The organism is Comamonas terrae, assembly GCF_001544075.1.
GTDB lineage: Bacteria > Pseudomonadota > Gammaproteobacteria > Burkholderiales > Burkholderiaceae_C > Comamonas > Comamonas terrae.
Map to the genome: position 1 here is coordinate 1 of NZ_BCNT01000003.1, position 57,004 is coordinate 57,004.

The 57,004-nt window shown below is 66.6% G+C and carries 48 protein-coding genes and 1 tRNA gene (1 of these 49 cut by a window edge); 21 read left to right on the forward strand and 28 right to left on the reverse strand.

The features are described from left to right. Positions 1-143: 143 nt before the first annotated feature. The 6 genes from Cte04_RS03365 to cysS all read right to left on the reverse strand — a co-directional run bounded on the left by Cte04_RS03365 (position 144) and on the right by cysS (position 6,288). Positions 144-236: transfer RNA gene (locus tag Cte04_RS03365), tRNA-Ser, on the reverse strand. A 53-nt stretch (positions 237-289) separates the two neighbouring features. Further along, positions 290-1,555 carry an aspartate kinase gene (locus Cte04_RS03370; protein ID WP_066472049.1) on the reverse strand — a complete coding sequence of 422 codons (1,266 nt, stop codon included), beginning with the start codon at positions 1,553-1,555 and terminating at the stop codon, positions 290-292. A 97-nt stretch (positions 1,556-1,652) separates the two neighbouring features. Beyond that, a complete protein-coding gene (tilS, locus tag Cte04_RS03375) occupies positions 1,653-2,705 on the reverse strand; it encodes a tRNA lysidine(34) synthetase TilS (protein WP_083526485.1) in 1,053 nt (350 codons plus the stop codon). A gap of 270 nt (positions 2,706-2,975) precedes the next feature. Beyond that, the gene (locus Cte04_RS03380; protein ID WP_066472051.1) at positions 2,976-3,953 is read right to left on the reverse strand and encodes an acetyl-CoA carboxylase carboxyltransferase subunit alpha; all 978 of its coding nucleotides are present in this window, start codon (positions 3,951-3,953) and stop codon (positions 2,976-2,978) included. 60 nt (positions 3,954-4,013) lie between these two features. Beyond that, positions 4,014-4,850, reverse strand: coding sequence for a DNA-3-methyladenine glycosylase family protein (locus Cte04_RS03385; protein WP_066473832.1), 837 nt, complete (start codon positions 4,848-4,850; stop codon positions 4,014-4,016). A gap of 52 nt (positions 4,851-4,902) precedes the next feature. Beyond that, positions 4,903-6,288, reverse strand: coding sequence for a cysteine--tRNA ligase (cysS, locus tag Cte04_RS03390; RefSeq protein ID WP_066472055.1), 1,386 nt, complete (start codon positions 6,286-6,288; stop codon positions 4,903-4,905). Between the two features lie 219 nt (positions 6,289-6,507). On the opposite strand from cysS, the gene Cte04_RS03395 reads away from it, so the two are divergent. From Cte04_RS03395 to Cte04_RS03435, 9 genes are all read left to right on the forward strand, one after another. Further along, positions 6,508-7,122 (forward strand): tetratricopeptide repeat protein, encoded by a 615-nt coding sequence (locus Cte04_RS03395; RefSeq protein WP_066473835.1) that lies wholly within the window; start codon positions 6,508-6,510, stop codon positions 7,120-7,122. 150 nt (positions 7,123-7,272) lie between these two features. Continuing rightward, positions 7,273-7,866 carry a peptidylprolyl isomerase gene (locus Cte04_RS03400; protein WP_066472058.1) on the forward strand — a complete coding sequence of 198 codons (594 nt, stop codon included), beginning with the start codon at positions 7,273-7,275 and terminating at the stop codon, positions 7,864-7,866. A 73-nt stretch (positions 7,867-7,939) separates the two neighbouring features. Continuing rightward, positions 7,940-8,467, forward strand: coding sequence for a peptidylprolyl isomerase (locus Cte04_RS03405; protein ID WP_066472061.1), 528 nt, complete (start codon positions 7,940-7,942; stop codon positions 8,465-8,467). Between the two features lie 186 nt (positions 8,468-8,653). Then, positions 8,654-9,400 (forward strand): UDP-2,3-diacylglucosamine diphosphatase, encoded by a 747-nt coding sequence (locus Cte04_RS03410; protein WP_066473839.1) that lies wholly within the window; start codon positions 8,654-8,656, stop codon positions 9,398-9,400. 268 nt (positions 9,401-9,668) lie between these two features. Beyond that, positions 9,669-11,690 carry a DNA primase gene (gene dnaG, locus Cte04_RS03415; RefSeq protein ID WP_245633282.1) on the forward strand — a complete coding sequence of 674 codons (2,022 nt, stop codon included), beginning with the start codon at positions 9,669-9,671 and terminating at the stop codon, positions 11,688-11,690. Between the two features lie 277 nt (positions 11,691-11,967). After that, the gene (gene rpoD, locus Cte04_RS03420) at positions 11,968-14,388 is read left to right on the forward strand and encodes an RNA polymerase sigma factor RpoD (protein WP_066473849.1); all 2,421 of its coding nucleotides are present in this window, start codon (positions 11,968-11,970) and stop codon (positions 14,386-14,388) included. A gap of 197 nt (positions 14,389-14,585) precedes the next feature. Beyond that, a complete protein-coding gene (locus Cte04_RS03425; RefSeq protein ID WP_174522885.1) occupies positions 14,586-15,629 on the forward strand; it encodes a tripartite tricarboxylate transporter substrate binding protein in 1,044 nt (347 codons plus the stop codon). Between the two features lie 230 nt (positions 15,630-15,859). Further along, positions 15,860-16,165: a winged helix-turn-helix transcriptional regulator gene (locus Cte04_RS03430; protein ID WP_066472074.1), complete on the forward strand. Its 306-nt coding sequence runs from the start codon at positions 15,860-15,862 to the stop codon at positions 16,163-16,165. A 143-nt stretch (positions 16,166-16,308) separates the two neighbouring features. Further along, the gene (locus tag Cte04_RS03435; protein ID WP_066472085.1) at positions 16,309-16,662 is read left to right on the forward strand and encodes an FKBP-type peptidyl-prolyl cis-trans isomerase; all 354 of its coding nucleotides are present in this window, start codon (positions 16,309-16,311) and stop codon (positions 16,660-16,662) included. A gap of 75 nt (positions 16,663-16,737) precedes the next feature. Here the strand turns inward: Cte04_RS03435 and Cte04_RS03440 are convergent, their stop codons facing one another. The 4 genes from Cte04_RS03440 to ppsA all read right to left on the reverse strand — a co-directional run bounded on the left by Cte04_RS03440 (position 16,738) and on the right by ppsA (position 22,331). Then, on the reverse strand, positions 16,738-17,220 hold the full coding sequence (locus Cte04_RS03440; protein WP_066472087.1) for a hypothetical protein: 483 nt from the start codon (positions 17,218-17,220) through the stop codon (positions 16,738-16,740). 205 nt (positions 17,221-17,425) lie between these two features. Continuing rightward, a complete protein-coding gene (locus Cte04_RS03445; protein ID WP_066472091.1) occupies positions 17,426-19,528 on the reverse strand; it encodes a VC_2705 family sodium/solute symporter in 2,103 nt (700 codons plus the stop codon). Further along, positions 19,521-19,922: a DUF4212 domain-containing protein gene (locus Cte04_RS03450; protein ID WP_083526487.1), complete on the reverse strand. Its 402-nt coding sequence runs from the start codon at positions 19,920-19,922 to the stop codon at positions 19,521-19,523. The genes Cte04_RS03445 and Cte04_RS03450 overlap by 8 nt, the downstream gene beginning before the upstream one ends. Before the next feature lie 18 nt (positions 19,923-19,940). After that, positions 19,941-22,331, reverse strand: coding sequence for a phosphoenolpyruvate synthase (gene ppsA / locus Cte04_RS03455; RefSeq protein ID WP_066472093.1), 2,391 nt, complete (start codon positions 22,329-22,331; stop codon positions 19,941-19,943). A gap of 246 nt (positions 22,332-22,577) precedes the next feature. Here ppsA and ppsR point away from each other — a divergent pair, with 246 nt between their 5' ends. Further along, on the forward strand, positions 22,578-23,399 hold the full coding sequence (gene ppsR, locus Cte04_RS03460) for a posphoenolpyruvate synthetase regulatory kinase/phosphorylase PpsR (protein ID WP_066472096.1): 822 nt from the start codon (positions 22,578-22,580) through the stop codon (positions 23,397-23,399). 15 nt (positions 23,400-23,414) lie between these two features. Here the strand turns inward: ppsR and Cte04_RS03465 are convergent, their stop codons facing one another. After that, on the reverse strand, positions 23,415-24,365 hold the full coding sequence (locus tag Cte04_RS03465) for a LysR family transcriptional regulator (RefSeq protein WP_066473862.1): 951 nt from the start codon (positions 24,363-24,365) through the stop codon (positions 23,415-23,417). A 158-nt stretch (positions 24,366-24,523) separates the two neighbouring features. Between Cte04_RS03465 and Cte04_RS03470 the strand changes: the two genes are divergently transcribed. Continuing rightward, positions 24,524-24,799 (forward strand): DUF2798 domain-containing protein, encoded by a 276-nt coding sequence (locus tag Cte04_RS03470; RefSeq protein WP_066472101.1) that lies wholly within the window; start codon positions 24,524-24,526, stop codon positions 24,797-24,799. 68 nt (positions 24,800-24,867) lie between these two features. Here Cte04_RS03470 and Cte04_RS03475 read toward each other — a convergent pair whose 3' ends face one another. The 9 genes from Cte04_RS03475 to ahpC form a co-directional block, all read right to left on the reverse strand. Further along, a complete protein-coding gene (locus Cte04_RS03475; protein ID WP_066472104.1) occupies positions 24,868-25,683 on the reverse strand; it encodes a heme ABC transporter ATP-binding protein in 816 nt (271 codons plus the stop codon). Further along, positions 25,680-26,840, reverse strand: coding sequence for a FecCD family ABC transporter permease (locus tag Cte04_RS03480; RefSeq protein WP_083526488.1), 1,161 nt, complete (start codon positions 26,838-26,840; stop codon positions 25,680-25,682). The genes Cte04_RS03475 and Cte04_RS03480 overlap by 4 nt, the downstream gene beginning before the upstream one ends. Then, the gene (locus Cte04_RS03485; RefSeq protein ID WP_083526489.1) at positions 26,840-27,721 is read right to left on the reverse strand and encodes a heme/hemin ABC transporter substrate-binding protein; all 882 of its coding nucleotides are present in this window, start codon (positions 27,719-27,721) and stop codon (positions 26,840-26,842) included. The genes Cte04_RS03480 and Cte04_RS03485 overlap by 1 nt, the downstream gene beginning before the upstream one ends. Further along, positions 27,718-28,833: a hemin-degrading factor gene (locus Cte04_RS03490; RefSeq protein ID WP_066472115.1), complete on the reverse strand. Its 1,116-nt coding sequence runs from the start codon at positions 28,831-28,833 to the stop codon at positions 27,718-27,720. The genes Cte04_RS03485 and Cte04_RS03490 overlap by 4 nt, the downstream gene beginning before the upstream one ends. 11 nt (positions 28,834-28,844) lie before the next feature. Next, entirely contained in the window at positions 28,845-29,270 is a 426-nt protein-coding gene (locus Cte04_RS03495) for a hypothetical protein (protein ID WP_245633283.1), read from the reverse strand. A gap of 86 nt (positions 29,271-29,356) precedes the next feature. Further along, entirely contained in the window at positions 29,357-31,603 is a 2,247-nt protein-coding gene (locus tag Cte04_RS03500; protein ID WP_066472119.1) for a TonB-dependent hemoglobin/transferrin/lactoferrin family receptor, read from the reverse strand. 280 nt (positions 31,604-31,883) lie between these two features. Beyond that, positions 31,884-32,675, reverse strand: coding sequence for an alpha/beta hydrolase (locus Cte04_RS03505; RefSeq protein ID WP_083526490.1), 792 nt, complete (start codon positions 32,673-32,675; stop codon positions 31,884-31,886). Positions 32,676-32,926: 251 nt separating this feature from the next. Next, complete coding sequence (ahpF, locus tag Cte04_RS03510) at positions 32,927-34,483, reverse strand: alkyl hydroperoxide reductase subunit F (protein ID WP_066472122.1); 1,557 nt, start codon at positions 34,481-34,483, stop codon at positions 32,927-32,929. 103 nt (positions 34,484-34,586) lie between these two features. After that, positions 34,587-35,150, reverse strand: a complete 564-nt coding sequence (gene ahpC, locus Cte04_RS03515) for an alkyl hydroperoxide reductase subunit C (RefSeq protein WP_066472125.1) — start codon at positions 35,148-35,150, stop codon at positions 34,587-34,589. Positions 35,151-35,240: 90 nt separating this feature from the next. On the opposite strand from ahpC, the gene Cte04_RS03520 reads away from it, so the two are divergent. Continuing rightward, complete coding sequence (locus tag Cte04_RS03520) at positions 35,241-35,378, forward strand: hypothetical protein (protein ID WP_157081822.1); 138 nt, start codon at positions 35,241-35,243, stop codon at positions 35,376-35,378. A 190-nt stretch (positions 35,379-35,568) separates the two neighbouring features. Further along, positions 35,569-36,045, forward strand: a complete 477-nt coding sequence (bfr, locus tag Cte04_RS03525) for a bacterioferritin (protein ID WP_066472128.1) — start codon at positions 35,569-35,571, stop codon at positions 36,043-36,045. Between the two features lie 71 nt (positions 36,046-36,116). Here the strand turns inward: bfr and Cte04_RS03530 are convergent, their stop codons facing one another. From Cte04_RS03530 to Cte04_RS03550, 5 genes are all read right to left on the reverse strand, one after another. Further along, the gene (locus Cte04_RS03530; RefSeq protein WP_066472133.1) at positions 36,117-38,414 is read right to left on the reverse strand and encodes an FdhF/YdeP family oxidoreductase; all 2,298 of its coding nucleotides are present in this window, start codon (positions 38,412-38,414) and stop codon (positions 36,117-36,119) included. A gap of 143 nt (positions 38,415-38,557) precedes the next feature. Beyond that, on the reverse strand, positions 38,558-39,469 hold the full coding sequence (locus Cte04_RS03535; RefSeq protein ID WP_066472135.1) for a LysR family transcriptional regulator: 912 nt from the start codon (positions 39,467-39,469) through the stop codon (positions 38,558-38,560). Positions 39,470-39,568: 99 nt separating this feature from the next. Then, a complete protein-coding gene (locus Cte04_RS03540) occupies positions 39,569-40,525 on the reverse strand; it encodes an alpha-E domain-containing protein (RefSeq protein WP_066472137.1) in 957 nt (318 codons plus the stop codon). Positions 40,526-40,664: 139 nt separating this feature from the next. Further along, the gene (locus Cte04_RS03545) at positions 40,665-42,119 is read right to left on the reverse strand and encodes a circularly permuted type 2 ATP-grasp protein (RefSeq protein ID WP_066472139.1); all 1,455 of its coding nucleotides are present in this window, start codon (positions 42,117-42,119) and stop codon (positions 40,665-40,667) included. 53 nt (positions 42,120-42,172) lie between these two features. Then, positions 42,173-44,767, reverse strand: a complete 2,595-nt coding sequence (locus Cte04_RS03550) for a DNA internalization-related competence protein ComEC/Rec2 (protein ID WP_066473872.1) — start codon at positions 44,765-44,767, stop codon at positions 42,173-42,175. Positions 44,768-44,918: 151 nt separating this feature from the next. Between Cte04_RS03550 and Cte04_RS22110 the strand changes: the two genes are divergently transcribed. The 3 genes from Cte04_RS22110 (at position 44,919) to pdxY (ending at position 47,780) form a co-directional block, all read left to right on the forward strand. Next, entirely contained in the window at positions 44,919-46,079 is a 1,161-nt protein-coding gene (locus tag Cte04_RS22110) for a GGDEF domain-containing protein (protein ID WP_370671018.1), read from the forward strand. Positions 46,080-46,258: 179 nt separating this feature from the next. Beyond that, positions 46,259-46,717: a RidA family protein gene (locus Cte04_RS03560; protein ID WP_066472151.1), complete on the forward strand. Its 459-nt coding sequence runs from the start codon at positions 46,259-46,261 to the stop codon at positions 46,715-46,717. A 157-nt stretch (positions 46,718-46,874) separates the two neighbouring features. Beyond that, entirely contained in the window at positions 46,875-47,780 is a 906-nt protein-coding gene (gene pdxY, locus Cte04_RS03565; protein ID WP_066473877.1) for a pyridoxal kinase PdxY, read from the forward strand. Positions 47,781-47,870: 90 nt separating this feature from the next. Here pdxY and parC read toward each other — a convergent pair whose 3' ends face one another. The 3 genes from parC to Cte04_RS03580 are packed head-to-tail and all read right to left on the reverse strand — an operon-like array spanning position 47,871 to position 53,097. Continuing rightward, positions 47,871-50,261 (reverse strand): DNA topoisomerase IV subunit A, encoded by a 2,391-nt coding sequence (gene parC, locus Cte04_RS03570; protein ID WP_066473880.1) that lies wholly within the window; start codon positions 50,259-50,261, stop codon positions 47,871-47,873. A 45-nt stretch (positions 50,262-50,306) separates the two neighbouring features. Then, positions 50,307-51,143, reverse strand: a complete 837-nt coding sequence (locus tag Cte04_RS03575) for a lytic transglycosylase domain-containing protein (protein WP_066472153.1) — start codon at positions 51,141-51,143, stop codon at positions 50,307-50,309. Next, complete coding sequence (locus Cte04_RS03580) at positions 51,115-53,097, reverse strand: DNA topoisomerase IV subunit B (RefSeq protein WP_066472155.1); 1,983 nt, start codon at positions 53,095-53,097, stop codon at positions 51,115-51,117. Before Cte04_RS03580 ends, Cte04_RS03575 begins: the two co-directional genes overlap by 29 nt. A 276-nt stretch (positions 53,098-53,373) precedes the next feature. Here Cte04_RS03580 and Cte04_RS03585 point away from each other — a divergent pair, with 276 nt between their 5' ends. The 5 genes from Cte04_RS03585 to Cte04_RS03600 all read left to right on the forward strand — a co-directional run. Then, complete coding sequence (locus Cte04_RS03585; RefSeq protein WP_157081855.1) at positions 53,374-54,579, forward strand: MFS transporter; 1,206 nt, start codon at positions 53,374-53,376, stop codon at positions 54,577-54,579. Positions 54,580-54,583: 4 nt separating this feature from the next. After that, a complete protein-coding gene (locus Cte04_RS22115) occupies positions 54,584-54,715 on the forward strand; it encodes a hypothetical protein (protein ID WP_281178755.1) in 132 nt (43 codons plus the stop codon). Between the two features lie 42 nt (positions 54,716-54,757). Next, positions 54,758-55,570, forward strand: coding sequence for an SDR family oxidoreductase (locus Cte04_RS03590; RefSeq protein ID WP_066472165.1), 813 nt, complete (start codon positions 54,758-54,760; stop codon positions 55,568-55,570). 107 nt (positions 55,571-55,677) lie between these two features. Then, positions 55,678-56,262: a class I SAM-dependent methyltransferase gene (locus Cte04_RS03595; RefSeq protein ID WP_066472168.1), complete on the forward strand. Its 585-nt coding sequence runs from the start codon at positions 55,678-55,680 to the stop codon at positions 56,260-56,262. 65 nt (positions 56,263-56,327) lie between these two features. Then, on the forward strand, positions 56,328-57,004 hold the 5' portion of the coding sequence (locus Cte04_RS03600) for a DUF6630 family protein (RefSeq protein ID WP_066472177.1). Its footprint extends 1,462 nt past the window's final position; the window shows 677 of its 2,139 coding nt (coding positions 1-677); its start codon is at positions 56,328-56,330; its stop codon lies off the right edge, out of view.

The following is a 57,004-nucleotide window of genomic DNA, read 5'->3' on the forward strand; positions in this document are numbered from 1 at the left end:
TCACCTGCGAAGTGCATCTCGCTCAGTGAAGCCTTGCATTGTACACGGAATTCAATCCACACACTCAACTCAACATCACTTTGATCAGACTGCTCGCGCAACCCTCTCAATAAAAAAGACACCCTTGCGGGTGTCTTTCAATCTGGCGGAAACGGAGGGATTCGAACCCTCGATGAGGCTCTACACCCCATACTCCCTTAGCAGGGGAGCACCTTCGGCCACTCGGTCACGTTTCCGGATTGACGCTATTGTAACGCGGTTTTTGACCGTTTCCGGCAAAACAACGATTTTATTCGCTTTTGTCCAAACCGAAAGCGGTGTGCAGCGCGCGCACGGCCAGTTCCAGATACTTCTCGTCGATCACGACGGACGTCTTGATCTCGGAGGTGGAGATCATCTGGATGTTCACGCTTTCCTTGCTCAGCGCGCGGAACATGGTGGAGGCCACGCCCACATGGCTGCGCATGCCGATGCCAACGATGCTGACCTTGGCGATGTTGGGATTGCCCACCACGTCGGCGGCGCCCAGGGCGGGCACCACCTTCTCGCGCAGCAGTTCCATGGCACGCTGGTAGTCGCCCTGGCTCACGGTGAAGCTGAAGTCAGTCTTGCCATCCTTGGAGATGTTCTGGATGATCACGTCCACTTCGATGTTGGCATCGGCCACGGGACCCAGGATGTCGGCGGCCACGCCGGGAGTGTCGGGCACGCCCAGCACGGAGATCTTGGCTTCGCCGCGGTTGAAAGCGATGCCGGATACGACGGCCTTTTCCATTTTTTCGTCTTCCTCAAAAGTAATCAGCGTGCCGGACTTGGCTTCTTCTTCCAGATCGATGTCCCAGGGCGTGAAGCTGGAGAGCACGCGCATGGGCACCTTGTACTTACCGGCGAACTCCACCGAGCGGATCTGCAGCACCTTGGAGCCCAGGCTGGCCATTTCCAGCATCTCCTCGAAGCTGACGGTCCCCAGGCGCTTGGCAGCAGGCACCACGCGCGGATCGGTGGTGTAGACGCCGTCGACGTCGGTATAGATCAGGCATTCGGCCGCCTTGAGCGCAGCCGCCACGGCCACGGCCGAGGTGTCGGAGCCGCCGCGGCCCAGGGTGGTGATGTGGCCTTCGGGGTCGATGCCCTGAAAGCCGGTCACGATGACGACGCGCCCCGCCTCCAGATCGGCACGCACACGCTTGTCGTCAATGGACTCGATGCGGGCCTTGGTGAAGCTGCTGTCGGTGCGCACCGGCACCTGCCAGCCCGCGTAGCTCACGGATTCCATGCCCTCGGCCTGCAGGGCGATGGCCAGCAGCGCAGATGATGCCTGCTCGCCGGTGGCGGCCAGCATGTCGAGCTCACGGTAGTACGAAGTCTTGGCATGGCTGGGAGCCAGCTCGCTGGCCAGGCCGAGCAAGCGGTTGGTTTCGCCACTCATGGCGCTGGGAACGACCACCATCTGGTGACCAGCCCGAGCCCACTTGGCCACACGCTTGGCGACGTTGCGGATGCGCTCTGTCGAGCCCATCGAGGTGCCGCCGTATTTATGAACGATCAGTGCCATTGGATACAAAGGGGTGACGAAACTGCCTGCCACGGCGCAGGTCGACAAGGGTTTTGGCGCGCCGCCGGTTTTCGTACAAAAAATAAAAGACCAAAACCTAGAAATTGTACCAATCGAGCACCAGCCCCCGGCGTTGGACGAAACCTCGCCCCACCTTGATGTGGATACTGTGCCCTCGCGTAGTGCAAACGCGGATCTGCGCCATCAGCTGGGAAAGCTGGGCCGCCGTGGGCGTGGTGCCATGCAGGCTGCGCAGCCAGTGACGCAGCACATTGGCCAGCCGCGCATCGCCCAGCTGCTGCAGCGCGGCGATGCGCGGCGGCAGGCCCACGGACTGCAGATCGGATACAGCCACCTCCTCCAGCACCCCGGCCGCCTGGGCGCAGTGCGCACTGCTGCGCGCAAACGTGGCGCGGAACTGCGGAAATACCTGTTGCAGCACCGGCAGCAGCTGTGCGCGGATGCGGTTGCGCGTATAGCTCGGGTCGGCATTGGTGGGATCCTCCACCCAGTTCTGCCCACGCTGCAGCAGCCAGTCGCGCAGCGCCTGCCCGGGCACCGAGAGAAAGGGCCGGAACCATTGCAGCCCCGCACGCTGCCAATGGGCGGGCATGGCCGCCAGCCCGGCGATGCCGGCGCCACGCGACAGGGCCAGCAGCAGTGTTTCCACCTGGTCATCCGCATGCTGGGCCAGGAGCACGGAGCGCACACCTTTCCCAAGAGGCAGCCCCGCCACGTCCACCCAGGGACTGTTCGCCGCAGCCGTCAGGGCTTCATAGCGCCCCTGGCGTGCCGCATCTTCGGGGCTTTGGCCCGGCGCCTTCCGCGCATCGATGGCGCAGATCTTGAGGGGGATGGCGCGGGCCTCGCATACGGCCTGACAATGCCGCGCAAAACCATCGGCCGCCGCCTGCAAGCCATGGTGCACATGAATGGCCCTGACCTGCCCTGGCCAGCGTTCCGCACAGGCCAGCAGCAGGGCCGTGGAGTCCGCGCCGCCGCTGAAAGCCACGGCCAGCGGCAAGGCAGGCGCCGCGGCGGCAAAGGCACGCAGCGCCGCATCCACGGCATCGGCGCTCTGTGGCAGGCGCGATTCCTGCGCCGGCAAGGCAGCGGCATCGCGCGGCGGCTCGGTTTCGGAAGAATTCATGCAGGCAAAGGCCGGGCACCGGGGAATGGATCAAGGCTGGAATTCTGCCAGTGGCCGATGCAGCCGCCCATCGCTTTGAAAACAGGAGCTGCCTGCGCTTTCTGGCTCTGGTTTTGGGATTCCAATCAAGCTGAAATTCTTGCACGGACAGCGACAGCCGCTTTGAAATTGATAGAGGACAAAGCCAAACGGCTTTCCGGAAACCACCGGAAAGCCGTTTGCGCAGATTTGCCCGGCATGCCTGCGGGCACCGCAGCATGCCTCAGTCCATCAGCTGTTGTCGGCCTTGGTGTCGGCAAAGCGGCCGTAGCTCTGAAGGCGCTCGTAGCGGCGGTCCTGCAGGTCCTTGGGCTTGAGGTCGGCCAGCTGGCGGTAGGCGTCGCCCAGCGCACGCTTGAGGAAGGCGCCCATCTGCTTGTGGTCGCGGTGCGCGCCGCCCACGGGTTCGCTCACGATCTTGTCGACCAGGCCCAGGGCCTTGAGGCGATGGGCCGTGATGCCCATGGCGTCCGCAGCTTCCTGCGCCTTCTCGCCGGTCTTCCAGAGAATGGAGGCACAGCCTTCGGGGCTGATCACGGAGTACACCGAGTACTGCAGCATCAGCACCTGGTCGGCCACCGCGATCGCCAGCGCGCCGCCCGAACCGCCTTCGCCGATGATGGTGGTGATGATGGGGGTCTGCAGCTGGGCCATTTCGTAGATGTTGCGGCCGATGGCTTCGGACTGGCCGCGTTCCTCGGCGTCGATGCCGGGGAAGGCTCCGGGCGTGTCCACGAAGGTGAACACCGGCAGCTTGAACTTCTCGGCCGTCTTCATCAGGCGCAGGGCCTTGCGGTAGCCCTCGGGGCGCGTCATGCCGAAGTTGCGCAGCGTGCGCTCCTTGGTGTCGCGGCCCTTCTGGTGGCCGATGATCATGCAGGGCATGCCGTTGAAGCGCGCCAGGCCGCCGACGATGGACTGGTCGTCCGCGAAGTGGCGGTCGCCGTGCATCTCGACGAAGTCGGTGAAGCACTCGCGCACGTAGTCCAGCGTATAGGGACGCTCGGTATGGCGCGCGATCTTGGTGATCTGCCAGGGGGTCAGATCGCTGTAGATGTCCTTGGTCAGCTGCAGGCTTTTCTTGCTGAGCTGCTCGATCTCTTCCGAGATATCGACTGCGCTTTCAGTCTGCACATAGCGCAGTTCCTCGATTTTGGATTCCAGCTCGGCAATGGGCTGCTCAAAATCCAGAAAGTTCTTTTTCGCCAACGTATTTCTCCTTGTGCCAGCCTGCTGCAGTGCTTGCAGCGGGCCAGTGAACGGGTGTCATCAAGCCACAGGCTGCGCTTCGAGCGAGCGCCAAATATACCAAGTTGCAACCGTGCACCACGGTTTCCAGGCCTCGGCCACTTCGCGGGCGTCACTGCGGCTCACAGGATCGCCCGAAAAATAATTCTGCGAGATGCCGTGGATCAATCCGGCATCGTCAAGCGGCAGCACATTGGGCCGCATCAGGTAGTAGATGAGGAACATCTCGGCCGTCCAGCGGCTGACGCCGCGAATGGCCATGAGCTCGGCGACGATGGCCTCGTCGGCCATGCCTTGCCACTCATCCATGTGCAAACGGTTTTCCGTGAAGTGCAGCGCCAGGTCCACGAGATAGTCGATCTTGCGCGCCGAAAGCCCGGCAGCGCGCATGTCGTCCACCTTGAGCTTGAGCACCAGCTCGGGCTTCACTTCAGCCAGCAGCCGGGCGAACTTGTTCCACAGCGTCTTGGCCGACTTGGCCGAAATCTGCTGACCCACGATGGAGCGCGCCAGCGTGGCGAAGGCTTCGCCCTCGCCGCGCGGCAGCAGGGCCTGGCTGCTCAGTTGCGGGATCAGGCGCTTGAGCACGCGGTCGCGGCGCATGAGCTGGCGGCAGGCTTCGGCCCAGTAGGCCGGCGCCCCTTCAGGCAGGGCCAGATGGACCTTGGCCGCAGCCGGAGCCTTGGCCGCATGGCTGCCCGCTGCGGCCGCCTGTGCCGCCTTGCTTGCAGCGGCGCCACCCAGCTTCATCACGGGCAGCGGCGCTTCCGGGCCCATGGGCACGGGCAGATCGGCCACCAGCGGCAGTTGTTCGAATTCCATGGTGTCCAGCTGCCGGGCCGAGGTTGCACCCGTCATGCCGGCCTCCGCCATTTGTCCACCCTCAAGATTGCGCACATCATGGAACAGCTCAGCCCTTGGCGGCTGCCTCCCAGGTCGTGCCGGCGGCCGAATCCTTGAGCACAATGCCCTGCTCCAGCAGCTCCTTGCGGATGCGGTCGGCCTCGGCCCAGTTCTTGGCGGCTTTGGCCGCGGCACGGGCGGCAATCTGCGCTTCAATCGCGGCCGCATCCATGCCGGCTGCGCCGGCCTGCAAAAAGCGCTGCGGATCGTCCTGCAGCAGGCCCAGGCAGGCGCCCAGCGCCTTGAGCAGGCCCGCGGCTTCGGGCGACTTGCCGCGGTTGACCTCGGCGGCGAGCTCGAACAGCACGGCCACGGCCTCGGGCGTACCGAAATCCTCGTCCATGGCGGCCTTGAAGCGCGCCGCGTAGGCATTGCTCCAGTCGATCTTCACCTCGGCAGGCGCCACCAGGCTCAACGCCGTGTACAAGCGCTTGAGCGCGCTGCGCGCATCGTCCAGATGCACATTCGAATAGTTGAGCGGGCTGCGGTAGTGGCTGCGCACCACGAAAAAGCGCACGGTCTCGGCGTCATACTCCTTGAGCACGTCGCGGATGGTGAAGAAGTTGCCCAACGACTTGGACATCTTCTCGTTGTCCACGTTGATGAAGCCGTTGTGCATCCACGTCCTGGCGAACGGCTTGCCGGTGGCGCCTTCGCTTTGCGCGATCTCGTTCTCATGGTGCGGGAACTGCAGGTCCGCACCACCGCCGTGGATGTCGAAGCTCTCGCCCAGCAGCGCGCAGCCCATGGCCGAGCATTCGATATGCCAGCCGGGGCGGCCTTCGCCGAAGGGACTCTGCCATTTCACATCGGCAGGCTCCTCGGGCTTGGAGGATTTCCACAGCACGAAGTCCAGCGGATCGTGCTTGCCGTCGGCCACGGCCACGCGCTCGCCGGCATTGAGCTCGTCCAGCGACTTGCCCGACAGCTTGCCGTAGCCGGGGAACTTGCGCACGGCGTAATTCACGTCGCCGTTGCCGGCCTGGTAGGCCAGGCCCTTGTCCTGCAGCGTGCCGATCATCGAAAGCATCTGCGGCACGTATTCGGTGGCGCGCGGCTCGTGCGTGGGGCGTTCGATGCCCAGGGCGTCGGCGTCCTGGTGCAACGCATCGATCATGCGGTCAGTGAGGCTGCGGATGGTCTCGCCGTTTTCCACGGCGCGGCGGATGATCTTGTCGTCGATGTCCGTGATGTTGCGCACATAGGTCACGCGCAAGCCGCTGGCACGCAGCCAGCGCTGCACCACATCGAAAGCGACCATGGAACGCGCATGACCCAGATGGCAAAGGTCATATACGGTCATGCCGCACACATACATGCGCACATGGCCGGGTTCGATGGGCGAAAACGCTTCCAATGCACGCGACAGCGTGTTGTAGATACGCAAACTCATGAATGTCTATATGGGGAGAAAACTGGCAGCTCACGGCGCCGAGGTCGCAACTGCGCCGCAAGCCGTTTAGAACGATCCGGTCGCAGCCTTGCCGAGAGCGGCCGGCATTGCCCTGCCAGCGGCACCGTCATGGCGCCTTGCACCCCTCAGCTACAATGCCCCGCAGTATAAGCCCGCGCCGCAGGTCCGATGTTGCGGCGCACCGAAAGCACCTACTACATGCCTGTACGCAACCTGATGAGCTCTGCAGTGCGCCTGACGGCGCTGTCCGCTGCGATGGCTGCTGCGCTGATGTGCGGCAGCGCCCGCGCCGACGATTACACCGATATTGCACAGCTGCTCAAGAACGGCAAAACCGAGCAGGCACTGCAGCGCACCGACACCTCTCTGGCCGCCAATCCGCGCGATCCGCAGATGCGCTTTCTCAGGGCCGTTGCGCTGACCAATCTGAACCGCACCGAAGACGCCGTTGCCGCGCTGCGCCAGCTCACCGAGGACTATCCCGAGCTGCCCGAGCCCTACAACAACCTGGCCGTGATCTATGCCCGCCAGGGCGAGCTGGAAAAGGCCCGCGCCGCGCTGGAAAACGCCGTGCGCAACAACCCCGACTATGCCGTGGCCCACGAGAATCTGGGCGACATCCACGTGCGGCTGGCCTACCAGTCCTATGCCCAGGCCCGTGCCAAGGGCGGCCGGGCGGCCAATCTGCAGCCCAAGATGAAGCTGCTCAAGGAAGTGCTGCAGTTGTCCAGCACGGCAGCGAAGCCCGCCCAGCCCGCCGCCAGTGCGCCGGTCGCAGCCGAAGCACCGGCACGCGGAGCACCCAAGCCCTAAGCCGCAACCCGGGCCGGCCCGCCGGCCCATGCGGGGATGGCCGACCACAGGGCTCGCTCGACAGGCAGTCGTCCGCCGGCTCCAGCGGCCTTCACGCATCTTCGACACTCCTGCCTGCAGGCAGGCTTTACGTTTCCCCAGGAGCGCTTCATGCCGAATTTCCGCCCCCTGACTTCTTTCCTCTCCCGCCGCCAGGCCGCACTGGCACTGACCAGCGCGCTGCTGACGGCGCCGGCCTGGGCCCAGGCCGAGCCCCAGGTGCTGCTCAAGACCAGCCTGGGCGACATCACGGTAGCGCTCAACGAGGCCAAGGCGCCCAAGACCGTGGCCAACTTCCTGCAGTATGTGCGCGACAAGCACTATGACGGTACGGTGTTCCACCGCGTGATCGACGGCTTCATGATCCAGGGCGGCGGCATGGACGCGGCCATGAAGGAAAAGCCCACGCGCGCGCCGATTGCGCTGGAAGCAGGCAACGGCCTGAAGAACGACCGCGGCACCATCGCCATGGCGCGCACGGGCGATCCCAACTCCGCCACCTCGCAGTTCTTCATCAATGTGGCGAACAACGACATGCTCAATGCGCCCAAGCCCGACGGCTACGGCTACGCCGTGTTCGGCAAGGTCGTCAAAGGCATGGACGTGGTGGACAAAATCCGCACCGTCGCCACGGGCAACCGCGGCATGCACCAAAATGTGCCCACCACGCCGGTGACGATCCTGTCGGCCACCGAAATCAAGTAACACCTCTGCGCTGCCTGCCCTCCTCTGAACCAGGACGCGGCGGCAGCCTCCCATCCACCTCTGAAAGACAGACATGAGCAATCCCCAAGTCGAACTGCACGTCACCATCAATGTGGCCGAGACCGCCACGCCCGGCGTGATCACGCTGGAACTCGACGCCCAGAACGCGCCCAAGACCACCGAGAACTTCCTGAACTACGTGAACAAGGGCTTCTACGACGGCACCATCTTCCACCGCGTGATCAAGAACTTCATGATCCAGGGCGGCGGCTTCACGACCGACATGAAGCAGAAGGAAACCGACGCGCCGATCGAGAACGAAGCCAAGAACGGCCTCAAGAACGACAAGTACACCATCGCCATGGCCCGCACCAACGACCCGCACAGCGCCACGGCCCAGTTCTTCATCAACGTGGTGGACAATGGCTTCCTGAACCACACCGCACCCACCGGCCAGGGCTGGGGCTATGCCGTGTTCGGCAAGGTGGTCAAGGGCGAGGACGTGGTGGATGCGATCAAGAAGGTGCGCACCACGCGCAAGGGTTTCCACGACGACGTGCCTTTCGACGCCGTGGTGATCGACAAGGCCGTGGCACTGTAACCCCCTGAAGCGCTGCGCGCCTTCCCCCAAGGGGGACGACGGCCTCGCCGCGGGGCGGCCCTTGCTCGCCGTCCCTCACGCGTGCCGCGCCGGTTTTCAAGACCGGTGGCAGCGCCAAAGATTGCTAGATATTCTTTTCTAGTGGCTACGGATCCCCGCACGACCGTGCCCCCGGTGGCGCAGCTCATGGCTGCTCCCGGCTGGCGCACGGTCGATTTCATTTCCGACCTGCATCTGCAGCCTTCGGAGCCGCAGACCGTTCAGGCCTGGCGCGACTACCTGGCGCGCACCACGGCCGATGCGGTGTTCATCCTGGGCGACCTGTTCGAGGTCTGGGTGGGCGACGATGCGCTGGACGAGCCGGGCAGCTTCGAGGCCGAATGCGCGGCCGTGCTCCGGGCGGCCGCACAGCAGCGCCCGCTGTTCTTCATGGTCGGCAACCGCGACTTCCTGGCGGGCGAGGAATTCCTGCGCCGCAGCGGCATGACCGGGCTGGCCGATCCCACGCTGCTGCAATGGGGCGCAACGCGCATTCTGCTCAGCCATGGCGACGCGCTGTGCCTGGACGATGTGGAGTACCAGCAGTTCCGCGCGCTTTCACGCTCCGACGCATGGCGCCGGCAAGTGCTGTCCCAGCCGCTGGCCGCGCGCCGGGCGCTGGGCAAGTCGGCCCGCAGCGAGAGCGAGATGCGCAAGCAGTCCGGCGCGCCGTACGCCGATGCCGACGCAGCCATGACCGCCACCTGGATGCAGGCGGCCGATGCGCGCTGGCTCATCCACGGCCATACGCACCGGCCTGCCGACCATGCACTGGGACAGGAACGCTGGCGCATCGTGCTCAGCGACTGGCATATCGACGCGGATGCGCGCCGGGTCCAGGTGCTGCGCGTGACGCGCGAGGGCTGGCAGCGGATCGCACCCGAGCAGGCCTGACCCCTTCCGGGATGCGGCTTCGCTATCGGTAAAGGAGCATCCTGCGCCTTTCTTTCTTGGTTTTCACCATCGAAATAGCTTGACCTCATTCACCTTCAAGCGCTGAACGCTATCAAATCCACGAATCTCCACCCGAGAGCCAGCGCCCGCCGCCCTGCGCTGCGGGCGTTTCTCGTTGATGGGCCTGCCGCACATGGCCTGGGCCGATGCTGGCGCGCCTCATACCTTGGACGCCATCAGACATAGCAAGCCAAGGCAGAATACGCGGGTGGCCATTCCCCAATCGTTCATCCAAGAGTTGCTGTCCCGCGTCGACGTGGTCGACATCGTCGGGCGCTATGTGCAGCTCAAAAAGGGCGGCGCCAATTTCATGGGCCTGTGCCCTTTCCACAGCGAAAAATCGCCCTCCTTCACCGTCAGCCCCAGCAAGCAGTTCTTCCACTGCTTCGGTTGCGGCAAGAACGGCAATGCCATCGGCTTCCTGATGGAGCATGCCGGCATGGGCTTTGTCGAAGCAGTGCAGGAGCTTGCCAACCAATGCGGCCTGCAGGTGCCCCAGGACGACGTCAGTCCCGCCGAGCGCGAGCGCCAGGCTGCGCAAAAGCAGAAGCAGGCCAGCCTGAGCGACCTGCTCGAAAAAGCCGGCGAGGCCTATTGCAAGCAGCTCAGGACGGCGCCGCACGCCATCGAGTACCTGAAAAAGCGCGGCGTCTCGGGCGAGATTTCCAGGCGCTTCGGCCTGGGCTATGCGCCCGCGGGCTGGCACGGCCTGGCCAGCGTGTTCGCCGAATACGACAACCCGCAGCTGCAGGAATGCGGCCTGGTCATCGTGAGCGAGGAAGACGGCCGCCGCTACGACCGCTTCCGCGACCGGCTGATGTTCCCCATCCGCAACGTCAAGGGCGAATGCATAGGATTCGGCGGGCGGGTCTTCGGCGACGAAAAGCCCAAGTACCTGAACTCCCCGGAAACCCCGGTCTTCCACAAGGGCCGCGAACTCTACGGCCTGTTCGAGGCGCGGCAGGCCCTGCGCGACATGGGCTATGCGCTGGTCACCGAAGGCTATATGGACGTGGTGGCCCTGGCCCAGCTCGGCTTTGCCAACGCCGTGGCCACGCTGGGCACGGCCTGCACGCCCGACCATGTGCAAAAGCTGTTCCGCTTCACCGACGCCGTGGTCTTCAGCTTCGACGGCGACGGCGCGGGACGCCGCGCGGCCCGCAAGGCCCTGGATGCCGCCCTGCCGCTGGCCACCGACACGCGCTCGATCAAATTCCTGTTCCTGCCGGCCGAGCACGACCCGGACAGCTTCATCCGCGAATTCGGCCCCGAAGCCTTCTCGCGCTACGTGGGCGACGCCACGCCGCTGAGCCGCTTCCTGATCGAATCGGCCAGCGAAGGCTGCGACCTGGGCCAAGCCGAAGGCCGTGCCCACATGGCCAGCAATGCCCGCCCGCTGTGGTCGGCGCTGCCCGACGGCGCGCTCAAGCGCCAGCTGCTGGGCGAGATCGCCGCGCTGGTGCAGCTCGACGCCCGCGACCTGGCCGACATCTGGGCCCAGGAGGCCGCACGCACGGCCCCGTTGCGCTCCAGCCAGGCGACAGCCCGCCATGCGCCGGCGGCCGGCCCTGGTGCTCCCTGGGATGCAGTGCCCGCGCCCGACTGGGATCAGGGCTGGAGCCCCGCAGGCGCGGATGGCCATGGCAGCGACCCGGGCTACGGCCATGCTCCGCAAGGCGGCCAGGGCAGCGGCTGGCGCGGCAAGCGCTTCGACGGCAGCCGCAAGCCCTGGAACAGGAACAAGGCCGGCACCGCCGACTGGACGGCGCCGCCGCGCGGCCCGCGCACAGCGCCCGCAACCCGCATAGACCAGGCCGCCCGCCTGCTGATGGCGCACATGGAATTCATGGAGGAGCTCACGCACGAGGACTTCGACGCGCTGGCCCGCTGCAGCGAAGGCCATGGCGGTCTGTTCCACTGGCTGGAAGCGCAGTTCACCGAGTCGGGCCCGCGCCCCTGGGCCGTGCTGCGCGAGCAGATGCGCGGCCTGCCCTGCGAGATGCTGGCCGACAAGCTCATGAGCGGCCCCCACGCCCACCCCGAGGGCGAAATCGATGAGCTGCGCCGGGAGCTGCGCGGCGTGCTCAACCTGATCCTGGTGGACCACCTGAAGCGCCAGGAAGAACAAGCTCTCAAAGATGTAGCAACCGACCCTACCGCAGCAAGGCGTTATCTGGAATTCCAGGCCAGAAGAAAAAATTTATCCGCAATTATTGGCTCAGCCTCTTGATATTTTTCACCAAAGGTATAATTGATAAGTTATTGGCAAGAGCGACAGCAGCACCTCCGGCCCGGGCCCCGTGAAGCAATCACGTGATGGCAGCAACTGCATGGCCCAATATTCCGCAAGGACTGCACACCAAATGATCGCCCGACATCTTGCCTTGGAGATATCGACTCCCGAGTGGGCCAGGCCTGCTCACGCGCCGGCCTAGGCGGCGTTTGTTTGCACGTACGTTTGCGTTTCCCTTTGTGTTTGTGTGTGTTCGCTACCGTGAAAGGTGTTCATGCCCGTGTCAAAGTCCGTGAAGTCCAAGCAGGCTGCCGAAACCGCCAAGACCTCTACTTCCGCTTCCGCAGCCGCCAAAAAGGCCGGTGCCGCCAAGGCCGCTGCGAAGAAGAGCGCCGCGTCTGCGGCTGAAGCCAAGAAAGAAACCAACGTGGTTACCAAGTCACAAGCCGAACTCAAAGCACTGGCCGATGCGCTGCTGGCCGAAGCTGCGCCCAAGCGCGGCCGCAAGAAAGCTGCAGCCGAAGGCGAAGAAGCTGCCACCGAAGCCAAGAAACCCGCTGCCAAGAAGGCCGCCGCCAAGAAGACCGCTGCAGCCAAGGCCCCTGCCGCCGAAGGCAAGGCACCCGCCAAGCGCGGCCGCAAGCCCAAGGCCAAGGAAGCCAGCGACGACATGGACGATACGGACCTGTCGGACATCGACAGCGATCTGGAAGGCGAGATCGAGGAGGAGGTGGAAGTGGAGGTCGAAGCCTCGGCAACGCCCACCGAGAAGGTCAAGCCGCTGCGCATGAAGATCAGCAAGGCCAAGGAACGCGCCTTGATGAAGGAATTCGGCCTGGACGAGACCGTGCTGACCGAAGAGGAAATGTCCACCCGCCGCCAGCGCCTGAAGACGCTGATCAAGCTGGGCAAGACCCGCGGCTACCTGACCCACAGCGAGATCAACGACCACCTGCCCGACAAGCTGGTCGACGCCGAGACGCTGGAAGTCGTGATCTCCATGCTCAACGACATGGGCGTGGCGGTGTACGAGCAGACCCCCGATGCCGAGACCCTGCTGCTGAACAATACCGGCCAGTCCGCCACCACCGAGGAAGAGGCCGAGGAGGAAGCCGAAGCCGCGCTGTCCACCGTGGACTCCGAATTCGGCCGCACCACCGACCCCGTGCGCATGTACATGCGTGAAATGGGCACGGTGGAGCTGCTCACGCGCGAAGGCGAGATCGAGATTGCCAAGCGCATCGAAGGCGGCCTGATGGACATGATGGAAGCCATCTCGGCTTCGCCTGCCACCATCGCCGAGATCCTGACCATGGCCGAGGAAATCCGCGAAGGCAAGGTCGTCATCTCCACCGTGGTCGACGGCTTCGTCAATGCCGACGAGAACGACGACTACGTGGCCGAGGAGGACTTCGACGAATACGACGAAGAGGACGACGACGACGGCAAGGGTGGCTCCAAGGCGCTGACCAAGAAGCTCGAGGAGCTCAAGAACGAAGCCATGCGCCGCTTCGATGCCATGCGCGAGATGTTCGAGAAGATGCACAAGGTGTACGACAAGGAGGGCTACGGCGGCCCGGCGTACATGAAGGTGCAGAAGTCCATCACCGAGGAGCTGATGACCATCCGCTTCACGGCCAAGACCATCGAGAAGCTGTGCGATCTGGTGCGCGCCCAGGTGGACGACGTGCGCAAGAAGGAACGCGAGCTGCGCAAGATCATCGTGGACAAGTGCGGCGTGCCGCAGGAAGCCTTCATCAAGGACTTCCCCGCCAACCTGCTGAACCTGCAGTGGGTGGTGGACCAGGCCGCCGCCGGCAAGCCCTACAGCGCCGTGCTGGAGCGCAACATCCCGCCCGTGCAGGAGCTGCAGCAGGCCTTGATCGACCTGCAGTCGCGCGTGGTCGTGCCGCTGGACGAGCTCAAGCGCATCAACAAGCGCATGAACGACGGCGAGCGCGCCAGCCGCGATGCCAAGAAGGAAATGATCGAGGCCAACCTGCGCCTGGTGATCTCGATCGCGAAGAAGTACACCAACCGCGGCCTGCAGTTCCTGGACCTGATCCAGGAAGGCAACATCGGCCTGATGAAGGCCGTGGACAAGTTCGAATACCGCCGCGGCTACAAGTTCTCGACCTACGCCACCTGGTGGATCCGCCAGGCCATCACGCGCTCGATCGCCGACCAGGCCCGCACCATCCGCATCCCGGTGCACATGATCGAGACCATCAACAAGATGAACCGCATCTCGCGCCAGCATCTGCAGGAGTTCGGCTTCGAGCCCGATGCATCCATCCTGGCCGCGAAGATGGAGATCCCCGAGGACAAGATCCGCAAGATCATGAAGATCGCCAAGGAGCCGATCTCGATGGAAACCCCCATCGGCGACGACGACGATTCCCACCTGGGCGATTTCATCGAGGACAGCAACAACACGGCGCCCGTGGATGCGGCCATGCAGGCCGGCCTGCGCGACGTGGTCAAGGACATCCTCGACGGCCTGACGCCGCGCGAAGCCAAGGTGCTGCGCATGCGCTTCGGCATCGAGATGTCCACCGACCACACGCTGGAAGAAGTGGGCAAGCAGTTCGACGTGACGCGCGAGCGCATCCGCCAGATCGAGGCCAAGGCGCTGCGCAAGCTCAAGCATCCGAGCCGCAGCGACAAGCTGCGCAGCTTCATCGACTCGCTGTAAGACAGCCGTCTTTGCAGCCAAGCCCCGTACCGCAAGGTGCGGGGCTTTTTCTTTGCGCCCCTGCAGCACAGCGCCAATTTGATACAGGTTGACACATCGACGGGCGGCTGAGGGACAATCCCCCGATCCGCAAGATCCAAAGCGCCCGCCTACCGCGCAGGCCCACAACGCGACAGCCCGAAGAGATGGAGGAACCCATGCCCAGCCCTACCCGCCCCCAAGCCTTCCATACCGGCACGACCCGCTTTTCCCGCCGGCAGCTGTTGCTAGGCGGCATCGCTGCGCTGCTGGAGTTGCCCGGCCTGGCCGGCGCCGCCAATGCCGCCACGGCTGCGCCGGCCGCCGCTCGCCAGAAGATTGCCAGCCGGCTGCGCATCGTGATCCCGGCCAACGCCGGTGGCGGCTGGGACCAGACGGGCCGCGCGCTGGGCGAGGCCTTGCTGGCCAGTGGCGCTGCCGATGCCGTGGACTACGAGAACATGGGCGGCAAGGGCGGCACCATAGGTCTGGCCCACTACGTGCAGCAGTACGGCAACCAGCCCGACACCCTGCTCATCGGCGGCATGGTCATGGCCGGCGCCATTGCGCTGCAAAAGCCGGCGGTGAATCTGTCGGCCGTGCAGCCGCTGGCGCGCCTGACCAGCGACTACATCGTGGTGGCCGTGCCCAAGGATTCGCCCATTCGCAGCGCCAAGGACCTGACCGCGGCGCTGCGCAGCGACCCGCGCTCCCTCACCATGGCCGGCGGCTCGGCCGGCAGCGTGGACCATATGTTCGCCGGCCTGCTGATCCGGGCGGCCAAGGCGGCCCCGGACCAGTTGTCCTACCTGCCGTTTGCAGGCGGCAAGGACGTGGTCAATGCCCTGCTCCAGGGCAAGGCCCAGCTGGGCCTGTCGGGCTACAGCGAATTCAGCGAGGCCCTGCGCTCGGGCCAGCTGCGCGCCATCGGCATTTCCTCGCGCCGCAGCGTGTTCGGACTGCCCACCTTCAAGGAGCAGGGCGTGGATGCCGACATGGCCAACTGGCGCGCCGTGTTCACGGGCAAGGGCGTGAGCGCCGCGCGGGCGCAAGAGCTGCTGCAGGCCGTGGAGCAAGCCACGCTGCAGGAAAGCTGGCTGCGCGCCCTGCGCAGCAACCGCTGGGACAGCGCCCTGCAGTCGGGCAAGGACCTGCGCGAATTCCTCGAGCTCGAGCAGACCACAGCCAGCGTGATGACCTATCTGCTCAAGCTCAAGAGCTGATTCCGGCACCGGCGCGGGCTGCTCCAAAACCCTGATGGCGCACGTGGCAAGTCCACAACACTTCGCGCGGCTTTGTTGGCTTTACGACTTCAGGACGTTGCAATTATTGATTTTGAGCTACTAAACTTGTAGCAAAATAAATTACACGCTATAGTCGATCAGGACTTGGCGCCAGGCCCACCCCGGTGTGCCCACGCTCAAATAACACCACTGCGCAAGGAGAAGCGTCCATGAGCTCCAAGGAAAACGCCGCCATCAACCAGTTGTTCGAGAAACTCGAATGCCGCTATGCGTTGCGTGTGTTGTGGGCCCTGCGGGACGGACATCCCCAGACGTTCCGTCTGCTGCAAGACAGCGTGGGCGGCATCACTCCCAACACGCTCAATACCCGCATCAAGGAACTGCGCGAATGCGGCCTGCTGGAGCACGGCAACGACGGCTACACCGTCACCCTGGCCGGGCAGGACCTGCTCAAGCGCCTGTCGGACGTGCAGGCCTTCGCCAACCGCTGGGTTGCCGCCCGCGCCAAGAAATAAGCAAACTTTCCGTCACTGCGCTGCCCGGTGTTGCGCAGTACATTGAAAACTGCCTTCCTCCAAGGGCCCAAGCTTTGCTTGCCGGCCCTTTTCCATCGCTTTTTTTCCCGCTTTTCCAGCGACCGCGCTGAAAGGAACTCATCATGGCTTTCAACACCACCGCCTCCGGCCTGCAATATGAAGACACTGTTGTGGGCGAAGGCGCCGAAGCACGTGCCGGCCAGACCGTGACCGTGCACTACACCGGCTGGCTCTACAACAACGGCGTGCAGGGCGCCAAGTTCGACTCCAGCAAGGACCGCAACGACCCCTTCGTCTTTCCCCTGGGCGCCGGCATGGTGATCAAGGGCTGGGACGAAGGCGTGCAAGGCATGAAGGTCGGCGGCCAGCGTACCCTGCTGATCCCCGCCGAACTCGGCTACGGCGCACGCGGCGCCGGCGGCGTGATCCCGCCCAATGCCACGCTCAAGTTCGACGTGGAACTGCTGGCCGTCTGAAGCCGGCCCTGCCCATGAAAAAAGCGGCCCCCGGGCCGCTTTTTTCATGCCTGTCCCGGAGTCCGGAGGAACCGGTCAGGGCTGCTGGGCAAACAGCGCCTTGTGCAGCGGTGCATAGGCCGCTTCGCCGACGGCCTCGCGGATGCGCGGCGCCAGTGCCGCCAGCTGCTCGTAGCCCATGGCGGCCTCCACGGCAAGGTTGAGCCTGAAACCCTTGAGCCCGAGCTTGCCCGTCAGCGCCACGGCCAGCGGATAGGCCTGCCGGTAGCGCTGCCTCCTGCCCTCGCCCGCGTCGCCGGGTTCTGCGGGTTCGGGCGCCGCAGCCGCCTGCGCCGAAGCCACCTCCGGCGGCCGGGACTCGCGCGGCGCCAGCCATTGGCGGTCGACCAGCTTCATGATGTCGTCGCGGGTCACGCCCATGGCCGATGTGGCCTCCAGCACCTGGGCCAGGCTGCGCTGGCCGTCGAACAGCAGGAATGCGGAGCGCAGCCGCTGCGGCAGATCCGCATGGCGTTCCTTGAAAGCCTGCTGGCCGGCGAGTGTTTTGACGAAATGCATGAAGCCCGCACCCTCCCCTGTGTTCTCTGCATGCAGGGTGTCATAGTGGTAAGCAATTGCAAGGCGGGTTTTCCTGAAAACCGCCCGCATCTTGCGTTTGCTCAGAAAAAGAAAGCTGTCAGCGCTTGGTCTTCAACACTTTCCATATGAAATCTATGGATAAACCAGAGCTGGCAAGCGTTGGCAGCTCGCAATGAAAGAGCATTCAGGCAGCGCCGCGCCTGCGGCGCCAGCCATCCCAGCGACTGACCAGCCAGGTCACGGCGAAGCCCGCCGGCACGCCGAACACGCCGGCCGAAATCGGCTGTATGCCCCACCAGAGTTCGTCGCTGCGCAGCATGGACGGCAGCACGCCCTGCAGGCCGGGCACATGGGCCAGCATGTAGTACACCGCCACCGCCAGCCCCAGCAACATGCCGGCCACGGCGCCGCGCCGCGTGGCGCCGCGCCAGAAGATGCCCAGCACCATGGCTGGCACGAAGGCCGAGGCCGCCAGCGAGAACGAGGCCGAAACCATGGGCAGGATGTCCGACGAGCGCCGCGCGGCCACGAAGGCGGCCGACAGCGCGACCACCAGCAGCGTGAACTTGGACAGGATGACGCGCTGCTCGGGCGAGATGCGCCGCGCCCCCGGGGGCAGCTGCCGCTTCTGCCAGCGCTCCTGGAAGTACAGGTCGCGCACCAGGGCATTGCTGATGGTCAGCAGCAGGCCGTCGGCCGTGGACAGCGCTGCCGCCAGGCCGCCCGCCGCCACCAGGCCCGAGACCACGTAAGGCATGCCGCCCAGCTCGGGCGTGGCCAGCATGATGAGGTCGGCACCCATGTGGATCTCGGCGAACTGCAGCATGCCGTCGCCATTGATGTCCTCCACCGACAGCAGCGAGCCATCCACATGCGACCACTGCGCGATCCAGTTCGGCAGCTCGTCAAAGCGCGTGCCCACCAGGTTGTGCAGGACTTCGTACTTGACCAGCACTGCCAGGGCGGGAGCGCTCAAATACAGCAAGCCGATGAAGAACAGGCTCCACGCCACCGAGCGCCGGGCGCCAGACACCGAGGGCGCCGTGTAGTAGCGCGTGAGCAGGTGCGGCAGCCCGGCCGTTCCCACCATGAGGCAGAACATGAGGGCCAGGAAATTGCGGCGGCTGTTCTCGTACTCGGCCTGCTGCTGCGGCGTGCCATGCGGGTCGCCCGCAAAAGGCTGGCTGTGCAGCGCAATGCCGCCCATGGGCTTGGCCCGCTCATGGGTTTCGTGCAGCTCGCGCGTCCAGCGCTCGCGCGCCGTGGCTTCATCGCGCGGCATGGCGGCCAGTTCGCGGCTGGCAGCCATGATGGCGCCGATATTGCCGCTGCTGTTGCGCAGCTCGCGGATGTGCTCGCTCAGCGCCTGGCGCTCGGCCGCCAGCACGCTGGGTACGTCGCGCAGCTTGGCTTCGAGCACCCGGGCGCGCAGCTGATAGGCCTCCACGGCGGATTTCTCGGCTTCGGAGGCCAGCAGCCCGTGCTCCAGCTGCGCGATCTTGCCCAGTTGCTGGGTGTAGCTGACCGGAGCCCAGTACGAGCCCAGCTGCTTGTAGGCCAGCCACGACACGGGAATCATGAAGGCCAGCAGCATCACCACATACTGGGCCACCTGGGTCCAGGTGATGGCCCGCATGCCGCCCAGGAAGGAGCACAGCAGCACGCCGCCCAGGCCCAGCATGATGCCGATCTCGAACTGCACGCCGGTCAGGCGCGAGGCGATCAGCCCCACGCCGTATATCTGCGCCACCACGTAGGTGAACGAGCACATCACCGCGGCCAGCGCGGCAATGATGCGCGGCCAGCGCCCGCCATAGCGCACCTGGAAGAAATCCGGCACGGTATAGAGCTTCATGGCCCGCAGATAGGGGGCGATCAGCATGCCCACCAGGCAAAAGCCGCCCGTCCAGCCCAGCACATAGGCCAGGCCGCCCACCTGTCCCGGCGCGCCGGCAAAGCCCTGCAGGTACAGCGCGCCCGACAGGCTGATGAAGGAGGCCGCGCTCATCCAGTCCGCCGCAGCGGCCATGCCGTTGTACAGCGGCGGAATGCGCCGCCCCGCGACGTAGTACTCCTCGGGGTTGCTGGTGCGCGAATAGACGCCGATCCCCGCATACACCATGACGGTGCAGAACAGGAAGATCGGCCCTATCCAGTGGCGCGACAGCCCGCGCCCCTCGGCCCAAAGCATGGCCAGCACAAACCCGGCCACGCCCAGCACGTACAGGAACAGGATACGGTGCAGCCGCCAGTAGTAGGCCCTGGACAGCGCCAGCTGCTCAGGCATGGGGCATCGAGGTGCTGGAAGGCGGGTGCGGCGATGCCGCCGCGTCCTCGCGGGCAGGCGCACCGCCGGCAGGAGGCTGGCGTTCGAAATAATCCATGGCCACACAATAGACCACGATGAGGGCCAGGAACATCAGGACAGCCCCTTGGGCCGCCATCCAGTACGCGATGGGCCAGCCCGGCACCAGGGCCTGCAGGTCGCGGGCGAAATAGCAGGTGCCAAACGAGGCCGCCCCCCAGATCGTCAGCAGCAGGGCCTTGAGCCTGAGGTGGTGGGAGCCGTGCAGGTCGGGCGGAAAGACCGCCCCCGCCGGTACGCCGAAGCCGTCGACGGCATCGGCCGTTTCGGCGTCAGAGCCATGCGAACCATGCAAAGGCGCACGCAGCATCTGCATGGCTCGGCTCGGGCGGGCTTAGTTCGCCAGGCGCTGCCAGGTGGAGACCACGCTGTCAGGGTTGAGCGAGATGGACGAAATGCCCTCGTCCGACAGCCACTGGGCGAAGTCGGGATGGTCCGAGGGACCCTGGCCGCAGATGCCCACGTACTTGTTCTGGTCGCGGCAGGCCTTGATGGCGCGCGACAGCATCTTCTTGACGGCGGGATCGCGCTCGTCGAAGTCGGCCGCCAGCAGCTCCAGGCCGGAGTCGCGGTCCAGGCCCAGCGTGAGCTGGGTCAGGTCGTTGGAGCCCACGGAGAAGCCGTCGAAATACTCGAGGAACTCGTCGGCCAGGATGGCGTTGGACGGAACCTCGCACATCATGATCAGCTCCAGGCCGTTCTCGCCGCGCTGGAGGCCGTTCTCGGCCAGCAGCTCGGTCACGCGCTTGGCCTGGCCCAGCGTGCGCACGAACGGGATCATGATCTTGACGTTGGTCAGGCCCATGTCCTCGCGCACGCGGCGCAGCGCCTCGCACTCCATCTTGAAGGCTTCGCCGAAGTCGGCCGAGATGTAGCGCGCCGCACCGCGGAAGCCCAGCATGGGGTTCTCTTCCTCGGGCTCGTAGCGGCTGCCGCCGATGAGCTTGCGGTACTCGTTGGACTTGAAGTCCGACATGCGCACGATCACCGGCTTGGGCCAGAAGGCCGCGGCAATCGTGGCCACGCCTTCGGCCACCTTGTCCACGTAGAAGGCGCGCGGCGAGGCATGGCCGCGGGCCACGGACTCGACGGCCTTCTTCAGGTCGGCATCCACGGCGGGATAGTCCAGGATGGCCTTGGGGTGCACGCCGATGTTGTTGTTGATGATGAACTCCAGGCGGGCCAGGCCCACGCCCTCGTTGGGCAGCTGGGCGAAGTCGAATGCCAGCTGGGGATTGCCCACGTTCATCATGATCTTGGTCTTGATGGCCGGCATCTCGCCGCGCTTGACCTCGGTCACCTCGGTCTCGAGCAGGCCGTCATAGATCTTGCCGGTATCGCCTTCGGCGCAGGAAACGGTCACCAGCGTGCCGTCCTTGAGCAGCTCGGTGGCATTGCCGCAGCCCACGACGGCGGGAATGCCCAGCTCGCGCGCGATGATGGCCGCGTGGCAGGTACGGCCGCCGCGGTTGGTGACGATGGCCGAGGCCTTCTTCATCACCGGCTCCCAGTTGGGGTCGGTCATGTCGGTCACCAGCACGTCGCCGGCCTGGACCTGGTCCATCTGCGAGATGTCGGACACCAGGCGCACGGGGCCGGTGCCGATCTTCTGGCCGATGGCGCGGCCTTCGGCCAGCACGGTGCCCGTGCCCTTGAGCTTGTAGCGCTGCTCGGCCTGGCCCTTGGACTGGCTCTTCACCGTCTCGGGGCGTGCCTGCAGGATGTAGAGCTGGCCGTCGGTGCCGTCCTTGCCCCACTCGATGTCCATGGGGCGGCCGTAGTGCTGCTCGATCACCAGCGCATAGTGGGCCAGTTGCTGCACTTCCTCGTCGGTCAGCGAATAGCGGTTGCGCAGCTCGTGGGCCACGTCGGTGGTCTTGACCAGCTTGCCGGATTCGGCCTTTTCCTCGGGCGTGGCGAACACCATCTGGATCAGCTTGGAGCCCAGGTTGCGGCGGATCAGCGCCTTCTTGCCGGCCTTGAGCATGGGCTTGTGCACATAGAACTCGTCGGGGTTCACGGCGCCCTGCACCACGGTTTCGCCCAGGCCGTAGCTGGAGGTGATGAAGACCACCTCCTCGAAGCCGGACTCGGTATCGATGGTGAACATCACGCCGGCGGCGCCCAGGTCGGAGCGCACCATGCGCTGCACGCCGGCCGACAGGGCCACCACGTCATGGGCAAAGCCCTTGTGCACGCGGTAGGAGATGGCACGGTCGTTGTACAGCGAGGCGAACACTTCCTTCATCTTGTGCAGCACCTGCTCGATGCCCACCACGTTGAGGAAGGTTTCCTGCTGGCCGGCGAACGAGGCGTCGGGCAGGTCTTCCGCGGTGGCGGAGGAGCGCACGGCGAACGATGCCTCGGCATTGCCGCCCTGCAGGCGGGCAAATTCGTCGCGGATGGCCTTTTCCAGGTCGGCCGGGAAGGGCTGGCTTTCGACCATGGCGCGGATTTCGGCGCCCACGGCGGCCAGGGCGCGCACGTCGTCCACGTCCAGGGCTGCCAGCTTGGCCGAGATCTTGTCGGCCAGGCCTTCGAAGGCCAGGAATTCGCGGAAGGCGTGGGCCGTGGTGGCAAAGCCGGTGGGCACGCGCACGCCCTGCGGCAGCTGCGAGATCATTTCGCCGAGCGAGGCGTTCTTGCCGCCTACGGACTCGACATCGGTCATCCTCAGTTTTTCAAAGGGAACGACCAGGGCGGTCGCCTCGAACAGTTGAGACATGGGAAAGCTCCAAAGTTAAAAAACCGGTGCCGGCGCGATCCCCGGGCTGAATGGCCGGGGCGCGCAAACCCACGCTGCATCGATGCAGTGCTTTGCTGTTCTGGGTGTCGACCGTCAACGAGCATGGGCTGGAAATTGGGAATAATGGGCGCCATTGTAGGCTCAGCCGCCTGTCCCCGCGCAGCTGGCAAAAATTAACAAGCCGGCCCCGGATGCCCTGTCCGCCCGGCCACCTCACCGCGCACCATGCATACCCATACGATTTTTGTCATCTCCGACGGCACCGGCATCACGGCCGAGACCTTTGGCACGGCCATCATGGCCCAGTTCGACACCAAGCCGCGGCTGGTGCGCCTGCCTTTCGTGGATTCCATGGACAAGGCCCACCAGGCCGTGCGCCAGATCAACCACGTGGCCGAGGTGGAGAACCACAAGCCCATCGTCTTCACCACGCTGGTCAACCAGGAGCACCTGGAAATGATCGAGGCCAACTGCAAGGGCAAGGTCTTCGACATGTTCGGCACCTTCGTGCGCCCGCTGGAGCAGGAGCTGGGCCAGAAGTCTCTGCACCGCGTGGGGCGCTTCTCCGACATCAGCGAGAGCAAGGAATACCTGGAGCGCATGGAGGCCATCAACTACACGCTGGCCCATGACGACGGCCAGACCAACCACGACCTCACGGGTGCCGACGTGATCCTGGTCGGCGTGAGCCGCTCGGGCAAGACGCCGACCAGCCTGTACCTGGCCATGCAGTTCGGCCTGAAGGTCGCCAACTATCCGCTGATTCCCGAGGATTTCGAGCGCAAGCAGCTGCCGCCGGCGCTGGAGCCCTACCGCAAGAAGCTGTTCGGCCTGACCATCGATCCGCAGCGCCTGTCCAGCATCCGCAACGAGCGCCGCCCGGACTCCAGGTACGCCAGCCTGGCCAACTGCCGCTACGAGGTGGCCGAGGCCGAGGCCATGATGCGCCGCAGCGGCATCCGCTGGCTCTCGAGCACGACCAAGTCCATCGAGGAAATCGCCACCACCATCCTGCAGGAAGTGCTGCCCTCGCACCTGGGCTACTGATACTGATCCGCAGCCCTACCCCGCCCGGCCCGGCAACCGCTCCAGCGACGGATGGCCGGGCAGCACCTCGAGCAGGTAGTCGACAAAGGCGCGCACCTTGGCCGGCACGTACTGCCGGTCGCGGAAGCAGGCAAAGAAGTCCAGCGTGCCGTCCTCGAATTGCAGCTGGCCCTTGCGTCCGGCCTTGAGCGCCAGCGGCACCAGCCGCCCCTCCTGCACATAGCGGTGGGCGATGAAGCTGCCGGCCCAGACAATGCCGCCGCCGGCCACGGCAAATTCGGTCATCGCATCGATGTCGGAACCTATGGCCGCCATGCGCAGCGGCGGATCCGTGCGCCGGCCGTCGCGCACGAACGGCCAGCGCATCAGGCGCCCGTCGCGCTCGCGCCGGTACAGCAGGCAGGCATGCTGCAACAAGTCCTCGGCCACCTGCGGGCGGCCATGCCTTTCCAGGTAGGAGGGCGCGGCGCACAGAATGCGCGGCACGGCCGCCAGCGGCCGCACCGACATGCCGGGCTCCAGCACGTCGCGGTAGCGGATGCTGACGTCCACATCCTCCTTGAGCACATCCACGTCGCGGTCCGTCACCAGCAGCTCCAGCGCCAGCCGCGGATGGCGCTGCGTGAAGGCCGGCAGCAGCGGCGCCAGCACATGGCGGCCGAAGGCGGCCATGCAGGCCACGCGCAGCCGCCCGTGCAGCTCGCCATGGACCAGGGACACGTCGGACTGGGCTTTTTCCAGCTCGTCGAGCACGGGCGCCACGCGGGCCAGATAGCGTTCGCCGGCCGCCGTCAGCGCCATGGAACGCGTGGTGCGCGTGATCAGCCGCGTGCCCAGCTCGCGCTCCAGGCGCGCGATGTTCTGGCTGGCGGCCGCCGGGGAGATGCCCAGCTGGCGCGCGGCCGAGGCGATGGAGCCCCCCTCCAGGGCTTTGACAAAGGTTTCGATGGCACGCAGATTCGGCATGAATGCCAATGTATCGCCAAATGCATTCGCAATTTCAGCTTACGAGTCATGCAAGCCGGGCCCACCTACCGCGGCGGCGGCGGGCTGCGTACAGTGCGGGCCTGGTTCGGGATCTTTCCTTTCCGGCCCCGGTTCGCTTCCTTCACCCAAACCACGGCATGACACCCACACAGAACATCGCCAGCAACGGCGCCCTCCCGCGCCGCAAGCTGCATCCCCGCTACACACCCATCGTCTTTGCCTTCTACATGGCCGGCATCATGGCCTTTCTCATGTGCTGCACCATCGTGGCGGCCAACAGCGGGCTGGGCGCAGGCTATCTGCAGCGCGTGCTGCAGGCCTATGCCCTGGCCATGCCCGTGGCATTTTGCTGCGTGATCCTGGTGCGCCCCGTGGTGGCACGGCTGGTGGCGATGACGGTGCATTCCGGCTGATCCGCTACTGGATCAATAGCTTCTGACGCCTTCCAGCCATTGTTCTCCAGCCGATTTATCCACAAAATCTAGGCAGCCAGAGCGCCAGCCGCTACAAAAATATATTGCAGCGTGCCGTCGCTGCCGCGCACGGGGTCGCAGCGCATGCCCCAGATGCGCTCGGCCAGCGCCGGCTGCAGCACCTTTTCGGCAGCCCCGTGGAACACGCCGGCCGCGCCGCCCAGCACCAGCACATCGTCGGCGTAGCGCAGCGCCAGGTTCAGGTCGTGGATCACGGCCACCACGCCCACGCCCTGCTCGCGGGCCCAGCCGCGCAGCAGCTGCATGGCATGGTGCTGGTGCGCCAGGTCCAGCGCGGCCGTGGGCTCGTCCAGCAGCAGCCAGCGCGCGCGGCCGTCGCCGGGCGCTTCCCAGATCTGTGCCAGGGCCCGCGCCAGATGTACGCGCGCCCGTTCGCCGCCCGAGAGCGTGTTGATATTGCGCTGCGCCAGGGGGGCCACGCCGGTCAGCGCCAGCGCCTCGGCCACGATGGCTTCCTCGCGCGGGCTGGGCTGGCCGCGGTGCGGGTAACGGCCCAGCTCCACCACCTCCTGCACCGTGAAATCGAAGGCCACGGCGCAGTCCTGGGGCATGAAGGCACGGCGGCGCGCCAGGCCCTCCATGCCCAGGGCGGCCAGGTTGCACCCGTCCAGCAGTACCGCGCCCTGCTGCGGCGCGCGCTCGCCGACCAGCATGGACATCAGCGTGGACTTGCCCGCGCCGTTGGGCCCCAGGATCGCGGTGAAGCGCCCGGCCCGCAGCGCAGCCTGCACCGTAGCCAGGCGCGGCCCGCGCGCCACGCCCACGCCCAGGCCGCGGCATTCCATGACGGAAACGGCACTCATACCTTGCTCCTGAACTGGCGCAGCATGGCCAGGAACAGCGGCACGCCGATGAAGGCCGTGAGCACGCCCAAGGGCAGCTCGGCCGGCTTGACCACGGTGCGCGCCACCGCATCGGCGCCTACCACCAGCGCCGCCCCCAGCAGGGCCGAGCCCGGTAGCACGATGCGGTGATCAGGCCCGGCTGCCAGCCGCACCCAGTGCGGTGCCACCAGGCCGATGAAGCCGATCACGCCGGTCGTCGCCGTCACGGCGCCCACGGCCAGGGCCGCGACCAGCACCGCGCGGCGCTTGGTGCGCTCCACCGCCACGCCCAGCAGGCCGGCCTGGGCCTCGCCCAGCGCAATCGCGTTCAGGGGCCGCGCCAGCGCCAGGCCCGCGGCCAGGCTGGCCGCCACGGCCGCGCCGACCAGGGCCACGGCGCTCCAGCGCGCGGCGCCCAGGCTGCCCAGCAGCCACATCTGCAGGTTGCGCAACTGCTCGTCGGTGGAGATGAAGCTCAGAAAACCCAGGCCGGCGCCGGCCAGCGCATTCACGGCCACGCCGGCCAGCAGCATCAGGCCCATGCGCGTACCGCCCTGGGACTGGCCCAGCGCATAGATCAGCGCCGTCACCAGCAGGCCGCCGCCGAATGCCATGGCGATCAGCGCCCAGCTGCCCAGCGTATGCGGCAGCCAGGGCAGATACATGCTGCCCAGCACAATGGTGAGAGCCGCCGCCAGGGCCGAGCCGCTGCTCACGCCGATCAGGCCGGGATCGGCCAGCGGGTTGCGGAACAGCCCCTGCATCAAGGCGCCCGCCAGCCCCAGGCCGGCGCCCGCGGCCACGCCCATGAGCAGGCGCGGCAGGCGGATATTGAAGAACACCAGTTGCTCCGGCCCCGCCGGTGAATGCCCCGTGACCGCATTGGCGATGACGGACAGCAGCTGCGCCGGAGCGATCGCATAGGCGCCGCTGGCGCTGCCCAGCACCACGGCCGCCAGCACCAGCATCAGGCCCAGCAGCAGCGTGGCCCGGCGGCTCAGGCGGCCGCTGGCCGTGCGCCAGCGGGATGCGGCCGCAGATGGCGGGGCCTTGCCGGCAGCCGGGCAGCGCAGCGACGGCTGGGATTGCGCTCTCTTTCTCTCGGCGCCGGCGGCCGTCTGCGGCAGGCTACCCATCAGGCCACCCACTGCAAGGTACGCAGGTGCAGGGCCTGCACGGCGCCGGGCAGGCGCGGGCCGAAGCCCAGCAGGTGGCTGGCTTCCAGCGCCACCAACGCCTTCTTCGCATAGGCCGGCGTCAGCGCCAGCTCGGGCCGCTGCCAGAAGGCCGTCTCGCCGCCCAGGGCTTCGATGCCCTGGGTGGTGCTGATGATGACTTCGGGCGCCGCGCTGGCCAGGGCCTCGGCGGTCAGCGGGCGGTAGCCTTCGAACTGGTCGATCACGTTCGCCGCACCCGCATAGGCCATCAGCGCCTGGGCCGCCGTGCCGCGCCCGGCCACCATGGGACTGCCCGAATGCGCGAGGATGAACAGCACGCGCGGCTTGCGCGTGGCCTGCGCCACCTGGGCCTGCACGCCGGCCCACTGGGCATCGAGCTGCGCCATCAAGGCCGTGGCCTGCTGCGCCCTGCCGGTCTCGCGGCCCACCACGGCGACTTTCTCCTGCACCTCGGCCCAGTTGTGGCGCGACGGCACCAGCGCCACGCGCACGCCGGCCTGGCGGATCTGCTCCAGCACCACGGGCGGTCCCGCCTCGCTGGTGCCGATCACGGTATCGGGCCTGAGCGACAGCAGCCCTTCGGCCGAGAGCTGGCGCACATAGCCGACCTTGGCGGTCCTGCGCACGGCTTCGGGGTAGAGGCTGGTGGTGTCGGTGCCCACGAGCTGGTCCTGCGCCTGCAGCAGGTAGACCACCTCGGTCAGCGCGCCGCTGAGCGAGACCAGCCGGCGCCCCTTGGCCTGCGCTCGCACCGCGCCGGGCAAGGCCGCGGCCAGCGCCACGCCCGCCAGGCATTTCAGGCCGCGGCGGCGGCCGGCCAGGGCCATTCCGGCCGTCATGCCGCCACCTCGGCCCGGCAGTCCAGGCGCGGCAGTCCGGCCACCAGTTCGCGCCATGCCGGCAGCTCGGCCTGGCCGGGCTTGCGCTCGCCAAAGAACATGGCCATCAGCTCGCCCGCGGCGTCGAAGACTTCCACGGCCGTGACGATGCCGTCCGCCGTGGGCTTGCGCACCACCCAGGCCGTGTCGATCAGGTCGGTGCGCAGGTGCAGGTTGAAGCCCCTGTCGAGCACATTGATCCAGCGCGCGCCGCCGGGCGTGTCCATGGGCTGGATGTTGTTCACGGGGCCGGTGTGGATCTGGATGCAGCCCTTGCTGCCCACGAACACCATGATGGACACGCCGTCCACGGCCGCGTCGCCCAGCAGCCGGACCACGGCCGCGGGCTCCAGGCGTTCGCAGAACTGCGGCACCAGGCGCAAGGCCTGCTGGCGCTCCACACCGAATGTGCGCAGCATCTCGAAGAAGTCGTGCGTGTCCTGGAGTTCGCTCCAGGCCCGCGCCAGCCCGGCCACGTCGATTTCCGTGTCGGCCCGGGGCGCAGACCTGGGCATGGAGGGACGGAACACATGGCCGGCGGAAGGCTCGGCAAAGCGCTCGACCAATGCATCCCAGGCCGCCATGTCCGTGGCTTCGCGCGCGAAGACCTTGTGCACGGCGCAGCCGCTGGCATCGAAGAACTGCAGGCTGCGCGCGGCCGGGCGGTTGCCATTGGCGCCATCGGCCACGGCAAATCCCGCATGCCAGTGCATGAAGAACAGGCGCAGGTCGATCTCGCGGCTCAGCGCCAGCCCGACCGGCCCGGTGGCGGAAACGTTCCGGTAGACACCGGTCTTTTCGTGGACCGTGGATTCGTTGCGCGTGAGCGCCATGACTTCGCCGCAGGCCTCCAGGCCCTGCAGGATGGCCAGCCATTCGGCGCGCAGCGGCGTGGCCTTGAGCGCGTACCCGTGCGCGCCGCCATGGGCGGCCACCACGGCGCCCTCGCTCAGTTGCAAGGCCTCGGCGGCATCCCGGGCGCGCAGGCCGGACTGGCGCTTTTCGGCAAAGCGCTGGCGGATGGCGGCCGCATCGCCGCCCAGGGACGGCGCGCGAACGGTTGCATGATTCATCGTGGTAGGGGTCATTGAAGAGTCTCCAGTGGCTCGTGCCAGAGCACGGAAAAGGGAAGAGAAGCAGGGCCCGAGGTACCTGCCAGCGCCTGGATGGCGGCGGCGCGGCTGGCCGCAGCCTGTTCCTGCGCCGCCTGCTGCCAGCGCTGGCACAGGCGCAGCAGAAAGGCGCGCATGTCGGGAGAGCGGTCCGCACCCCCGGCCGGCCGGGCCAGAAGCGCCAGCTGTTCGGCCACCCTGGAGGCCATGGCAGCCTTGTGCGCCGTGCAGCAGCCGTGGCCGAAGCCGGTCATCAGCGCCAGCGTGGCCGCCAGCAGCGCCTCGCCCTCGGTCAGCAGGTATTCCTCGTCCCGGGAACCTGGCGTGCCGCGCTCGTGGCGGGCTTCGGTTTCCTGGGCGGCCTGGGCCTGGCCAGGCTTGTCGGCGAATCTGTGCATACCCATCTCCCATTGAAAAACATGGAAAAACCAGCGCTATCGCTTGCACATCAAGCGCTGGTAGCTATCAATTCAGAAGAACCGGCTCAAAAATCCTGCACCAGCGAGACGCGCAAGTTGCGGCCCGGCTGGGTGTAGGCATCGACATAGGCGGGGTTGCCCGTGAGGCCGCGCACATCGCTCCAGCGCCAGTACTTCTTGTCGGTCAGGTTGTAGAGGCCCACGTTCAGGCGCGTGCCGGGGCGGATGCGCCACTGCGCGCTCAGGTCCAGCACCGTGGCCGCGGGGCTGAGCCAGGCGCCTTCGGCGGCATCCCCGGCCTTCTTGCCGGCCCAGTGCGAGGCGGTGAACTGCACGCCCACCCGGGCTGCGTCATAGCGCACGCCCATCACCAGCTGCCGGGGCGAGATGGTGTCCAGCGGCGTATCGGTATTGGTTTGCCGCCCCCTGGTGTAGCCGTAGGCCGCGTGGGTGCGCCAGTTGCCGCCCGCATGGCGGCCCCAGTCGTAATCGGCCTTGAGCTCGAAGCCGCTGATGCGCACGCGGTCCAGGTTGACCGACTGGTAGATGCCGGGGTTGTTGCGGTTGCCGGGCTGGCCCGAGACCAGCTGCTGGTCCTGGATGAAGTCCTTGTAGCGCCCCGTGAAGACCGCCGCATCCACCTTCAGGCGCTCGAGGCGGCCGCGCAGGCCCAGCTCGAAGGTATTGCTCTTTTCGGGCTTGAGGTCGGGGTTGGGAATGTTCCTGTAGTAGTAGAACGGGTTCTCGAAATAGGCGTTGATCTGGCCCGCATTGGGCGCCCGGAAGCCCGCGGCGTAATTGCCGTAGACCGACCAGGCATCGCTGGCCTGGAACATCACGCCGAGCTTGGGCGAGACGGCGGAAGCCGAGTTGCTGGCCACGGCGGGCAGAAAGCCGGCCTGCCTGGGCCGGATGCTGTAGTGCTCGGCGCGCACGCCGGGCGTGACCGTCCACAGGCCGTAGTTGAGCTCGGCCTGGGCGAACAGGGCCGTCGATGTCTCCGTGGTGTCGGGGAAGCGCTTGAGCGGGAAGCTCTCGCCCGCGGCCGGCGTCACCCCGTTCTGCTCGTTGACCACCTTGTTGCGGCTGTAATCCACGCCGTAGGTGAGCTTGCCGCTGACCGAGGCGCCCCAGCGCAGCAGCTTGCTGGCCTGGGCATGCAGCTGCAGCGCATCCTCGTCATAGGTGACGTCGCGCTCCCGGTAAGGCAGGTTGAGCCGGGTCTCGTTCACCCATTCGCGCGAATCGGCGCTCTGATAGCTGGCCATGAGGCGCAGCTCGTCGGCCCAGGCGGCACCCAGCTGCTGCCACTGGCCCTGCCAGCTCGCGCGCCAGCGCTGCATGCGGGTGCGGGCCTGGGAATCCAGCGTGGTGCCGGTCAGCCCCGCACCCCGGGCGCTGAGCAGGTCGTAGTCGGCGCGCTTGTCCACGTTTTCCAGCGTGAACACATGCTTTTGCACGGCCGACGGGGTGTAGACCAGACGGCCCAGCAGCGAGTGGCTTTGGTCGCTTTCGGGATTGGGTGCGGTGCGGCTGCTGCCCACGCCATGGTTGACGCCCATGTTCTCCAGCGCATGCGCGCGGCCGATGCCGGCCGACAGCAGCCAGCTCCACTCCCCGCTGGCGCGGCCGGTCAGCGTGGCGCCCACGCGCTTGCCATTGTCCGAGCCGTCGTAGCTGGCCGATACGCGCCCGCCGATGGCCTTGCCGTCCTGGAGCAGGTCGCCGGGCTCCATGGTGATGAAGTTCACCAGGCCACCCATGCCGTCCGAGCCATAGAGCGCGGGCACCGCGCCGCGCAGGATTTCCACGCGCTGCACCAGCCCCAGGTCCAGGTAATCGCGGCCGAAGGCGTTGGCACTGAACGAATAGCTGCGCGGCAGGCGCACGCCGTCCACCAGCATCAGCACGCGGTTGCCTTCCAGGCCGCGGATGTTGAAGCCGCTGTTCTGGTCGCGCCCCGCCGACGAGCCTGCCAGCGTGAAGCGCGCAGGCGCACGCGGCACGGTCACATTGGGCAGGCGCCCGGCCAGTTCGCGGATGTCGCCGATCTGCGCCTCCTCCATCTGACGGGCATTGATCACGTCCACGCTCATGGGCAGGGCATCGGGGTCCTGCTCGTCGCGCGAGGCGCTGACCACGACGTCGCGCATCACCGGCGCATGGCGGCCCGCCGCTGCGGCAGCCACGGTGGCCTGTCCGGCCTCGGGTTCCGCCGCCCAGGCACTGCCGGCACAGGCCAGCGCACAAGCCCAGGCCAGCGGATGGAGCGCAATGCAGGCGCGCGAATGCAAAACGGTGGCTGAGGCCATACCAGAAACCCTCTCTGTATTTGGAATGAAAACAAGAGCTGGCTTCTGGAAGCGGCCGCAGGCTTCAGGCCTGCAGCCCGCACCGCATGTGCTGGCTGGGATGCACCTAGTATATGCGAATCATTCTCATTAATTCATGAAACCCATGCGCGCATTCCGCGAAAGCGCAAACCTGCCGCGGCCCTCCCGGTCGTGCCGCCCAACGCAAGAAGGACTGCCGCGGCAGTCCTTCTTGCAGGGTGTTCCCCGCCCGCCCGGGGCCGTGGCGAACGATGCGATGTCAAGGCACGGGTTGCTGGATCCACTGCGCAATGTCGGCCACCGCTTCTGCCTCCATGCCGGCATAGCCATGCCAGTGCATGGCATGGCAGGGGTCGCCGGACGGATTCCCGCCGCCCTCCACCAGCATGATTTTTTTCACCGGTGCCTGGGTGAGGCTTTGCAGCACCCCGGGCAGGGCGCCCGGAGGGCAGATGCGGCAGGCATCCCTGGCATGGTGGAACAGCAGGACTGGCACGCGGATATGGCCCAGGTCCAGGCTTTGCATGGAGCCGGGCTCCCTGGCATCCACAATGCTGGAACTGAGCACCACGCCGGCAATCACGCCATCGGGCAGCTGGCTGGCGGCGGCGGCCGCCGAGGTCGTGCCACGGCTGGTGCCCACCAGCCACAGGGGTGCTGAACTGCGCTGCCTGACGGCATCAACCACCTTGCGCACGTCCTCCATGTGTTCGGGCGACATGCGCTCCCGGGGGGTGATCTCCTGCCCGTTGGCGCGGCCGAAGATGGCCACATTCAGGCCATGGGCCACGAAATCCTGCTCGGTGCGCACCAGAAAATTGTTGCTGCTCGGCCTGCCCTGCTCCATCTTGCCAAAACCGCCCAGCCCGCCGGGAAACAGCAGCACGGTTGCCGTGGCCCGGGGCGCCGGATGCCAGAACACCGTGGTCTCCACCCCCGTCCGGGTGGGCAGTTTCAGCACCGATCCCTGCTCCTGCCCGAGGGCCGCAGGCATGAGCGCGGCCAGGCACAGGCCGGCGCATAGCGAACGAATGGCGGAAATGGCTGGCATGGTGCTCTCCCATAAGGCCCGGTACTGGCAGCGATGTGATGGAAAGCTGCGGGCCAGCCGCAATGACGTGGCCTGCAGTGCCGCAAAGCATAGCCCTGCGCCCGGCTGCGGTCCACTCCGGCCGCCCCGGCTTGCCAGGCTGGCCCGGCAGGAGCAAGCCCCACCGGCAGCGCAAAAAAGGACTGCCTGGGCAGTCCTTTTTTCATAGCTATCAGCGCTTTTGCATCAAGCGCTTCAGTCCATTTTCATGCTCAATGGCGAATCATGAAGTCAAAGGCCGACAGCGCTGCCGTGGCTCCCGCGCCGGCGGCGATGATGATCTGCTTGAACGGCACGTTGGTGCAGTCGCCGGCGGCAAACACGCCGGGCAGATTGGTCTCGCTCTTGGCATTGATCTCGATCTCGCCAAAGCGCGTCAGGTTGACCGTGCCCTTGAGCCATTCGGTGTTGGGCAGCAGGCCGATCTGCACGAAGATGCCTTCCAGCGCCACGGTCCTGACCTCGTCCGTGGTGCGGTCCTTGTAGGTCAGGCCCGTCACCTTCTTGCCGTCGCCGTTCACCTCGGTGGTCTGGGCGTTGAGGATCACGGTCACGTTGGGCAGGGTGGCCAGCTTCTTTTGCAGCACGGCATCGGCCTTGAGCTCGCCGGCAAACTCCAGCACGGTCACGTGCCGGACCAGGCCGGCCAGGTCGATGGCCGCCTCGATGCCCGAGTTGCCGCCGCCGATCACGGCCACGTCCTTGCCCTTGAACAGCGGGCCGTCGCAGTGCGGGCAATAGGTCACGCCCTTGGTGCGGTACTGCTCCTCGCCCGGCACGTTCATGTTGCGCCAGCGCGCCCCGGTGGACAGGATCACGGTCTTGGCCTTGAGCGATGCGCCGGATTCGGTCTGCACCTCGATCAGCCCGCCCTCCTCGGCCGCCGGAATCAGCTTGGCCGCGCGCTGCTGGCCCATGATGTCCACTTCATAGTCGCGGATGTGGTTTTCCATCGCGGCGGACAGCTTGGGGCCTTCGGTCTTGCTGACCGAGATGTAGTTCTCGATGTCCACGGTGTCCAGCATCTGGCCGCCGATGCGGTCGGCCGCGATGCCGGTGCGGATGCCCTTGCGGGCCGCATAGATGGCCGCGGCCGCGCCGGCGGGGCCGCCGCCGACGATGAGCACGTCGAAGGCGCCCTTGGCCGAGATCTTCTCGGCTTCGCGCGCCGCGGCACCGGTATCGACCTTGGCCACGATCTCGGCCAGCTCCATGCGGCCCTGGCCGAAGCGCTCGCCGTTGACGAAGACGGTGGGCACGCCCATGACTTCGCGGTCCTGCACTTCCTGCTGGAACAGGCCGCCGTCGATCGCGGTATGCGTGATCTTGGGATTGAGCACCGACATCAGGTTCAGCGCCTGCACCACGTCGGGGCAGTTGTGGCAGGACAGCGAGTAGTAGGTCTCGAAATGCAGCGGCGTGTCGATGTTCCTGACCTGCTCGAGCAGGTCGGCCGATTCCTTGGAGGGATGGCCGCCGACCTGCAGCAGCGCCAGCACCAGCGAGGTGAATTCATGGCCCAGGGGCACGCCGGCAAAGCGCACGCCGGTGTCCACGCCGGGATTGGTGATCAGGAACGAAGGCTTGCGCACGGGCAGGTCGTTGTTCTCGACGACGGTGATCTTGTCGCTGAGTTCCTTGATCTCCTGCAGCAGTTCCTTGAGCTCGGCAGCACCCTTGCTGTCATCCAGCGAAGCCACCAGCTCCACCGGACGCTGCAGGCGCTCCAGATAGGCTTTCAGTTGGGCTTTCAGGTTGTTGTCAAGCATTGGGAACTCCTTGTATCTTGCAAAAATTCGGGAAAAAAAAGCCCGGGCGCCAGGCACCCGGGCGTCTTCAACAGTTCAACTGTGAATGTTCAGCTTGCGCCGATCAGATCTTGCCGACCAGGTCCAGCGAAGGAGCCAGCGTCTTTTCGCCTTCCTTCCACTTGGCGGGGCAGACTTCACCGGGGTGCGAAGCCACGTACTGGGCAGCCTTGACCTTGCGCAGCAGGTCGGCAGCGTCGCGGCCGATGCCTTCGGCGGTGATTTCCATGGCCTGGATCACGCCCTGGGGATCGACGATGAAGGTGGCGCGGTCGGCCAGGCCCTGGCCTTCGCGCAGGCAGTCGAAGTTCTGGCTGATCTGCCATGTGGGGTCGCCCAGCATGGTGTACTTGATCTTGGCGATGGTGTCGGAGGTGTCGTGCCAGGCCTTGTGCACGAAATGGGTGTCGGTGGACACGGAGTACACCTCGACGCCCAGCTTCTGCAGTTCGTCATAGTGGTCAGCCACGTCGCCCAGCTCGGTGGGGCACACGAAAGTGAAGTCAGCGGGATAGAAGAAGAACACGGCCCACTTGCCCAGGACGTCCTTCTCGGTCACTTCGATGAACTTGCCGTTCTTGAAGGCTTGCGTCTTGAAAGGCTTGATGGTGGTGTTGAGTACGGACATTGCTGTTTCCTTTTGGTGAGTGATTGAACACAGGAGAAAGTGTAGGCCTCATTGAGCAATCAATCCAATCAATTGACTTGATATTATTGATTGCAAAAAACTATCTATCTTTCTTCTTCTTTGCAGGGCATGGCGGGCGCGGTGCGCCTGCAGAAAGGCCCTGCTCCCTATTTTGGACTGCAATTCGGGCATTTCAAGCCAAAGCCCGGCATGGCTGCCATGACATGACTTCTTGTCACAAGTCCGTCAGGCTGGCGGCTTCCTGCGGGACGCCGCTGCATGCACCGGGCGTAACGAGAACGCACCTCATATGCAGCCAATGCGCAAGGACGCGGGTTTAGTTGATCTATCGCATAAACCCTGGACAATCGAAGCCTGACAAAAGCCCCCCCGGACAATCAACAAGGAAGGATTCCCCATGAAAGGCGACGCGCAAGCAATTTCCTGGCTGCAAGCCCAGCTCAAGAACGAGCTCACCGCCATCAACCAGTACTTTCTGCACTACCGCATGCTCAAGCACTGGGGCTTCGACAAGCTGGCCAAGAAGGAATACGAGGAATCCATCGGCGAGATGAAGCACGCCGACTGGCTGATGGACCGCATCTTCATGCTCGACGGCCTGCCCAACCTGCAGGACCTGGGCAAGCTGCAGATCGGCGAGGACGTGCCGGAACTGCTGGCCTGCGACCTGCGCCTGGAGCAGGCCGCCCAGCAGACCATCAAGGAAGGCATGGCCCACTGCGAATCCGTGCGCGACTACGTCTCGCGCGACCTGCTGCAGAAGATCCTGGACGATACCGAGGAGCACATCGACTTCCTCGAAACCCAGCTGGACCTGATCGAGAAGGTCGGCGTGCAGAACTATCTGCAGTCGCAGATGGGCGAGGTCGAGTGAGCGCGACGGCAGGAAAAGCCGCCGGGCGGCCATGACAAAGCGGACCCCGGAGGTCCGCTTTTTTCATGCCGTCATGCCGCCTCGGAGACGCCACCCTGCCCCGCGGCCCGGCGGATGCGCACAGGAATCGACTTGTAGGAAGGCGTGCCGCTCTCCTGGTCGATGTAGTCGAGCGACACCAGCACATTGGCCTCGGGGTAGTAGGCCGCCACCGTGCCGCGGGCAATGCTGTATTCGATGGCGGTGATGTTTTCCATGCGCAGCAGGCGCGTGGACGAGACCGTCTCGATGTCCACCAGGTCGCCATGCTCGAGCCCGTGCGCCGCCAGATCCTCGGCATTCATGAACAGCACGTCGCGGCGGCCGAACACGCCGCGGTAGCGGTCGTCCATGCCGTAGATGGTGGTGTTGTACTGGTCGTGGCTGCGGATGGTCACCAGGCGCAACACATCGTCGGGCCAGGGCTCGTAGCGCTCGCGCACGCCCGCAAACACCGAGAACATGGCCTTGCCCGTGGCGGTATTCCACTGGCGTTCGGTGGGCGGCAGCGGCATGCGAAAGCCGCCGGGCACGCGGATGCGCCGGTTGTAGTCGTCAAAGCCCGCCACCGTGCGCTCGATGAGGTCGCGGATGCGGTCGTAGTCTGCAATCAGGCCCAGCCAGTCCACCCTGCTGCCCGGCAGCGTCGCCCGGGCCATGCCGGCGACGATGGCGCACTCCGAGCGCAGATGCTCCGAGGCAGGCTTGAGCTTGCCGGCCGAGGCATGGACCATGGACATGGAGTCCTCGACGGTGATGGACTGCGGCCCGCCGGCCTGCACATCCAGCTCCGTGCGCCCCAGCACCGGAAACAGAAAGGTCTGCTTGCCGACCAGCAGGTGCGAGCGGTTGAGCTTGGTGCCCAGGTGCACGCTGAGCTCCAGCTGCTTCATGGCGGCAAAACTGCGCTGCGGATCGGGCATGGCCACGGCCAGGTTGCCGCCCAGGCAGATCAGCGCCTTGGCCGAGCCGTCGGCCATGGCCTCCATGGCCTTGACCGCATCGTGGCCGTGGGCCTGGGGCGGCGTGAAGCCGAAGACCTGCTCCAGGCGCTGCAGAAAGGCTTGCGTGGGCTTTTCGGAAATGCCGACCGTGCGGTTGCCCTGCACGTTCGAATGGCCGCGCAGCGGGCAGATGCCGGCGCCGGGCTTGCCGATGTTGCCGCGCATCAGCAGCAGGTTGGCAATCAGCTTCACATTGGCGGTGCCCGTGTTGTGCTGGGTGATGCCCATGCCGTAGGTGACGATGGCTGCCGTGGACCGGGCATAGGCCTCGGCCACCTGCTCGAGCTCGGCGCGCCGCAGGCCGCTTTCCTTCTCGATATCCGCCCAGCCCGTGGCCTGCAGATCGGCGGCCAGCGCATCGAAGCCCTGCGTATGCTCGGCGATGAAGGCATGGTCGAGCACGCCGCCGCGCTCGGCTTCCAGCGCCAGCAGCGCCTTCATGATGCCCTTGAGGGCCGCCGCATCGCCGCCGGCCTTGACCAGGTAGTAGGTGGAGGCGATGTCGGTCGAGCCGTAGGTCGCCATTTCCACCAGGTTCTGCGGATCGGCAAAGCGCTCCAGCGCCCGCTCGCGCATGGGGTTGAACACGATGATGGGCACCTTGCGCCGGGCCGCTTCATGCAGCGTGCCCATCATGCGCGGATGGTTGGTGCCGGGATTGTGGCCAATCGAGAGAATGAAATCGGTGTGGTCGAAGTCGTCCAGCGAAACCGTTCCCTTGCCTATGCCGATGGACTGCGGCAGGCCGGTGCTGGTGGCCTCGTGGCACATGTTGGAGCAATCGGGAAAATTGTTGGTGCCGAACTCGCGCGCAAACAGCTGGAACAGGTAGGCAGCCTCGTTCGAAGCCCGCCCCGAGGCATAGAACTCGGCCTGATCGGGGGAGTCGAGGCCCCTCAGCGCTTCGCCGATGCGCTCGAAGGCCGCCTCCCATTCAATGGGGCGGAACTTGTCGCTGGCCGCGTCATAGGCCATGGGATGGGTCAGGCGGCCGAAATTCTCCAGCTCGAAATCGGACAGCTTCAGCAGCGAGGACACCGTGTGCTCGGCAAAGAACTCGGGCGTCACGCGCTTGCTCGTGGCTTCCCAGGTCACGGCCTTGGCTCCGTTCTCACAGAACTGGAAAGTCGAGCGGTGCTCTTTGTCGGGCCAGGCGCAGCCCGGGCAGTCGAAGCCCGTGGGCTGGTTGGTGCGCAGCAGCAAAACGGGGGCTTCGACAATCTCCATCTGCTGGTGCACGGCCTTGGCCGTGGCGCGCAATGCGCCCCAGCCGCCGGCAGGGCCGTCATAAGGGCGTATGCCCGGCACTTCGCGTCGTTTGTTCATGGGTGGCCTTTGTTGGGTCTGGCGGGACTGGGTGAATGCGGGATCTGCCAGGGCGGATCCCACCTGTCCCATCCTCCGCAGCATGCCAAAGCCCGGCTACGGAGGCCAATCGTTTGTTCTGATCTGGTGATAAGCCACGCTTATCACGGCGCAGGGGACGAAGGCAGTTCGAGGGCGGCCTCCAGGTCAAGGCCTGCGGCGATCTGCCAGACCGCCTGCGACAGCGGCGGCTGGGTGTCGCGCCGCAGCCGGACCAGGCACACCTGCTCGCGGTGCTCCGGCAATATGGCGTGGGCTCTCAGGCCCGAACCTCCATGGCCCAGCGGCACGGCGCTGAGCGGCAGGATGGTGAAGGCCCTGCCGCTCTGGCATTCGGCCAGCAGCACGCGCATGTCGTTGCTCTCCAGCACCACGCGCGGCACGGCCTCGGCGGCCTCGAACCGCTCTCCCAGCGTACGGCGGTTCTGCATGTCCCGGCTCAGCAGACACAGCGGCAGCTCGGCCACCTCGGCCCAGCCCAGCTGGTGCGGCAGCGAGGCCTGCTCGCTGGCCACCAGCACGTAATGCTCGGTGAACAGCGGCAGCACGTCATAGTCCTCGCCCGCGATCGAGCGGTCGTACAGCAGGCCCAGCAGGATCTGCTGCGACTTCAGGCGCTGCAGGATCTCCGGCGTGCTCAGGGAGGCGACCTCCAGCGTCAGCTGCGGCAGGATCTCGCGGTACTGGGCGCTCAGCAGCGTGGCCGCATGGCCGGCCGTGGGAATCACGCCGATGGCCAGGTGGCCGCCGGGCACGCTGCGGATCAGGTCGGCCTCCTGCTTCAGTCCATCGAGCGAGGCCAGTGTCTGGCGCACCCACTGGATCACGCGCTCGCCTTCGGGCGTGATGCCCTGGAAGCTGCGGTTGCGCCGGATGATGGTGATGCCCAGCTCGCGCTCCAGCTCCCGTATGCCGCTGGACAGCGCTGGCTGCGAGACATGGCAGCTTTCGGCCGCCCGGCCGAAGTGCCGGTATTTGTCCAGGGCGATCAGGTAGTGGAGCTGGCGTATGAACATGCAGGGTTTGCGCGCAAGGCTGCGGGTGGCGCCGCCAGCCTTGCGGATCTGAAGAAGCCGCCCAGTTTAAAGGCCGCTTCTGCGGCGGAGCGCCGCCCGCTAGGTCGGCAGCAGGAAATCGCGGCTGATGCCGTAGCCCAGATCGTTGATGCGGTCCAGGAACTGCGTCAGATAGGCATGCAGGCCCGTGGTCAGTATCTCGTCGATGCGGCCGTATTGCAGGTCCGCCAGCAGGCGGCCGGCCTTGCGCTCGGTCTCGCGCGAATGCGCATTCTTCACTCGCGCCAGGTTCTTCACCACCTCGTTCATGCAGGCGGCCAGCGATCGCGGCATGTCGGCGCGCAGCATGAGCAGCTCGGCCACGCGCTCCGGCGTGATCACGTCGCGGTACACCTTGCGGTAGACCTCGAAGGCCGAGACGCTGCGCAGCAGGGCGCTCCAATGGTAGAAGTCGAAGTTCACGGCGCCGCGCCCGCGCTGGGCGCCATGGTAGTCGCGCTCTATGGCGTGGAACTTCACGTCGAGCAGGCGCGCCGTGTTGTCGGCCCGCTCCACGAAAGTGCCCAGGCGCACGAAGTACAGCGCCTCGTCCTTGAGCATGGTGCCTATGGTCACGCCATGCCACAGGTGGGAGCGGTACTTGACCCATTCGAAGAACTGGGCCGGGTCCTGCCGCCAGCCGCCATGGGCGAACTGTCGCTGCAGCTCCAGCCAGGTCTGGTTCTGCGTCTCCCAGGACTCGGTGGTCAGGGCTCCGCGCACGGCGCGCGCATTCTCGCGCGCAGCCTTGAGGCAGGAGAAGATCGACGAGGGATTGAGCTCGTCGCACACCATGAACTCCAGCACGGAATCACGGTCCACCATGCTGTACTGGCTCATGAAGGCCGGAATCAGCTCGCTGATGGACAGCACGCTGTGCCAGCCCCGGCGTGCATCGTGCATGGCGCTGGGCAGCATGGCCGTGTCATAGGCCACGCTGAGCATGCGCGCGGTGTTCTCCGCCCGCTCCGTATAGCGGGACATCCAGTACAGATGGTCTGCGGTGCGGCTCAGCATAGGCCCTCCTTGGGCAGGGAACCCCGCACGCGCTGCGCGCCCGGGCGGTTTTCCGGCGACAAAATAACTGCGGTATTTTTTCCTGCCCACTCCCTATGGCGGGACATCCGGTGCAGATGGTCTTCAACGCGGCTTTGCATCATTGCTCTCCCTCTTCCAGCACCCAGGTGTCCTTGGTGCCGCCGCCCTGCGACGAGTTGACCACCAGCGACCCCTGCTTGAGCGCCACGCGCGTCAGGCCGCCGGCCACCATCTGCACCCGGGTGCCGCTGAGCACGAAGGGCCGCAGGTCGATATGGCGCGGCGCGATGCCGCTGTCCACCATGGTCGGGCAGGTCGAAAGGCTCAGTGTGGGCTGGGCGATGTAGCCGGCCGGATTGGCCAGCAGCGCCCGGCGGAAATCCTCGATCTCGGCCTTGCTGGCCGCCGGGCCGATCAGCATGCCGTAGCCGCCCGCACCATGGACTTCCTTGACCACCAGCTCGGGCAGGTGGTCCAGCACATAGCGCAGGTCGTCCTGCTTGCGGCACATCCAGGTCGGCACGTTCTGCAGGATGGGCTCCTCGCCCAAATAGAAGCGGATCATCTCGGGCACATAGGGGTAGACCGATTTGTCGTCGGCCAGGCCCGTGCCCACGGCATTGCAGATATTGACATTGCCTGCGCGGTAGGCCCGCATCAGGCCCGGACAGCCCAGCGTGGAGCCGGGCCGGAACACCTCGGGGTCCAGGAAGTCGTCGTCCACGCGGCGATAGATCACGTCCACGCGCTGCAGGCCCTGCGTGGTGCGCATGTAGACCATGTCCTTCTCGACCACCAGGTCCTGGCCTTCGACCAGCTCCACACCCATCTGCTGGGCCAGGAAGGCATGCTCGAAATAGGCGCTGTTGTACATGCCGGGCGTGAGCACCACCACCGTGGGCTCCTGCACGCCGGGCGGCGCGCTGGCATGCAGGGTGTCGAGCAGCATGTCGGGATAATGGGCCACGGGCGCCACCGCATGCGAGCCGAACAGCTCGGGAAACAGGCGCATCATCATGCGGCGGTTCTCCAGCATGTAGGACACGCCCGAGGGCACGCGCAGATTGTCTTCGAGCACATGGTAGATGCCTTCGCCACTGGCATCGGGCACGCGCACGATGTCGATGCCCGCGATGTTGGCATAGACGTTGTTCGGCACCTTGATGCCTTCCATCTCGGGCCGGTACTGGCTGTTTCCGCCCACCAGCGCATCCGGAACAATGCCCGCGCGCACGATGTCCTGGCCATGATAGGCATCCTCGATGAACCGGTTGAGCGCCGTCACGCGCTGCACCAGCCCGGCCTGCATGCGGGTCCACTCGCGGGCCGGAATGATGCGCGGAATCAGGTCGAAGGGGATCAGCCGCTCGGTGCCCGCGCCACTGCCGTCCTTGTCGCCATAGACGGCAAAGGTGATGCCCACGCGGCGGAACACGATCTCGGCCTCGGCACTGCGCGCGCGCAGGTAGTCCTGCGACTGCCGGCCCAGCCACTGTCCGTAATCCCGGTAATGGCTTCTCAGCCCGGCGTCCGGAGCCGACGGGTCCAGATACATTTCGTCCAATAGCTGCATTTTTTTCCTCTCGCTTTCCAGTCCTGCTGCAAGCCCTGTGCCAATCCGGAAGCTCAATCCTTCTGCGGATCGAGCGGCGCGGCATGCACATCCCAATAATGCGCCCGAATCAGGCGTTCGCAGTGCAAAGCCCCGGGCTGCGCCGACCGCCACAGTGCGGCGCCGCAGCGGTCCTGCTGCACCACCGTGCTGCCTGCACGCTCGTAGCGCTGCACCACGGCCGGCACGGGGTGGCCGAAGCGGTTGCGGTAGCCGGCCTGCACCATGGCCCAGCGCGGCGCCAGTGCGTCTATCCATGGCGGCGAGGACGATGTCTTGCTGCCGTGGTGAGGCACCAGCAGCCAGTCCACCGGCCCCGCCAGTCCCTGGGCCACCAGCCGCCGCTCCTGCGCAGCCTCGATGTCGCCGGCCAGCAGGGCCACACGCCCCGAGGCCGAGCGCAGCCGCAGCACGCAGCTGCCGGCATTGGACGAAGTCCTGGCCGAAGGGAGGGCATCCTGCACCGGTTCGGTGCCCGGTGCCCCGGATTGGGGCATGAGCGGATGCAGGATGTCGAACGCCACACCATCCCACTGCCAGCGCTCGCCCGCCGTGCAGCGCCGGACCGGCGCCAGGTCCGCGAGCGCAGGATCCCGGATCACCGAATCCGAGCCCCAGACCGTGACGGCCGGCCCGGCACTCGTGAGCGAGCGGTGCAGGCTCAGGGCTCCGCCGGTGTGGTCGGTATCGCGGTGGCTGAGCATCATGGCATCGGGCCGCAGGCCCAGCGCCTGCAGCAGCGGCAGCAGCACGCGCTCGCCCGCATCGCTGTGCTGGCTGTACTGCGGGCCGGCGTCGTACAGCAGGCTGTGGCTGCGGGTGCGCAGCAGCACCGCGTTGCCCTGCCCGATGTCGACGGCCAGCACCTCGAACTCGCCCCAGGCCGGCCGCGGCAGCGGCCACCACAGCGCCGGCACGCAGCACATGGCGGCCACCACGCGCACGCGCCACGGCAGCGGCGCCACCAGCAGCAGGCCGGCCCCGATGGCAACGGCCGCGGCCCACCATGCCGGCTGCGGCAAGGCGAGCACGGCCACCGGCGCCCCGGCCAGCCAGCGCAGCAGGGCCATGAGCGGCTCCAGCGCCACGGCGGCCAGCGCGGCAGCCTGCGGCAGCAGGGCGCTGGCCAGAGCCAGGGGCGTGACCAGCAGCGTTATCCAGGGAATGGCGGCCAGATTGGCCACCAGGCCGATCACGGAAACCTGGCCGAACAGCAACAGGCTCAAGGGAGCCAGCGCCAGCGAAATCAGCCATTGCTCGCGCCACAGGCCCGCCGCCTTGCCCCAGGCCCCGCCTGCCGCGGTGGCGGCCTCGCCACCCGGCTGCGAACGCCGGTCCGTGGCCAGCAGCACGCCCACGGCGACAAAGCTGAGCCAGAAACCGGCCTGCCACAGCGCCCACGGATCGGCCACCAGCACCACGGCCAGCGCCAGCAGCCAGACCTGGGGCCAGGGCCAGCGCAGGCCCCACCATTGCAAGGCCCCCACCACGGCCAGCATGCACACCGTGCGCTGCGCCGGCACGCCCCAGCCGCTGAACAGGGCATAGACCCCGGCCAGCACGGCCCCGGCCAGGAGGGCGGCGCGCGGTGCCGGCAGCCATTGGCAGGCCCGCGCGCTCAGGCGCCACAGCCGCCCCGTCGCCCAGGCGGCCAGCCAGGCAAACATCGTTATGTGGAGGCCGGAAATGCTCATGAGGTGGGACACGCCGGTCTGCCTGAACAACGTCCAGTCCTGCCGGTCCACGGCCTGCTGATCGCCCACGGCCAGCGCCGCCACCACGCCGATGGCCGATTCGCGCTCGGATGCCCCGAGCCCCGGCCACCAGCGCTGCAGGACTGCGGCCTGGGCGCGGATGCGGTCGCGCAGCCACTGGCGCCAGCGCTGCATGCGGTAGCCGGCATCCCCCTGCAGCCGCTGCGGCGAGGGGCTTTCGCGCACATAGCCGGCGGCCTGCACGCCCTGCTCCCATTGCTGCAGTTCGAAATCGAAGCCATGCGGATTGCGCGCGCCATGGGGGCGCTTGAGGCGCACCGTCATGCGCCAGCGCTGGCCGGGCTCCAGCGGCTCGCCACGGGCCCAGGCCGGCCCCTCGGCATCCGGCGCCGCCTGGCTGCCCCAGGGCATGTACCAGGCCAGCTCGATCATGGATGGGAACAGGCGCTCGGGCTGCTCTGCATCCACGCGCCAGGCCTGTTCCACCTCGAAGCGCCAGCGCTGGCCCTGCGCGGTGTTCTGCAGCATGGAGGCCATCGTGCCCTGCACCACCAGATCCTGGCCCTCGAGTTCGCCGGGCAAGGCCTGCCCCAGGTACGCATGGGCGCGCCAGCCCGTGACGGCGGCCGTCATCCCGGCTGCGCACAGCAGCACCAGCAGGCGGGACGGCCAGGTCTTTGGGCGCCGGGCGAAGCGGCGGCCGACAGCCCCGCATGCCGCAGCGACGAAACCCGCGCCCAGCAATGCCTGATAGGCCCCCAGCGGCCACAGCTGCGGCTGGGTCACCTGCCAGGCCACCCCCAGCACACAGCCCCACAAGGCCCACGACCAGGAGGCAGGCCCGGCTTGGCGCAACGGCAAGGCGGGAACTGAAGCAGTGCGAAATTGCAACATGGCTTGCATGCTAGCGCGGATGCTTTCATGCCCGCTTGTCGCCTGTGCCTCAGGCACCGTTACCCGGCCTCGGCCCGTTCAATCTAAAATAATTGGTTACAAAAGGGAGTTCCATTCCGAACGCGCTGGGTTTGCCGGACCAACTGAACGAATGCCTAATCTCGACCTCCCGACGATCGTTGCCTATGCCGGAGGCATGGCCTGCGTCATAGGTCTCATATTGGCGGTGCTGGGCAGGAGCTTTCCGGCATCCATCCGGGGATGGGGCTATTGGGCGGGAGGCGCGATCGTGGCCGGCGGCCTGGGCATGCTGGCCCGGGGCTGGCTGCGCAGCGTGGTGTCCGAAGACGTGGCCGTCGCGGCGCAGAACATCTGCCTGATCATGACGGCAGGCCTGTTCCTCGCGGGTACCTGCGCCTTGTTCGAATGGCGGCTGCCGCGGCATTTCCTGCCGCTGCTGCTGGGCGTGGCGGTGGTTGCCTCGTGCATCTTCTTCGGCTACGAGTCCGCCCCCATCCACCGCCGCATCTTCGCGCGCGGCCTGCTGGCGGCGCTCTATGGATGCCACGCATGGGTGGTGCTGCGCCAGCCACGCACGCTTGCCACACGGGTCACCGCCGGCATCCTGGTGACGCTGGTCGCGCTTCTCTTGCTGCGCGCCGTGAGCGGCTATCTCGCTCCCGGCACGGATGGCATCCACTCCGTCGCCTGGCTGCAGCAGGCCTATGCCGTGGGCTTTTCGTCGACGGATGTGCTGCTCCCCCTGTGCGCCATCCTCATGATGTCGGAAAAACTGCGCGGCGCGCTGGAGCACGAAACCATGCACGACAGCCTGACCGGCCTGCCCAACCGCCGCGCGGTGCTGGCCGAGCTGGACCGGCTGTTCGCGCTGGCAAGGCGGACCCGGATGTTCGTGCTGGTGGTCTTCATCGACCTGGACGGCTTCAAGAAGATCAACGACACCTACGGCCATGAGGTCGGCGACCAGTTCCTCGCGGAGGTCGGCCGGCGCATATCGGCCGGCCTGCGCTCGGGCGACATGCTGGGGCGGATGAGCGGCGACGAATTTGTGGTGCTCGGCTTGATCCCGCCGCCCTTTTCCGATACCGCCATCAACGCCATCCGCGCCCGGCTGACGCCACGGCTGAGGGGCCGGTTTGCGTTTGCCGGCGGCAGCTTCGACTATGCCGGCGCCAGCTTCGGCCTGGTCGCGGCGGACCCGGCGGCCAGCTCGCCCGAGGCCACGCTCCGCGCGGCGGACCAGCGCATGTATGCGGAAAAACGGGCCAAGCGCATGCTTGAGGCGGCGTAAGGCCCGGAGCCGCCTTTTCGCAGCCAGGCACCGGCCCGAGCCGCCCAGGCCATGGAGCAGCGCCGGTCTGCACCGGCCCGCAATGGCCGGCTCCGGGATTTCCGGAACCCGCTTGGCATCGGCGGCCGACCGGCTGTGTCACACTTGGCCGCCTTGTTTTCCTCTCAGATGGAGCTGCCATGAGCGTTTACGACAAACTCAAAGAACTCAACATCACCCTGCCCGAAGTGGCCCTGCCGGCCGCCGCCTACCTGCCCTATATGCAGACCGGCAACCTGGTGTTCCTCAGCGGCCATGTCGCCAAGAAGAACGGCCAGCCCTGGGTGGGCAAGCTGGGCGAGAACATGAGCACCGAGGAGGGCAAGCAGGCCGCGCGCGCCGTGGCCGTGGACCTCATGGGCACGCTGCAGCATGCCTGCGGCGGCGACCTGAACCGCGTCAAGCGCATCGTCAAGGTCATGAGCCTGGTCAATTCCTCCACCAGCTACACCGAGCAGCACCTGGTGACCAACGGCTGCAGCGAACTGCTCGGCGAGGTCTTCGGCGAAGCCGGCAAGCACGCGCGCAGCGCCTTCGGCGTGGCCCAGATTCCCCTGGGCTGCTGCGTGGAGATCGAGCTGATGGCGGAGCTGGCCTGAGGCTACGCCAGCAGCGTGCATGAAAAGTGAGCTGCAATCGCGCTCTATTCATAGAATTCAGATAGAAAACCATCCCGGTTTGTTTTCTGACCTGCGATAGCAGCTCTCTTTTTCATAGTACGCGCCGCCCCCCTGTTGAATGAAGACGGAAACATACATGCCTGATCTGCCCCCCTTCGAGGAACCGCCGCGGGTCCTGAGCATCCAGTCGCACGTAGCCTACGGCCACGTGGGCAACGACGCGGCCATGCTGCCGCTGCAGATGCTGGGCATCGAGCCCGTGGCCGTGCACACCGTGCAGTTCTCCAACCACACGGGCTACGGCGAATTCAAGGGCCAGGTCTTCACCGCCGCCCATGTGCAGGACGTTCTCGACGGGCTGCGCGCCCGCGGCGTGCTCGAGCGCTGCACGGCCGTGCTCTCGGGCTATCTGGGCGATGCCGGCGTGGGCGAGGCCATCGTCTCGGCCGTGCAGGAAGTGCGCGGCGCCCGCCCTCGCGCCCTGTACCTGTGCGACCCCGTCATGGGCGACGTGGGGCGCGGCCTGTTCGTGCGGCCCGGCATACCGGAATTCCTGCGCCGGCGCGCGCTGTCCCAGGCCAGCGTCATCACGCCCAACCACTACGAATTCGAGCTGCTGCACGGCGGCGGGCCGCTGGCCACGGTAGACGCCACCATTGCCGCCGCGCGCAGCCTGCTGGGCCAGATGCACGACGCGGCCAGCGCCCTCATCGTCATCACCAGCCTGCGCACCGACGACCTGCCGCAGGACCAGCTGGCCACGCTGGCGGTCAACGCGGACAGCGCCTGGATGATGCAGACGCCCTTCGTGGACCTGCAGCCCCTGCCCAACGGCATGGGCGATGTGTTCTCGGCCGTGCTGCTGGGCCGGCTGATACGGGGCGAGGCCGTGCCGGACGCGCTGTCCAGCGCCGTCAGCACGCTCTATGCCCTGGTATCGCGCACCCGGCCCGGCCAGCGCGACCTGCCTCTGGTCGCCTGCCGTGAACAGCTCACGCACCCCGGGCAGCGCTTTGCGGCCCGGCTATGGCAGGTGGGCTGAAAAAGCAGCGCGGGCGCCGGAAAACATTTTCTGGCGCCCGCGCTTTGCCGGTCCATGCACCGCAGCCGTTGCGCGGTGCAGCGGCCATCGTCACTCCACGCGCGTCACGCTGCTGGGCTTGAAGCCCAGGTCGGCCGCCTTGCCCTTGCGGCCGCGGGTGCCGCGCGCATTGTTGAGGCTGCGGATCTCCAGCGATTCGCTCCTGGCCTTGCCGCCGCGGCCGATGCCGTCCAGCCGGATGCTGCGCGTGTAGGCGGCAGCGCCGGCCAGCGTGTCCTTGTCTTCCAGGCCCAGCAGCATTAGGCCGCGCCCGCCCTTGGGCATGTGCTTGAGTTCGCCGATCTCGAAAGTCAGGATGCGGCCGCCGACCGAAGCGCAGATCACATGCGTGGCCGGCTGCAACAGGCCGGCGCCCTGCTCGGCATCCTCGCCGGGCTCGGCGCGTGCGCCCATGGGCACGCCATGCACGACCGAAGGAGCGCACAGGGTCTCGCCGTCGGCCAGCGAGACAAAGGCCTTGCCGGCCTTCTGGCGCGAGACCATGTCGCCCACGGTGGCCACGAAGCCGTAGCCGCCCGCGCCGGACAGCAGCAGCTGCGTGCTTTCGGCTCCGGCAAAGTAGTAGCGCAGCTGGGTGCCGGGCTCCAGCTCGATCAGCGTGGTCACGGGCTGGCCGTCGCCGCGCCCGCCAGGTAGCTGCGATACGGGCACGGAATAGACGCGGCCGTTGCTGCCGAAGGCCAGCAGCTGGTCCACCGTGCGGCACTCGAAGGTGCCGTACAGGCTGTCGCCCGCCTTGAAGCTCAGCGTGCCGGCCTCCACGCCATGGCCCTGGCGCGTGCGCACCCAGCCCTTTTCGGAAATGATCACGGTGACGGGCTCGTCCACCACCTTGACCTCGGCCACGACCTTTTTCTCCTCCTGGATCAGGGTGCGGCGGTCGTCGCCGAAGGTCTTGGTGTCCTGTTCGACCTCCTTGCAGATCAGGCGGCGCATGGCCGATTCGCTGCCCAGCACGTCCTCGAGCCTGCCCTGCTCGGTGCGCAGCTCCTTGAGCTCCTGCTCGATCTTGATGGCCTCCAGGCGGGCCAGCTGGCGCAGGCGGATCTCGAGGATGTCCTCGGCCTGGCGCTCGGACAGGTGGAATTCGTCGATCAGGGCCTGCTTGGGCTCATCGCTGGCGCGGATGATGGCAATGACCTGGTCGATGTTGAGCAGCACGGCCTGTCGGCCTTCGAGGATGTGGATGCGGTCCAGCACCTTGGCCAGGCGGTGCTGGCTGCGGCGCGTCACGGTCTGGAAGCGGAAGGCAATCCATTCCTCCAGCATCTGGCGCAGCGACTTCTGCACCGGGCGGCCGTCCAGGCCGATGCTGGTGAGGTTGATGGGGCTCGAGGACTCCAGGCTGGTATGCGCCAGCAGCGCGGTGACCAGTTCCTGCTGCGGAATCTTGCCGGTCTTGGGCTCGAAGACGATGCGCACCGGCGCATCCTTGCTCGACTCGTCGCGCACGCCGTCCAGCACGGCCAGCATGCTGGCCTTGAGCTGGGTCTGCTCCTGGCTCAGGGCCTTCTTGCCGGCCTTGACCTTGGGGTTGGTGATGTCCTCGATCTCCTCGAGCACCTTCTGGGCGGAGACACCGGGCGGCAGCTCGGTCACCACCATCTGCCACTGGCCGCGCGCCAGCTCCTCGATCTTCCAGCGCGCGCGCACCTTGAGGCTGCCGCGGCCCGTGCGGTAGGCGTCGGCGATGTCGCCGCTCGAGGAAATGATCTGCCCGCCGCCCGGATAGTCGGGGCCCGGAATCAGCGCCAGCAGCTCCTCTTCGGACAGCTGGGGCTTCTTGATCAGCGCCACGCAGGCCGTGGCCACCTCGCGCAGGTTGTGGCTGGGGATTTCGGTGGCCAGGCCCACGGCAATGCCGCTGGCGCCGTTGAGCAGGGCAAACGGCAGGCGCGCGGGCAGCTGGCGCGGCTCTTCGGTAGAGCCGTCGTAGTTGGGCACGAAGTCCACCGTGCCCATGTCGATCTCGTCGAGCAGCAGACTGGTGATCTTGGACAGGCGTGCCTCGGTGTAGCGCATGGCTGCGGCGCCGTCGCCGTCGCGGCTACCGAAGTTGCCCTGGCCGTCCACCAGCGGATAGCGCTGGTTGAAGTCCTGGGCCATGCGCACCAGCGCGTCGTAGGCCGACTGGTCGCCATGGGGGTGGAAACGGCCCAGCACGTCGCCGACCACGCGCGCGCTCTTGACGGGCTTGGCCGCCGTGTTGCCATTGGGTCCGCCATAGGACAGGCCCATGCGCTCCATCGCATAGAGAATGCGGCGCTGCACGGGCTTCAAGCCGTCGCTGACGTCGGGAAGGGCACGGCCCTTGACCACCGACAGGGCATATTCGAGATAGGCGCGCTGGGCATACTGGCCCAGATCCAATGCGTCGCCTGCGGCCTGCTCAGCCAGATCCAGTGTGGTTTGATCGCTCATGAATTCGTTGTGGTTTTGCAAAATTCGCCGGGTCCGGCGCCCTGCTCAGGGAAGCGTCGCATCCGAGACCGTGGGAGCCGGCAGCGTCATGCGGATGCGCGGCGCATTCCTGCCGGCGGCAGCGCCCGCTGCGGATGCCATGCGCGTGCCCGCCGCCATGGGGCGTGCCGCCTGCAGCTGCTCGTAGATGCCCATGACCGCCTTGACGTAGTTGCGGGTTTCCTTGAAAGCCGGAATGGCCTGGCCCGCGCGCTGCACCGCCCCCTCGCCCGCGTTGTACGCGGCCAGCACCAGATCCAGGCGCCCCGGAAACAGCCCCATCAGGTAGTTGAGGTAGCGTGCGCCGGCCGGCACGTTGACGGCCGGGTCGGCCAGCTGCTGCTCGATGCTGCGCTTCTTGCTGGCCGCCACGCCGAAGCGCTGGGCCGTGGCCGGCATCAGCTGCATCAGGCCCACCGCGCCCTTGGGCGAGACGGCGCCGGCATCGAAGCCCGACTCCACCGCGATCACGGCCTTGAGCAGGTCGTAGTCCACGCCCGTGGTGTCGGCCGCCTTGCGCAGGTGGCCGCGCACGCTCTTGAAGCCCGGCGAGACTTCGAGGAAGCCCTGGATGCGGGGATCGGGTGTGGCCGCACCGCGCGGCATGTGCAGGCCCTGCCGATCCTGCTGGGTGCTGTCGTAGACATTGCCCTTGAAATACAGCTTGTAGCGCTCGTCCAGCGCCTCTGCGGCGAAATGGGTCACGCCCAGTTCGTCCACATAGGCCCACAGATCGGCATGCGCGGCCGGCATGTAGCCGGCCAGCGCAGCGCCGCCCGCCAGGGCAAGGCGGGCCAGGCGCCCGGGGGCCGTCTTAAATATCGACTTCCACGGCATCGCCATGCAATTCCATCAGTTCGCGGCGCGCGGCTGCCTCGCCCTTGCCCATGAGCTTGGTGACGACCTGCTCGGCCGCGGCGAAATCCAGGTTCATGAACTGCACGGGCAGCAGGCGGCGCGTGTCGGGATTGAGCGTGGTTTCCCACAGCTGCTCGGCATTCATCTCGCCCAGGCCCTTGAAGCGGCTGACCTGGCACTTCTCGCGCGGCACGCCGTCCTTGGCGCATTTCTCCATGATGGCGTCGAGCTCGCCCTCGTCGAGCGCATACACCTTGATCGCCGGCTTCTTGCCGCGCGCGGGCACGTCCACGCGAAACAGCGGCGGCAGCGCGACATGGATGTGGCCGGCCTCGATGAGCTTGGGAAAGTGCCTGAAAAACAGCGTCAGCAGCAGCACCTGGATGTGCGAGCCGTCCACGTCGGCATCGGACAGAATGCAGATCTTGCCGTAGCGCAGGCCCGACAGGTCAGGCTCGTCATCGGGGCCATGGGGGTCCACGCCGATGGCCACCGAAATGTCGTGGATCTCGTTGTTGGCGAACAGCCGGTCGCGGTCCACCTCCCAGGTATTGAGCACCTTGCCGCGCAGCGGCAGGATGGCCTGGGTTTCCTTGTCGCGGCCCATCTTGGCGCTGCCGCCGGCCGAGTCGCCCTCGACCAGGAACACTTCGTTGATCGAGGTATCGCGGCTTTCGCAGTCGGTGAGCTTGCCCGGCAGCACGGCCACGCCGGAGCCCTTGCGCTTTTCCACCTTCTGGCCGGCCTTCTGGCGCGTCTGCGCGGCCTTGATGGCGATCTCGGCCAGCTTTTTGCCGTAGTCCACATGCTGGTTCAGCCACAGCTCCAGCGCGGGGCGCACAAAGCCCGAGACCAGGCGCACGGCATCGCGCGAGTTCAGGCGCTCCTTGATCTGGCCCTGGAACTGCGGGTCCAGCACCTTGGCATTGAGCACATAGCTGGCGCGCGCGAACACGTCGTCGGGCATGAGCTTGACGCCCTTGGGCAGCAGCGAGTGCATCTCGATGAAGGCCTTGACCGCCTGGAACAGGCCGTCGCGCAGGCCGCTGTCATGCGTGCCGCCGGCCGTCGTGGGAATCAGGTTCACATAGCTTTCGCGCAGCGGCGCGCCGTCCTCGGTGAAGCCCACGCACCAGGCCGCGCCTTCGCCCTCGGCAAAACTGTCGTTGTTGCGGTCGGCAAAGCCCTCGCCTTCGAACAGCGGGATCACGGGCTCGCCGCTCAGGCTCTGCTGCAGGTAGTCGCGCAGGCCGCCCTTGAACTGCCAGGTCTGGTTGTCGCGCGTCTTCTCGTTGACCAGCGACACCGACACGCCCGGCATGAGCACGGCCTTGCTGCGCAGCAGGTGCACCAGTTCGCCCATGGGCAGGTGCGAGGACTCGAAATACCTGGCGTCGGGCCAGACACGCACCGTGGTGCCGCTCTTGCGCTCGCCGGCGGCCAGCGGCCGCACCTGCAGCGGCTCGATCACGTCGCCGCCCGAAAATGCCAGCGTGGCCACCTGGCCGTCGCGGTGGATCTGGGCCTGCAGGCGCGTGGCCAGCGCATTGGTCACCGAGACACCCACGCCGTGCAGGCCGCCCGAGAAGCTGTAGGCGCCGCCGTTGCCCTTGTCGAACTTGCCGCCCGCATGCAGGCGGGTGAAGACCAGCTCCACCACGGGCGCCTTTTCCTCGGGATGCAGGCCGAACGGAATGCCGCGGCCGTCGTCCTCGACGCTGAAGGAACCGTCGGAGTGGATGGTGAACTTGATTTTCTTGCCGAAGCCGGCCAGCGCCTCGTCGGCCGCGTTGTCGATCACCTCCTGCAGGATGTGCAGGGGGTTGTCGGTGCGCGTGTACATGCCGGGGCGCTGCTTGACGGGCTCCAGACCCTTGAGGACGCGGATCGAGCCTTCGGAGTATTCGCTGGCGGAAGAGGAGGATGGTTTAGCTGCCATGGGGGCGGATTGTAGTGGCCTTGTCAGATGGAGGCTGGATAAATTCACAGTTGTTTGACTCCCAATACTCTCGCACAAACCCTAGCCCCCTGTCTTGTGCATTGGTTTGGCCGCGCGTTTGGGCAAGCCAGCCTGCCGCGCATGCGACGTCCTGCCCACGCCGAAAACCCGCAATTTCGCTACAGTCATGTATTCGACCCCACCGCGGCCTGCGCCGATGCGCGGGCTCCAGCACCCCATTGCGGACCAGGCATGACCAAGACAGCCACACCTCCCATGTCCATGGCACAGATTCTTCTGTGCGGCGGCGCCATCGTCACCCTGTCCATGGGCATACGCCACGGCTTCGGCCTGTGGCTGCAGCCCATCACCCAGCAGATGGGCTGGACGCGCGAGAGCTTTTCGCTGGCCATCGCGGTGCAGAACATCTCCTGGGGCATTCTGGGCATTTTCGTGGGCATGCTGGCCGACCGGCTCGGCGCCTTCAAGGTGCTGATCGGCGGCGCCGTGCTGTACGCGCTCGGCCTGGTCGGCATGGCCTTGTCGCCCACCACGCTGGTGTTCACGCTGACGGCCGGCGTGCTCATCGGCGCAGCCCAGGCCGGCACCACCTATGCCGTGATCTATGGCGTGCTGGGCCGCCAGATTCCGCTGGCGCGGCGCAGCTGGGCCATGGGCGTCACGGCGGCGGCGGGCTCGTTCGGGCAGTTCTTCATGGTGCCCGTGGAAGGCGCGCTGATCTCCTGGCTCAACTGGTCCAACGCGCTGCTGGTGCTGGCGCTGCTCGCGCTGCTGATCGTCCTGCTGGCCTTCGGACTGCGCGAGCCGGGCTTCGGCTCGGGCGCCGCCCTGCAGCGCGAGCAGACCGTGGCCCAGGCCCTCCGGGAGGCCTGGAGCACGCCCAGCTTCGTGCTGCTGACGGCCGGCTACTTCGTCTGCGGCTTCCAGGTCATGTTCATCGGCGTGCACATGCCCAGCTACCTCAAGGACTTCGGCATGGCGCCGCAGGTGGCCAGCTATTCGCTGGCCCTGGTGGGCCTGTTCAACATCTTCGGCACCTACCTGGCCGGCAACCTGGGGCAAAAGCTCCCCAAGCGCTATCTGCTGTCGGGCATCTACAGCCTGCGCTCGCTGGTGACGGTGCTGTTCCTGCTGGCCCCGCTGTCGCCCTGGTCGGTCTACATCTTCTCGGCGACCATGGGCTTTCTGTGGCTGTCCACCGTACCGCTGACCAATGCCACCATCGCCCAGCTCTTCGGCGTGCAGCACCTGTCCATGCTGGGCGGCTTCGTGTTCTTCAGCCACCAGATCGGCAGCTTCCTCGGCGTGTGGCTGGGCGGCTATCTGTACGACCTGAGCGGCAACTACGACATGGTCTGGTATCTGTCGATTGCCCTGGGCATTTTTGCGGCCCTGGTCAACCTGCCCGTGCGCGAGGCAGCCGTTGTGCGCAGCAACGCCGCCCCGGCCCAGACGGCCTGAGGCCATGCAGCTCAAGCCCTGGCAACGCATTTCCATCTGGACCGCCGTGCTGGCGGTGCTGCTGGCCGTGTTTGCCCTGTACCTGCAGCCGGAATTCATGGTCACACTGGCTGACCATGTCTGGGCCTGCTTCTAAGCCCTGGAGCATCCGGCCCAGGCGGCACGGCCGGGAGTTTCCATGCCCCGTATCGTCATCACCGGTGCCTCCGATGGCATTGGCGCAGAAATGGCGCGCCAGCTGGCGCACACCCATGAAGACCGGCTGCAGCTGACGCTGGCCGCGCGCCACCAGTCCAGGCTCGAAGACGTGGCCGCGCAATGCCGGTTGCAGGGCGCGCAGGTGCTGGTGCTGCCCACCGATGTGGCCGAGCAGGCCCAGTGCCGCACGCTGATTGCCGGCGCCGTGCAGCAGTTCGGCGGGCTCGACGCCTTGGTCAACAATGCCGGCGTCTCGGCCCATGCGCTGTTCGAGGAAGTCAGCGCGCAGGATCTGGGCTGGTACGAGCGGCTGATGCACATCAATTTCTGGGGCAGCGTCTGGTGCACGCATGCCGCACTGCCGCACCTCAAGGCCGGCAAGGGCCGCATCGTGGCCGTCGCCTCGCTGGCAGGCCTGGTCGGCGTACCGGGGCGCACGGCCTACAGCGCCAGCAAATTTGCCATGGCCGGCTTCTTCGAAGCCCTGCGCACGGAACTCAAGCCTGCCGGCGTGAGCGTGACCACGGCCTATCCAGGCGTGGTGGACACGCGCATCCGCTACCACGGCTATAACGCCAGGGGCGAGCCCGCCGGGGTCAGCGGCCTCAAGGAGGACGGCGCCATGAGCGTGCACGAATGCGCCAGGCTCATACTTGCCGGCATGGACCGCCGCCAGCGCGAAGTCGTGATGACGGGCAAGGGCAAGCTGGGCCGCTTCATGAAGCTGATCGCGCCCGGCCTGGTGGAAGACATGGCGCTGGCCGCGCTCAAGGACGACGTGAAGCCGCATTGAGGCATCGCCCCCTGGTGCCCCGCAACGCCGGTAGCGAAGGTCTGGATACCGGCCTACACGGCCGGCCCGAAGAGCACAGCCGGCGCGCTGCTATAGTTTTCGGCAAGATGACCTGCCCCCAGACCGCAGAGGCGCACAGGCTGCCTCCTTCCCATGGCGCCCAAGCGCCTTCCGCATGGATTGCCCGCTTCGCCCATCTGGTGCGCCCTGGCGGAACCGTGCTGGACATTGCCTGCGGCCTTGGCCGCCACATGCGCCTGTTCCATGCACAAAAACATGCCGTCACCGGCATAGACAAGGCGCCGGATGCTATCGAAGCCGCAGCCAGCATGGGCGAAGCCATCCAGGCCGATATCGAAAGCCATCCCTGGCCGTTGGCCGGACGCAGTTTCGACGGCGTGGTCGTGACCAATTACCTCTGGCGCCCGCTGTGGCTGCAGATCCTGGCCAGCGTCCGGCCCGGCGGCGTGCTGCTCTATGAAACCTTTGCCCAGGGCAACGAGGCCTATGGCAAGCCCTCGCGCCCCGACTTCCTGCTTGCGCCCGGCGAGCTGCTGCAGGTCTGCGCGGGCTGGAACATCGCGGCCTACGAGCACGGCCTGCTGCGCGGTCCCGAGCGCGTGGTGCAGCGCATCGCCGCCATCCGGCCCGATGGCGCAGCGCCTTGCGTGCCCGCCCCGCTGCAAGGCTGAAGCCGCCGGGCCCTGCCCTGCGCCTTCTCGCATCCCTCTGTCTTCCGCCTCCACGGATACGCTCCATGCCGAACTACGCCCTGCTGCTCGCCCACGACGAACATCCCGGCCCGACCACCGAGTGGCCTGCCGAGCCCGGCGGTCCCTGCGACGGCTGGGCCGAGTGGTTCAGCACCACGCCCCTGCTGTTCAGTTTTCTCATGGGCGACGCCCGCCACCTGCCCGAACCCGTGCCCTGCAGCGCCTACCAGGACAATGAAAGCCTGGCCAGCCTGGCGGCCCCCATGGATCAGGTCAAGGCGCGCTGGCAATGGCTCAAGGCGCAGATGGAGCCGCTGCCCGCCCACTGGCCGGACTCGGTCAGGAAAAACTGGCAGCAGATCGACACCATCATCAGCCAAAGCCGGCGCCACTGGCTGCTGCTGGACTGCGCGACCTTGATTCCGCACGAGCTGGACTCGTCCGAGTACGCGGCAGATCTCCAGACCCTGCGCGAACGCTGCCTGCAATGGGACTGCGGCGCGGACGGCCTGCCCGAAGCGCTGCAGGTTTTGGAGCAGCATCCGCAGCTCCACTTTGGGTGGTGGAGCCACTCGGTGCTTGCCCGCACCGAAGTGATAGAGCGGGACAACGACGACGACTGGCCTGCCTGGCTCAAGGACAACTATGTGGAGCGCTACCACAGCGCCTGGGACGAAGGCACCGATGCCTATTGCGTGATGCCCCTGAAGCATCCTCGCAC

What these genes read in the sequence shown, in the direction of transcription:
- Cte04_RS03370 (WP_066472049.1), bottom strand. Translation starts at nt 1,555, where the DNA reads ATGGCACTGATCGTTCATAAATACGGCGGCACCTCGATGGGCTCGACA.
- tilS (WP_083526485.1), bottom strand. Translation starts at nt 2,705, where the DNA reads ATGAATTCTTCCGAAACCGAGCCGCCGCGCGATGCCGCTGCCTTGCCG.
- Cte04_RS03385 (WP_066473832.1), bottom strand. Translation starts at nt 4,850, where the DNA reads ATGACGGGTGCAACCTCGGCCCGGCAGCTGGACACCATGGAATTCGAA.
- cysS (WP_066472055.1), bottom strand. Translation starts at nt 6,288, where the DNA reads ATGAGTTTGCGTATCTACAACACGCTGTCGCGTGCATTGGAAGCGTTT.
- Cte04_RS03395 (WP_066473835.1), top strand. Translation starts at nt 6,508, where the DNA reads ATGCCTGTACGCAACCTGATGAGCTCTGCAGTGCGCCTGACGGCGCTG.
- Cte04_RS03400 (WP_066472058.1), top strand. Translation starts at nt 7,273, where the DNA reads ATGCCGAATTTCCGCCCCCTGACTTCTTTCCTCTCCCGCCGCCAGGCC.
- Cte04_RS03405 (WP_066472061.1), top strand. Translation starts at nt 7,940, where the DNA reads ATGAGCAATCCCCAAGTCGAACTGCACGTCACCATCAATGTGGCCGAG.
- Cte04_RS03410 (WP_066473839.1), top strand. Translation starts at nt 8,654, where the DNA reads ATGGCTGCTCCCGGCTGGCGCACGGTCGATTTCATTTCCGACCTGCAT.
- rpoD (WP_066473849.1), top strand. Translation starts at nt 11,968, where the DNA reads ATGCCCGTGTCAAAGTCCGTGAAGTCCAAGCAGGCTGCCGAAACCGCC.
- Cte04_RS03425 (WP_174522885.1), top strand. Translation starts at nt 14,586, where the DNA reads ATGCCCAGCCCTACCCGCCCCCAAGCCTTCCATACCGGCACGACCCGC.
- Cte04_RS03430 (WP_066472074.1), top strand. Translation starts at nt 15,860, where the DNA reads ATGAGCTCCAAGGAAAACGCCGCCATCAACCAGTTGTTCGAGAAACTC.
- Cte04_RS03435 (WP_066472085.1), top strand. Translation starts at nt 16,309, where the DNA reads ATGGCTTTCAACACCACCGCCTCCGGCCTGCAATATGAAGACACTGTT.
- Cte04_RS03440 (WP_066472087.1), bottom strand. Translation starts at nt 17,220, where the DNA reads ATGCATTTCGTCAAAACACTCGCCGGCCAGCAGGCTTTCAAGGAACGC.
- Cte04_RS03445 (WP_066472091.1), bottom strand. Translation starts at nt 19,528, where the DNA reads ATGCCTGAGCAGCTGGCGCTGTCCAGGGCCTACTACTGGCGGCTGCAC.
- Cte04_RS03450 (WP_083526487.1), bottom strand. Translation starts at nt 19,922, where the DNA reads ATGCAGATGCTGCGTGCGCCTTTGCATGGTTCGCATGGCTCTGACGCC.
- ppsA (WP_066472093.1), bottom strand. Translation starts at nt 22,331, where the DNA reads ATGTCTCAACTGTTCGAGGCGACCGCCCTGGTCGTTCCCTTTGAAAAA.
- ppsR (WP_066472096.1), top strand. Translation starts at nt 22,578, where the DNA reads ATGCATACCCATACGATTTTTGTCATCTCCGACGGCACCGGCATCACG.
- Cte04_RS03465 (WP_066473862.1), bottom strand. Translation starts at nt 24,365, where the DNA reads ATGCCGAATCTGCGTGCCATCGAAACCTTTGTCAAAGCCCTGGAGGGG.
- Cte04_RS03470 (WP_066472101.1), top strand. Translation starts at nt 24,524, where the DNA reads ATGACACCCACACAGAACATCGCCAGCAACGGCGCCCTCCCGCGCCGC.
- Cte04_RS03475 (WP_066472104.1), bottom strand. Translation starts at nt 25,683, where the DNA reads ATGAGTGCCGTTTCCGTCATGGAATGCCGCGGCCTGGGCGTGGGCGTG.
- Cte04_RS03480 (WP_083526488.1), bottom strand. Translation starts at nt 26,840, where the DNA reads ATGGGTAGCCTGCCGCAGACGGCCGCCGGCGCCGAGAGAAAGAGAGCG.
- Cte04_RS03485 (WP_083526489.1), bottom strand. Translation starts at nt 27,721, where the DNA reads ATGACGGCCGGAATGGCCCTGGCCGGCCGCCGCCGCGGCCTGAAATGC.
- Cte04_RS03490 (WP_066472115.1), bottom strand. Translation starts at nt 28,833, where the DNA reads ATGAATCATGCAACCGTTCGCGCGCCGTCCCTGGGCGGCGATGCGGCC.
- Cte04_RS03495 (WP_245633283.1), bottom strand. Translation starts at nt 29,270, where the DNA reads ATGCACAGATTCGCCGACAAGCCTGGCCAGGCCCAGGCCGCCCAGGAA.
- Cte04_RS03500 (WP_066472119.1), bottom strand. Translation starts at nt 31,603, where the DNA reads ATGGCCTCAGCCACCGTTTTGCATTCGCGCGCCTGCATTGCGCTCCAT.
- Cte04_RS03505 (WP_083526490.1), bottom strand. Translation starts at nt 32,675, where the DNA reads ATGCCAGCCATTTCCGCCATTCGTTCGCTATGCGCCGGCCTGTGCCTG.
- ahpF (WP_066472122.1), bottom strand. Translation starts at nt 34,483, where the DNA reads ATGCTTGACAACAACCTGAAAGCCCAACTGAAAGCCTATCTGGAGCGC.
- ahpC (WP_066472125.1), bottom strand. Translation starts at nt 35,150, where the DNA reads ATGTCCGTACTCAACACCACCATCAAGCCTTTCAAGACGCAAGCCTTC.
- bfr (WP_066472128.1), top strand. Translation starts at nt 35,569, where the DNA reads ATGAAAGGCGACGCGCAAGCAATTTCCTGGCTGCAAGCCCAGCTCAAG.
- Cte04_RS03530 (WP_066472133.1), bottom strand. Translation starts at nt 38,414, where the DNA reads ATGAACAAACGACGCGAAGTGCCGGGCATACGCCCTTATGACGGCCCT.
- Cte04_RS03535 (WP_066472135.1), bottom strand. Translation starts at nt 39,469, where the DNA reads ATGTTCATACGCCAGCTCCACTACCTGATCGCCCTGGACAAATACCGG.
- Cte04_RS03540 (WP_066472137.1), bottom strand. Translation starts at nt 40,525, where the DNA reads ATGCTGAGCCGCACCGCAGACCATCTGTACTGGATGTCCCGCTATACG.
- Cte04_RS03545 (WP_066472139.1), bottom strand. Translation starts at nt 42,119, where the DNA reads ATGCAGCTATTGGACGAAATGTATCTGGACCCGTCGGCTCCGGACGCC.
- Cte04_RS03550 (WP_066473872.1), bottom strand. Translation starts at nt 44,767, where the DNA reads ATGTTGCAATTTCGCACTGCTTCAGTTCCCGCCTTGCCGTTGCGCCAA.
- Cte04_RS22110 (WP_370671018.1), top strand. Translation starts at nt 44,919, where the DNA reads ATGCCTAATCTCGACCTCCCGACGATCGTTGCCTATGCCGGAGGCATG.
- Cte04_RS03560 (WP_066472151.1), top strand. Translation starts at nt 46,259, where the DNA reads ATGAGCGTTTACGACAAACTCAAAGAACTCAACATCACCCTGCCCGAA.
- pdxY (WP_066473877.1), top strand. Translation starts at nt 46,875, where the DNA reads ATGCCTGATCTGCCCCCCTTCGAGGAACCGCCGCGGGTCCTGAGCATC.
- parC (WP_066473880.1), bottom strand. Translation starts at nt 50,261, where the DNA reads ATGAGCGATCAAACCACACTGGATCTGGCTGAGCAGGCCGCAGGCGAC.
- Cte04_RS03575 (WP_066472153.1), bottom strand. Translation starts at nt 51,143, where the DNA reads ATGGCGATGCCGTGGAAGTCGATATTTAAGACGGCCCCCGGGCGCCTG.
- Cte04_RS03580 (WP_066472155.1), bottom strand. Translation starts at nt 53,097, where the DNA reads ATGGCAGCTAAACCATCCTCCTCTTCCGCCAGCGAATACTCCGAAGGC.
- Cte04_RS03585 (WP_157081855.1), top strand. Translation starts at nt 53,374, where the DNA reads ATGTCCATGGCACAGATTCTTCTGTGCGGCGGCGCCATCGTCACCCTG.
- Cte04_RS22115 (WP_281178755.1), top strand. Translation starts at nt 54,584, where the DNA reads ATGCAGCTCAAGCCCTGGCAACGCATTTCCATCTGGACCGCCGTGCTG.
- Cte04_RS03590 (WP_066472165.1), top strand. Translation starts at nt 54,758, where the DNA reads ATGCCCCGTATCGTCATCACCGGTGCCTCCGATGGCATTGGCGCAGAA.
- Cte04_RS03595 (WP_066472168.1), top strand. Translation starts at nt 55,678, where the DNA reads ATGACCTGCCCCCAGACCGCAGAGGCGCACAGGCTGCCTCCTTCCCAT.